Source organism: Vibrio sp. sp1, assembly GCF_016920955.1.
In the GTDB taxonomy this organism is placed as follows: Bacteria; Pseudomonadota; Gammaproteobacteria; order Enterobacterales; family Vibrionaceae; genus Vibrio; species Vibrio alginolyticus.
In genome coordinates this window covers 1,266,853-1,324,523 of the sequence record NZ_CP060590.1, presented here as the reverse complement: position 1 = coordinate 1,324,523, position 57,671 = coordinate 1,266,853, and the positions used below count along the sequence as shown (strand labels likewise).

Annotated in this window: 51 protein-coding genes (2 of these 51 only partly in view); 28 read left to right on the top strand and 23 right to left on the bottom strand. The window is 43.1% G+C overall.

All coding sequences use genetic code 11. The annotated features are described in order from the left end of the window. The 3 genes from H9L11_RS21350 to H9L11_RS21340 form a co-directional block, all read right to left on the bottom strand. On the bottom strand, positions 1-463 hold the start of the coding sequence (locus H9L11_RS21350) for a formate--tetrahydrofolate ligase (protein ID WP_033906542.1). 1,286 nt of this gene lie to the left of the window's left edge; only the first 463 of its 1,749 coding nucleotides appear in the window; the start codon lies at positions 461-463; the stop codon falls past the left edge of the window. 236 nt (positions 464-699) lie between these two features. Then, positions 700-2,004, bottom strand: coding sequence for an inosine/guanosine kinase (locus H9L11_RS21345; RefSeq protein ID WP_005376376.1), 1,305 nt, complete (start codon positions 2,002-2,004; stop codon positions 700-702). Positions 2,005-2,237: 233 nt separating this feature from the next. Continuing rightward, complete coding sequence (locus H9L11_RS21340) at positions 2,238-2,708, bottom strand: CreA family protein (RefSeq protein WP_005397614.1); 471 nt, start codon at positions 2,706-2,708, stop codon at positions 2,238-2,240. Positions 2,709-2,853: 145 nt separating this feature from the next. Between H9L11_RS21340 and H9L11_RS21335 the strand changes: the two genes are divergently transcribed. Then, complete coding sequence (locus H9L11_RS21335) at positions 2,854-3,363, top strand: hypothetical protein (protein WP_005376378.1); 510 nt, start codon at positions 2,854-2,856, stop codon at positions 3,361-3,363. A gap of 195 nt (positions 3,364-3,558) precedes the next feature. After that, positions 3,559-4,227, top strand: coding sequence for an HAD-IA family hydrolase (locus H9L11_RS21330; RefSeq protein ID WP_017820949.1), 669 nt, complete (start codon positions 3,559-3,561; stop codon positions 4,225-4,227). A gap of 430 nt (positions 4,228-4,657) precedes the next feature. On the opposite strand, the gene H9L11_RS21325 is transcribed toward H9L11_RS21330, so the two are convergent. Beyond that, a complete protein-coding gene (locus tag H9L11_RS21325) occupies positions 4,658-6,088 on the bottom strand; it encodes a methyl-accepting chemotaxis protein (protein ID WP_205391184.1) in 1,431 nt (476 codons plus the stop codon). Positions 6,089-6,402: 314 nt separating this feature from the next. On the opposite strand from H9L11_RS21325, the gene H9L11_RS21320 reads away from it, so the two are divergent. The 3 genes from H9L11_RS21320 (at position 6,403) to H9L11_RS21310 (ending at position 8,587) form a co-directional block, all read left to right on the top strand. Beyond that, entirely contained in the window at positions 6,403-6,576 is a 174-nt protein-coding gene (locus tag H9L11_RS21320; RefSeq protein ID WP_017820948.1) for a hypothetical protein, read from the top strand. Positions 6,577-6,657: 81 nt separating this feature from the next. Then, positions 6,658-7,260, top strand: coding sequence for an ACP phosphodiesterase (locus H9L11_RS21315; protein ID WP_025767792.1), 603 nt, complete (start codon positions 6,658-6,660; stop codon positions 7,258-7,260). 67 nt (positions 7,261-7,327) lie between these two features. Beyond that, complete coding sequence (locus H9L11_RS21310; RefSeq protein ID WP_005376383.1) at positions 7,328-8,587, top strand: DEAD/DEAH box helicase; 1,260 nt, start codon at positions 7,328-7,330, stop codon at positions 8,585-8,587. Between the two features lie 27 nt (positions 8,588-8,614). On the opposite strand, the gene H9L11_RS21305 is transcribed toward H9L11_RS21310, so the two are convergent. Together H9L11_RS21305 and H9L11_RS21300 are read right to left on the bottom strand one after the other, a co-directional pair. Beyond that, entirely contained in the window at positions 8,615-9,403 is a 789-nt protein-coding gene (locus H9L11_RS21305; protein WP_033906544.1) for an EAL domain-containing protein, read from the bottom strand. A 187-nt stretch (positions 9,404-9,590) separates the two neighbouring features. Beyond that, complete coding sequence (locus H9L11_RS21300) at positions 9,591-10,223, bottom strand: hypothetical protein (RefSeq protein ID WP_033906545.1); 633 nt, start codon at positions 10,221-10,223, stop codon at positions 9,591-9,593. A 183-nt stretch (positions 10,224-10,406) separates the two neighbouring features. On the opposite strand from H9L11_RS21300, the gene H9L11_RS21295 reads away from it, so the two are divergent. The 3 genes from H9L11_RS21295 (at position 10,407) to H9L11_RS21285 (ending at position 11,929) form a co-directional block, all read left to right on the top strand. Beyond that, positions 10,407-10,649, top strand: a complete 243-nt coding sequence (locus H9L11_RS21295) for a DUF2164 domain-containing protein (protein ID WP_005390155.1) — start codon at positions 10,407-10,409, stop codon at positions 10,647-10,649. A 174-nt stretch (positions 10,650-10,823) separates the two neighbouring features. Further along, positions 10,824-11,363: a cytochrome b gene (locus H9L11_RS21290; RefSeq protein WP_025767789.1), complete on the top strand. Its 540-nt coding sequence runs from the start codon at positions 10,824-10,826 to the stop codon at positions 11,361-11,363. Next, the gene (locus H9L11_RS21285; protein ID WP_017634178.1) at positions 11,360-11,929 is read left to right on the top strand and encodes a YceI family protein; all 570 of its coding nucleotides are present in this window, start codon (positions 11,360-11,362) and stop codon (positions 11,927-11,929) included. The genes H9L11_RS21290 and H9L11_RS21285 overlap by 4 nt, the downstream gene beginning before the upstream one ends. Before the next feature lie 137 nt (positions 11,930-12,066). Here the strand turns inward: H9L11_RS21285 and focA are convergent, their stop codons facing one another. Beyond that, positions 12,067-13,518, bottom strand: a complete 1,452-nt coding sequence (focA, locus tag H9L11_RS21280) for a formate transporter FocA (protein ID WP_205391183.1) — start codon at positions 13,516-13,518, stop codon at positions 12,067-12,069. A 301-nt stretch (positions 13,519-13,819) separates the two neighbouring features. Here focA and H9L11_RS21275 point away from each other — a divergent pair, with 301 nt between their 5' ends. After that, complete coding sequence (locus H9L11_RS21275) at positions 13,820-14,725, top strand: LysR substrate-binding domain-containing protein (RefSeq protein ID WP_005376369.1); 906 nt, start codon at positions 13,820-13,822, stop codon at positions 14,723-14,725. A gap of 228 nt (positions 14,726-14,953) precedes the next feature. Then, positions 14,954-15,436 carry a DUF1097 domain-containing protein gene (locus tag H9L11_RS21270; RefSeq protein ID WP_017634175.1) on the top strand — a complete coding sequence of 161 codons (483 nt, stop codon included), beginning with the start codon at positions 14,954-14,956 and terminating at the stop codon, positions 15,434-15,436. A gap of 153 nt (positions 15,437-15,589) precedes the next feature. On the opposite strand, the gene H9L11_RS21265 is transcribed toward H9L11_RS21270, so the two are convergent. Continuing rightward, positions 15,590-17,224: an ATP-dependent endonuclease gene (locus tag H9L11_RS21265; protein WP_064376811.1), complete on the bottom strand. Its 1,635-nt coding sequence runs from the start codon at positions 17,222-17,224 to the stop codon at positions 15,590-15,592. Positions 17,225-17,492: 268 nt separating this feature from the next. Here H9L11_RS21265 and H9L11_RS21260 point away from each other — a divergent pair, with 268 nt between their 5' ends. From H9L11_RS21260 to H9L11_RS21250, 3 genes are all read left to right on the top strand, one after another. After that, positions 17,493-19,235, top strand: coding sequence for a bifunctional UDP-sugar hydrolase/5'-nucleotidase (locus H9L11_RS21260; protein WP_205391182.1), 1,743 nt, complete (start codon positions 17,493-17,495; stop codon positions 19,233-19,235). Between the two features lie 623 nt (positions 19,236-19,858). Continuing rightward, positions 19,859-20,878: a TerC/Alx family metal homeostasis membrane protein gene (locus H9L11_RS21255; protein WP_031781325.1), complete on the top strand. Its 1,020-nt coding sequence runs from the start codon at positions 19,859-19,861 to the stop codon at positions 20,876-20,878. A 279-nt stretch (positions 20,879-21,157) separates the two neighbouring features. Beyond that, complete coding sequence (locus H9L11_RS21250) at positions 21,158-21,349, top strand: hypothetical protein (RefSeq protein ID WP_005376351.1); 192 nt, start codon at positions 21,158-21,160, stop codon at positions 21,347-21,349. A 185-nt stretch (positions 21,350-21,534) separates the two neighbouring features. Here H9L11_RS21250 and H9L11_RS21245 read toward each other — a convergent pair whose 3' ends face one another. The 4 genes from H9L11_RS21245 to H9L11_RS21230 form a co-directional block, all read right to left on the bottom strand. Continuing rightward, complete coding sequence (locus H9L11_RS21245) at positions 21,535-22,092, bottom strand: alkylphosphonate utilization protein (protein WP_005376350.1); 558 nt, start codon at positions 22,090-22,092, stop codon at positions 21,535-21,537. A gap of 289 nt (positions 22,093-22,381) precedes the next feature. Next, complete coding sequence (locus H9L11_RS21240; RefSeq protein WP_005376349.1) at positions 22,382-22,591, bottom strand: YgdI/YgdR family lipoprotein; 210 nt, start codon at positions 22,589-22,591, stop codon at positions 22,382-22,384. A gap of 136 nt (positions 22,592-22,727) precedes the next feature. Further along, positions 22,728-25,136, bottom strand: a complete 2,409-nt coding sequence (locus tag H9L11_RS21235) for a VolA/Pla-1 family phospholipase (protein WP_205391181.1) — start codon at positions 25,134-25,136, stop codon at positions 22,728-22,730. 20 nt (positions 25,137-25,156) lie between these two features. Beyond that, positions 25,157-26,392, bottom strand: coding sequence for an outer membrane protein transport protein (locus tag H9L11_RS21230; protein WP_005376347.1), 1,236 nt, complete (start codon positions 26,390-26,392; stop codon positions 25,157-25,159). Positions 26,393-26,814: 422 nt separating this feature from the next. Between H9L11_RS21230 and H9L11_RS21225 the strand changes: the two genes are divergently transcribed. Next, positions 26,815-27,843: a site-2 protease family protein gene (locus H9L11_RS21225; protein WP_021035977.1), complete on the top strand. Its 1,029-nt coding sequence runs from the start codon at positions 26,815-26,817 to the stop codon at positions 27,841-27,843. A 75-nt stretch (positions 27,844-27,918) separates the two neighbouring features. On the opposite strand, the gene H9L11_RS21220 is transcribed toward H9L11_RS21225, so the two are convergent. After that, positions 27,919-28,707: a M48 family metallopeptidase gene (locus H9L11_RS21220; protein WP_017634168.1), complete on the bottom strand. Its 789-nt coding sequence runs from the start codon at positions 28,705-28,707 to the stop codon at positions 27,919-27,921. A gap of 201 nt (positions 28,708-28,908) precedes the next feature. Here H9L11_RS21220 and H9L11_RS21215 point away from each other — a divergent pair, with 201 nt between their 5' ends. From H9L11_RS21215 to cutA, 5 genes are all read left to right on the top strand, one after another. Then, a complete protein-coding gene (locus H9L11_RS21215) occupies positions 28,909-29,343 on the top strand; it encodes a hotdog fold thioesterase (protein WP_005376340.1) in 435 nt (144 codons plus the stop codon). 6 nt (positions 29,344-29,349) lie between these two features. Beyond that, positions 29,350-29,583 carry a DUF3389 domain-containing protein gene (locus tag H9L11_RS21210; protein WP_005376338.1) on the top strand — a complete coding sequence of 78 codons (234 nt, stop codon included), beginning with the start codon at positions 29,350-29,352 and terminating at the stop codon, positions 29,581-29,583. Positions 29,584-29,662: 79 nt separating this feature from the next. Beyond that, positions 29,663-31,372: an SgrR family transcriptional regulator gene (locus H9L11_RS21205; RefSeq protein ID WP_033907082.1), complete on the top strand. Its 1,710-nt coding sequence runs from the start codon at positions 29,663-29,665 to the stop codon at positions 31,370-31,372. After that, the gene (locus H9L11_RS21200; RefSeq protein WP_005376334.1) at positions 31,356-31,607 is read left to right on the top strand and encodes a hypothetical protein; all 252 of its coding nucleotides are present in this window, start codon (positions 31,356-31,358) and stop codon (positions 31,605-31,607) included. Before H9L11_RS21205 ends, H9L11_RS21200 begins: the two co-directional genes overlap by 17 nt. Before the next feature lie 14 nt (positions 31,608-31,621). Continuing rightward, on the top strand, positions 31,622-31,954 hold the full coding sequence (gene cutA, locus H9L11_RS21195) for a divalent-cation tolerance protein CutA (protein WP_005376332.1): 333 nt from the start codon (positions 31,622-31,624) through the stop codon (positions 31,952-31,954). Here the strand turns inward: cutA and H9L11_RS21190 are convergent. Beyond that, entirely contained in the window at positions 31,916-32,512 is a 597-nt protein-coding gene (locus H9L11_RS21190) for a DUF2238 domain-containing protein (RefSeq protein WP_005376330.1), read from the bottom strand. The genes cutA and H9L11_RS21190 overlap by 39 nt on opposite strands. Before the next feature lie 242 nt (positions 32,513-32,754). Between H9L11_RS21190 and H9L11_RS21185 the strand changes: the two genes are divergently transcribed. Together H9L11_RS21185 and H9L11_RS21180 are read left to right on the top strand one after the other, a co-directional pair. Continuing rightward, entirely contained in the window at positions 32,755-33,594 is an 840-nt protein-coding gene (locus tag H9L11_RS21185; RefSeq protein ID WP_205391180.1) for an isopenicillin N synthase family oxygenase, read from the top strand. A gap of 128 nt (positions 33,595-33,722) precedes the next feature. Next, positions 33,723-34,343 carry a DNA-J related domain-containing protein gene (locus H9L11_RS21180; protein WP_005376328.1) on the top strand — a complete coding sequence of 207 codons (621 nt, stop codon included), beginning with the start codon at positions 33,723-33,725 and terminating at the stop codon, positions 34,341-34,343. 79 nt (positions 34,344-34,422) lie between these two features. On the opposite strand, the gene H9L11_RS21175 is transcribed toward H9L11_RS21180, so the two are convergent. The 4 genes from H9L11_RS21175 to tesA all read right to left on the bottom strand — a co-directional run bounded on the left by H9L11_RS21175 (position 34,423) and on the right by tesA (position 40,128). After that, entirely contained in the window at positions 34,423-36,078 is a 1,656-nt protein-coding gene (locus tag H9L11_RS21175) for an ABC-ATPase domain-containing protein (RefSeq protein ID WP_017821933.1), read from the bottom strand. Positions 36,079-36,149: 71 nt separating this feature from the next. After that, complete coding sequence (locus H9L11_RS21170; protein WP_205391179.1) at positions 36,150-38,063, bottom strand: sensor domain-containing phosphodiesterase; 1,914 nt, start codon at positions 38,061-38,063, stop codon at positions 36,150-36,152. A gap of 180 nt (positions 38,064-38,243) precedes the next feature. Next, positions 38,244-39,443: an enoyl-ACP reductase FabV gene (gene fabV, locus H9L11_RS21165; RefSeq protein ID WP_205391178.1), complete on the bottom strand. Its 1,200-nt coding sequence runs from the start codon at positions 39,441-39,443 to the stop codon at positions 38,244-38,246. An 82-nt stretch (positions 39,444-39,525) separates the two neighbouring features. Continuing rightward, positions 39,526-40,128: a multifunctional acyl-CoA thioesterase I/protease I/lysophospholipase L1 gene (gene tesA / locus H9L11_RS21160; RefSeq protein ID WP_005376324.1), complete on the bottom strand. Its 603-nt coding sequence runs from the start codon at positions 40,126-40,128 to the stop codon at positions 39,526-39,528. Between tesA and H9L11_RS21155 the strand changes: the two genes are divergently transcribed. From H9L11_RS21155 to H9L11_RS21145, 3 genes are all read left to right on the top strand, one after another. After that, entirely contained in the window at positions 40,127-40,819 is a 693-nt protein-coding gene (locus H9L11_RS21155; RefSeq protein ID WP_047101137.1) for an ABC transporter ATP-binding protein, read from the top strand. The genes tesA and H9L11_RS21155 overlap by 2 nt on opposite strands. Further along, positions 40,819-43,275 carry an FtsX-like permease family protein gene (locus H9L11_RS21150; RefSeq protein WP_205391177.1) on the top strand — a complete coding sequence of 819 codons (2,457 nt, stop codon included), beginning with the start codon at positions 40,819-40,821 and terminating at the stop codon, positions 43,273-43,275. The genes H9L11_RS21155 and H9L11_RS21150 overlap by 1 nt, the downstream gene beginning before the upstream one ends. Positions 43,276-43,627: 352 nt before the next feature. Further along, positions 43,628-45,067 (top strand): FAD-dependent oxidoreductase, encoded by a 1,440-nt coding sequence (locus H9L11_RS21145; RefSeq protein WP_205391176.1) that lies wholly within the window; start codon positions 43,628-43,630, stop codon positions 45,065-45,067. A 28-nt stretch (positions 45,068-45,095) separates the two neighbouring features. On the opposite strand, the gene H9L11_RS21140 is transcribed toward H9L11_RS21145, so the two are convergent. From H9L11_RS21140 to H9L11_RS21130, 3 genes are read right to left on the bottom strand one after another with little or no spacing between them, the layout of a single operon-like run. Further along, complete coding sequence (locus H9L11_RS21140; protein WP_085569034.1) at positions 45,096-46,031, bottom strand: biotin-dependent carboxyltransferase family protein; 936 nt, start codon at positions 46,029-46,031, stop codon at positions 45,096-45,098. Then, positions 46,028-46,711, bottom strand: a complete 684-nt coding sequence (locus H9L11_RS21135) for a carboxyltransferase domain-containing protein (protein WP_005376314.1) — start codon at positions 46,709-46,711, stop codon at positions 46,028-46,030. Before H9L11_RS21135 ends, H9L11_RS21140 begins: the two co-directional genes overlap by 4 nt. Next, positions 46,711-47,466 (bottom strand): 5-oxoprolinase subunit PxpA, encoded by a 756-nt coding sequence (locus H9L11_RS21130; protein ID WP_205391175.1) that lies wholly within the window; start codon positions 47,464-47,466, stop codon positions 46,711-46,713. Before H9L11_RS21130 ends, H9L11_RS21135 begins: the two co-directional genes overlap by 1 nt. A gap of 319 nt (positions 47,467-47,785) precedes the next feature. Here H9L11_RS21130 and H9L11_RS21125 point away from each other — a divergent pair, with 319 nt between their 5' ends. Both H9L11_RS21125 and galE read left to right on the top strand, forming a co-directional pair. Continuing rightward, positions 47,786-49,744: a diguanylate cyclase gene (locus tag H9L11_RS21125; RefSeq protein ID WP_064376836.1), complete on the top strand. Its 1,959-nt coding sequence runs from the start codon at positions 47,786-47,788 to the stop codon at positions 49,742-49,744. Between the two features lie 54 nt (positions 49,745-49,798). Continuing rightward, positions 49,799-50,815, top strand: a complete 1,017-nt coding sequence (gene galE / locus H9L11_RS21120; protein WP_085569031.1) for a UDP-glucose 4-epimerase GalE — start codon at positions 49,799-49,801, stop codon at positions 50,813-50,815. Positions 50,816-51,150: 335 nt separating this feature from the next. On the opposite strand, the gene H9L11_RS21115 is transcribed toward galE, so the two are convergent. Further along, positions 51,151-53,289, bottom strand: a complete 2,139-nt coding sequence (locus H9L11_RS21115; RefSeq protein ID WP_053303617.1) for a TonB-dependent hemoglobin/transferrin/lactoferrin family receptor — start codon at positions 53,287-53,289, stop codon at positions 51,151-51,153. 231 nt (positions 53,290-53,520) lie between these two features. Between H9L11_RS21115 and H9L11_RS21110 the strand changes: the two genes are divergently transcribed. Beyond that, positions 53,521-54,408 (top strand): LysR family transcriptional regulator, encoded by an 888-nt coding sequence (locus tag H9L11_RS21110; protein ID WP_017634152.1) that lies wholly within the window; start codon positions 53,521-53,523, stop codon positions 54,406-54,408. A 77-nt stretch (positions 54,409-54,485) separates the two neighbouring features. Here the strand turns inward: H9L11_RS21110 and H9L11_RS21105 are convergent, their stop codons facing one another. After that, on the bottom strand, positions 54,486-57,119 hold the full coding sequence (locus tag H9L11_RS21105) for a bifunctional acetate--CoA ligase family protein/GNAT family N-acetyltransferase (protein WP_085569030.1): 2,634 nt from the start codon (positions 57,117-57,119) through the stop codon (positions 54,486-54,488). 236 nt (positions 57,120-57,355) lie between these two features. Between H9L11_RS21105 and H9L11_RS21100 the strand changes: the two genes are divergently transcribed. After that, positions 57,356-57,671, top strand: the 5' portion of a protein-coding gene (locus H9L11_RS21100) for an SPOR domain-containing protein (protein WP_005390018.1). It continues 254 nt past the right edge of the window; the window shows 316 of its 570 coding nt (coding positions 1-316); the start codon lies at positions 57,356-57,358; the stop codon falls past the right edge of the window.

Here is a 57,671-nt window from a genome sequence, read left to right as displayed (position 1 = left end):
CCTCGCGTTGTTCATGGAACAAGCGAGCGTCAAGAGCGGCTGAAGCAAGGTTGTGCGCCGCTGTCACTGCGTGAATGTCACCAGTAAGGTGTAAGTTTAACTCTTCCATTGGAGCTACTTGAGAGTAACCGCCGCCCGCAGCGCCACCTTTAATACCGAAGACAGGTCCCATCGAAGGCTGCCTTATACATGCAATAACAGATTGATTAAGCTTTGCTAAACCTTGCGCCAGGCCTATCGTCGTAACGGTTTTTCCTTCGCCAAGAGGAGTCGGCGTGATCGCAGTGACGAGTACAAGTTTACCGTCATCATTTGCTTTGAGTCGTTCCAAACATTTTGGGTGGACTTTGGCTTTGTGCTTCCCGTGAGTGTCATACTCTTCGGGTGATAGTCCTACTTTTTCCGCGATAACATCAATAGAAGAAAGTGGTGTGTTTCGGCAAATTTCGATATCTGACTGCATGGAGAATCCCCAAAGTGGCACACAGGTAGCGTTGAAAAACTACCTGAGTTATAACGAGTATTATTGTGAGGCAAAGGTCTGCTTGGTGATGGTACTGTTTCGGTTAGGCTTGTAAAGAGTTTACTGCTTCGTATTGTGCGACATACTAACAAAATCTACTCGTTACAGTGCTAGATAAAAACAAAAAGGCCACCAAATGGTGACCTTGATATATTTTCAGCTTTAAAGCTGTCGTTTTAACGATCCCAATAAGTCTCTTCTAAGCTATCTTCTCGTTCAGGAAGCGCTCGCGATAGGCGAGGAGAGTGCTGCGTCAACACTTCATAGCTTACTCGGTTTGCGTATTTACAAATCTGAGAAAGAGAGGAGTAGGTTAAGCATCGTACTTCGTGCTTTTCTGAGTTAGGCACTTCTTTTTGGTGGAAAGAGTTTGCTGCCATGTCATGCAGTAAGGCTGAAAGGGCTGCATCACCTGCACCATTAGTGTTCTTAATCTCTAATGGTCCACCAAGGTAAGGGCCGATGTGAGAGTAGACCTTCATTGGGTTTTGACAGTCTTCTTTACGCATCGCACGACTAAACTCGTACTGGTTAAAGGCTTCGAGGGAGCTTTCAAGGATGTCGTGTGTGGTTTCTCGTTTTACTTTCTCGTCGGTGTAACCAGCCATGTACAGACCATTTGGTCCTGCCGTACAAAGTACGAGATCAACCCATTCAAGTGCTTTATCAGCAGCTGCTAGCGGCTCTGTTTCACCTGTTAGCGCCGCACCTTCTTCTTCATTCATAGCGACAACAGAAATGTTTTCGCGAATGTATTCTTGCCACCACTGTGCGTTACCTTCGATAACGTACTTCGTCCCTAACGTAAGTACAACAGGGACATCGTGCTTCTTAGCAAAGTCGATCGCTCTTTGTACCGCTTTAGGCATTGGATCTTCTTCTTTACCACGCATTAGGTAAGAAGAAACAACCAGGGCTGATGCTTTCTCAAAGATCTCTTCAGGAATGCTTTCCGGAAGTAGTTGATTCATATGACCTTCGTTGATAGCAAATGTACGCTCACCGTCTTGAGAAATTAGGGTGTAGCAGCGACCAATAGGGCCATCTACCGTTTGTAAATGGTTAAGGTTCATGCGTGAAGACGTACGACAAAGGTAGCGATAAGCAAAAGAACCGACTTGAATGTTCTTAGACATCACACCGAGCAAAACGGATTTGCTGTCGGCTAAAACTGAGTAGTTGTGAAGAGTATTGCCAATCGTGTCACCTGGGTATTGGTGTGTGATCAGGCCTTGTTCAACCAGTTCTTCGTAAAGTGCATCTGCTTTGCTTTCTTCAAGAACGAGCGAATGTCCTTTACTCAGGTTGTATTTCTCTAAAAACGCGTCATCTACACGTGCTTCGATATCTACAATGGTTTGACCGACACCAACAATAGTTGGGCGATATAGCTTAGGTGCCTGTCGGATTTGGTTTACTAATGGATCTCGAGCGTGAGTTGGGAAGTAGTGTTTAGATTTACGCTGACCAGGAAACTTCATGCTTGTTCTTGAGTGAGAAAAAAAAGAGGCGGGATTGTATCACAAAAAAATGAAAATCGTGGCGATTTATTACAAAGAAGTCAGCTCGCTGAAAAAATCAGCGAGCTGAGTAAATAGCAACCAAAGCAGCTGCAATTTATGACGCTTGTCGTATTGTAATGGGTTGTTTTTTAAACTTGTTGCTCAGCAGCGCCCGGAAAGAGCCTGCTCCGCGCTAACTAAATTTACCCGCGTTACTTTTTCACTTCAGTTGGCTCAACGTAAGCCTTGGTACCCCAAAGTGGGACTGTCGAAAGGCTATGCTTAAAACTACCATCGGTTTCTTTTGTTGTATAAGACAAGTAGAGTAAGGTTTGGTTATCGGCATCATAAATACGGCGAACCTTCATTGTTTTGAAGAAAATGCTTTTTGACTTCTTAAATACAATTTCACCGGACTTACTCTTATCTATTTTTGCAATCATTTCCGGTGTGATTTCGCCAGTCTGACGACATGATATTGAGCTATCACTTGGATCTGCTAAGCTGAAATCCGCTTCGATAGAGGCGATGTGACATGTGACACCTGTTACCACCTCGTCTTTCAACTCACCGACTTTGATGTCTTTCAAAGTAAACCAACCGAGCCCCACGTCAGCAACATCGTTATCTGAACAACCAACTAGAGTAGTAGCAAGCAATGCACTTAACAGCATCTTTTTCATTATTTTTGTCCTTAACTAGGAAAGATATTGATGAAATCTATCAGAGGTTTGCACCTAAAACAAAATTTAGCCACGGAAAGGTCTATGTGCGCTAGGTTTGTTGCGGGCTTCATGCTAATGTACTGCTCTAAACGAAGGTATCAAGATGAATGAACAACAGTTAGCCAGTATCGAGCGTAAAAATACATGGCTGTATGATCTGGTCGAAGTTGAATTTCCGACACCAGAGAGTTTGAAAGGGCGCGATGTCTATTTCAAAACGCTAGAAAAAGCAACGTATCAAGTAGTCGACAAAGACACACTACTGGAAAGTGACTCTGAATTTAACCCCGACGATATTTTTCTGGTCGATTTTCATCGACTGACCATTATGTTCTCTATCTTGCAATCTCAGCGCTGGGAACAGCAGTATGATAAAGATATGATCATTGAATATCTGACACAGATTATCCTCACGCCAGATTTTGAATTATATGTTGGTTTTAAATCTGGAGTCCCAATTGGTGCTGCTATTGTTAGCCATCTCGAAGGAAATACACTCATCTCTGATGTTGCTGTTTCTGAATCAAAATACAAAAGCTCGTTTGTGGCTGATCTGGCTAAAAGACTAAGCACCGAGCAAAAACTGTTAGACTCAGTGGTTATCGAAAACTAACTTACACATCAATGTGCATAAAAAGTAAAGCAAGATGACGTTGGGTGATCTTGCTTAGAAAAACTGTAATTGCTCCCTTCTATTTCCATGAAATGCCAAGCTCGTCGTTTCAACAATCCCAAACTCAAATAAGATTAATCCAAACATTCTTAAAATCAGCTTGGGCTTGAGCCTTTAAGACGTCTGGAGATGGCTATGGCAATTACCAATATTAAGTGCGTGATATTTGACTGTGATGGTACGTTGGTCGACAGCGAAAGACTGTGTTGCCAAGCGCTCGTCAATGTATTTAACCAGCATGGGGCTGAGTTAACGATGGAAGAGTGCGTTTCTCACTTTAAAGGAGGAAAGCTCGCTGACATCCTTTTAGATACTAAAGAATTGAAAGATATCAAAGTCCCAATTGATGTTTTAGAGCCGCAATACCGAGAAGAAGTCCAGTCTCTTTTTGTGCGTCACTTACAGCCGATGGATGGCGCAAAACGATTAATTCAGTTTTTGGATTCGCATAATATCGAATATTGTGTGGCGTCTAATGGACCTAAAGATAAAATTGAATACGCTTTGGAGTTAACCGGTTTACTCGATGCTTTCCGAGGGAAAGTGTTCTCGGCATTCGATGCGAATAGTTGGAAGCCTGAGCCCGATTTAATCATGTACAGTGCTATGAGCATGGGCTTTTTACCAAGTGACTGTCTTTATATTGATGACACGCCTAAAGGAGTTGAGGCGGGACTAAACGCCGGTATAAAAACGATACAGTTATTTAATGGTGAAGCTATCAATCTTGTTGATGACGAGCGTGTAATTCGCATCCATCATTTAGATGAATTAAAAGAGCAGCTGTGTGGCTGCTCTGTTTGACCTACTAATGGCAAACCGGACTCAAGCTGTGGATGTGCTTAAGTTTAGACTGTAGGTAAGGCGTTTGATGTAGACATTGGATAGATGAGAAGTTTTTTGTATGAAATCCGCAAGCAGCGCATGTGAATTTCTCGCCATCCGATGAAATGAGATATTCATCTCCTTGGCAGAGTGGGCAATTCAGGTTCTCTATGTCTTTTGTGTCTTTGTAATTATTCATATTGTTTTCCAGCAGCAAATTGGAATTGGCAAGATCAAGCATAGCGGAACGCTTTGTTTAAGAACATTATTTCATCCGGTACAGCGAGAACTTGAGATTCACTTCAAATATCCACTTGGATGTCGTAGAAAATATCGAAGGTAATAGTTGAACACGGTTTAAAGAAAAGGGCTCCTTAAGGAGCCCTTGTTGATCATAAGTTCCACAATGTTATGCGGTGCGGTAGCGTTGTAATATCTCACCAAGAGAAACGGAGGCTTGCGTGAGATTAGCGACGCCAGCGGTAGATTGCTCCGCCACTTCTCTGATTGTGCTTGATTGACTACGAATTTCTGAAAGTTCCGATGCAATATCGTTAGCCACTGCGCTTTGTTCTTCAGCAGATGTGGAAATCTGAATGCTCATGTCCATTAATGAGCGTGCTGACTCGGCAATAGAGGTAACATCATGGCCGATTTCATCAATAAGCTGGCTGCTGGTTTGAGCTTGCTGAACGGTTCGGTTGGTGATTGAAGCAATGTTCTGGCTCTCAATTTGAAGCTTCTCAATCATGGCTTGGATCTCTACTGTTGCCTGTTGAGTTCTGCTTGCTAATGTACGTACTTCATCGGCAACCACTGCAAATCCACGACCTTGTTCACCAGCACGGGCTGCTTCGATTGCTGCGTTTAGTGCCAACAGATTAGTTTGTTCTGAAATGGCGTTAATCGTTGTGATCACGTCATTAATCTGCGTCGTATTCTCGTTTAAATTGGTTACTGACGTAGAGGCTTGTTCAATATAGCTAGATAACGTCTCTATCTCGCCAATCACGTTTTGTACACGGCTTCTGCTTAGTTCGATCTTCTGGGCATCTTGGTCTGACTGCGTCGTTGCTTGTTGAGAAATACTTGATACCTCCTTTGCAGAGGCTGTCATTTCTTCCATTGCCGTCGCGACTGAATCAAGCGTTTGATATTGATGAGATATCTGGGTTTCACTCAACTGCATATCTTTTTCGAATGCAGAAGATGTCTCGCTCAACATCGTTGCATTATTTTTAACACTATTAACCAGTTCACTTAAGGTATCCATAGACTTGTCTAGCGCACAGCCGATGGTACCGAATTCATCTCGACCTGGATGGAAACCAAGACGAGAGGTTAAGTCACCGTCACCAATTTTTTCGGTTGTTGTATATAAAACCCACAGAGCTCCTCCGATAAACGTTGCCACCCAGTAAGAGAATAGGGCAAAAGGAATAACCCATAAGAAGCTGAGTAATAGTGACGATAGAGCTGATGATTTTAACGATTCGTATTGTGTGGACACATTTTGAGTCAGCTTAATCACTTCTCCAGAATGCAACTTGGCATAAGCGGTGACAGACCCATCGACAAAAGAACTCTCGCTTACGCGGTTCGATTTCGATACGCCGTCAATTTCTGTAGCGCGGTTTGATTGAGTATCAACGATACCAGAAAGCTTCGCTTCGCTCGCCGAGATGGCTTGCTGCTCAAATTGTTGTATTTCATTGAAGTAGCGGCTTCCAGCCACTGAAGTGAGGGCTACTAAAAACAGTAGGAATATAACCCACATTTTGTCGTTGATAGACATCTTGATAAACAGCCTGTCTATCGTTCTAAACTCAACTTCTCTCATTTAAAGCTCCATTAGAGATAAAAGATATTGACCAAATCTATTGCTATATCGAAACAAAATATGCGAAGTTAATCAGCAAAATATGTAACGAATACTAAATTTAGTTTAAGAAATGAGATCTAAGGACGCCTATAACAGTATGTTATATCTTTAAATTGACATGAATGTTGATAAAAGAGTCATTTCTCTAAAGTGTTAAGCGGATATGAAATCTAATTGCAATCGTTTACTTTTGATTATGCTCATAGGTTTTTAAATCTTTACTTCTCGCTGTCATGAATGTGTCATATAAAGACTATAAAAAGGAGTTGCTGATGTGGATATGGCAAGAGCCAGGCCGTCAGCAAGTAAAAGCAAGAGAGCTTAAAATAAAGGAGGTCACAATGAGCGACCAATACCAAAACGATGAGAGCCTAGAGCTGCTAGATGCGCTTGAAATTGGCATTATCTTGTCGGAATACGTTGGCTCAGACAACGAAGCCGAATAGCGGAACACTCTCATCTCGTCGTAATTGACGTTATACTAGGTTCATGTCACACCAAGCCCTAGAGGCCAAAACTGGCGTCGAATGAACTTTCTAGCCCACCTGCATATCGCAGATCACAGTAACAGCCATTTGTTGGGAAACTTGCTTGGAGACTTCGTAAAAGGAGATCCAAGCAAGCTGTATGATCGCGATATCTCAAATGGCATCAGATTACATAGATTTGTTGACCGTATTACCGACCATCATCCAATCGTCAACGAATGTAAGCCTCATTTCACTGGTGTTGCGCGACGTTTTGCACCTATCGCTTTGGATATGTTTTGGGATCATTGCCTCGCAAAACACTGGAACGACTTTCATTCCGTGCCTCTCGAACACTTTGTAAAAACGGCATACGAGAGAGTAAACCGAGAGGTTCATGAACATTTGCCGCCACGTTTTTTGGTGCTCCACAGCAGAATGTGGCATGGCCGATGGCTTCAATCCTATCAAGATCTAGACAATATAGAATTTGCACTACATCGGATATCGCAAAGAAGTCCTAGAATGGCAGACTTAACCACAACATTTAAAGTGATTGAAAGTGATTACACCGAATTAGAAGAGAAGTTCTCGTCACTTTATCGAGATGTTTTGCGCCAGTCGTATGATTTTCAGCAACAGCTTAACGACTCAACTCAATGAGATAGAAAAGTAGTATGGCTTTAGGGGCTCTGGTAAACTCTGCGCTCCAAAAATAATGAGGTTACACATGTCTGTTAATTTTGCTGATTTAGGCATCGAACAAAAGCTAATCGAGACGCTAGGCAATCTAAATATCGTGACGCCAACACCAGTGCAAGAAAAGTCAATTCCACACGTCCTTGCAGGAAAAAACTTACTTGCTGCTGCACAAACTGGTACGGGAAAAACGGCTGCGTTTGGTTTACCTATCATACAAACCGTTCAGCAAAAGAAACTTAACGGCACACCTCAAGCATTGATTTTGGTTCCAACACGCGAGCTTGCACAGCAGGTATTTGATAATTTGAATCAGTACTCGGCAGAAACAGAACTTCGCATCGTGTGTGTTTATGGTGGTACAAGCATTGGCGTACAAAAGAGAAAGTTAGAAGAGGGCGCTGATATTTTGATTGCCACGCCAGGCCGCCTTTTGGATCACCTGTTTAATGGTAACGTAAACATCTCTAAAACCGGTATGCTCGTGTTAGACGAAGCCGACCGTATGTTAGATATGGGATTTTGGCCTGACTTGCAGCGCATCTTCCGACGTTTGCCTGCTGAGAAACAGATCCTATTGTTCTCTGCGACATTTGAGAAGCGAATCAAAACTATAGCGTATAAACTCATGGAATCGCCAGTTGAAGTCGAAGTTTCACCAGCAAATACGACTGCTGAAACGGTAACACAAATGGTTTATCCAGTGGATAAAAAACGGAAACGTGAATTGCTAGCGTACTTAATTGGCTCGCGGAATTGGCAGCAAGTGCTTGTATTTACAAAAACGAAGCAAGGCAGTGATGAGTTAGCGAAAGAGCTCAAGTTAGATGGCATCAAAGCGGTTTCTATCAACGGCGATAAATCACAAGGTGCCCGCCAAAGAGCTTTGGATGAATTTAAACAAGGTAAGGTACGTGCTTTGATTGCAACCGATGTGGCAGCACGAGGGTTAGACATTCAAGAGCTAGAACAAGTCGTGAACTTTGATATGCCATTCAAAGCAGAAGATTATGTCCATCGAATTGGCCGCACTGGAAGAGCAGGAAAGTCAGGTTTGGCGGTTTCTCTTATGAGTAGAGATGAGGAGTACTTGTTGCAAGCTATCGAGAATCTGCTTGATCAACGCTTACCCCAAGAATGGCTGGCAGGTTTCGAACCAAGTCTTGTAGAAGAAGTTGAGCCTGAACAAAATGGGGGTGGGCGTCGTCGTAGTCGTTCATCTGAGAAGCGTAAGCTAAAAGCAAAATTGGCGATTCATAAGAATCGTGGTAAATCACGTAGCTCTCGCTAAACCGCGCAAACTTTTGCTCTTACATAGTCAGGCTGTTTTTGCCTCTTCATAGGCGTCTAACGTTTGGGGGATAGCAAGTAGGTACCCTTGGTACATATCGAAACCGAGCTTTTTCATTAAGCGAAGTTGATGCTCGGTTTCAATTCCTTCGATAACGGTTTTAGAGCATAACGCTTTTGCGAGTGATAATGCATCGTTAAGCGCTTTAAAATCACCGTTTTCATACCTTAGCAATAAAGAGCGATCCATCTTGATTATATCTGGGCAAACGCTTCTCACTCGCTCAGTTGTCGATGCATTGACGCCATAATCGTCAATCGCTAATTTAAATCCTTCAAGACTTAACTCCCGAGCAGCTTGAGACAAAGAGAGTTCATCCTCCACCTTCAATTCAAGTAACTCCATGACGATTTGTTCATTCATCAAATGCGATTCATAAATGGTTTGTTTTAGCAGTCGGTTATAAGTGATGTCTTTAACTAGTATCTCTGCCGCTACCGGTAATACATTGAGAAACAATTGTTTTGTGTGAAAGCGAGACTGAGAGAAATTTTTGATATGGATTAGGCGACTTAAGCGTTCAACATTGAGCAAATCTTGAGTGGGAGTCGCTTTGGATTGGAAAAACTGATCTGGCCTAACGATGGTGCCATTGGCATTGCTAATTCTTACCAGTGCTTCAAGGCCAACGATGGAAATATCGTTCTTATATATGGGTTGAAAGACACTGCGGAGAGTGAAGTTCGTGTATTTCGCAATATACTGCCCGTCGGCTTCTTTCCGGATGCAACTAAGTAGTTGCGAGATGCTCATCATTGTTACCACAACCTAAATCAATGTCTCAACATCAGCGTTATCGCGCTAATTTTTCTATTTCATTGGCAATGAATCTAAGTGTGCTCATTAACTCAAGCAAGAACGATGGTAATGGATGGGTAGTTTTGTCGAGTGATATCAAACAAATTGATGAAATAATTGATAATCTCAGCACTTCAATTTGATGCTACCATTGCAGTACGGCATACAACTGCAAATATTTTCTGACTAACTGCTGTTTGTTCGAACGCCGTAAAGGATGCCCAAACTTAATGTAACAAGGGCTAATACCGAATCGAGTGTCCAACGATTGCGTGAGTTGCGACTCGCTGGTGTACAGTGTGATTCCTTGTTCTGTGTATTCGTTGATCTGATCGGGTAGTTCCCCCATCCACCAATGAAGCAATTCTCGGCTCGTTTTGCTGCGACTTATCCAATGATCACAAACCAAAAAGAGTAGGTCATTAGGCTGTAAGGCATAGCCATATTCACTCTGCCATTCCGTAATTGATGAGAGTAAGTTTTCCCGGCAAGATTTTCCGGCACTGACCATATGGTGACTCAGAACCCAGACAGTGCCGATGTCGGATGAAATTCGATAGTGATGGGGAAGGTCTGGAGACTCCAACACTTCGATTGGCTTTATCACGCAGTTGTATCCAAAGTGACGAAAAGTATGTTCCATCCTTCTTGAAAACGCGAGACCAAGATGATGCTCACTCATGCCTTGGTTATGCACCGCAGGGTAATGCTTTTCACACAGCTTAAGACAGTCGTCTTGAAAATCATTAACACTTTGAATAACTAGGTCGAGTAGCAAAGAATATCCCTTAATAATTACAAAACGAACTGCAAAAGGTTAGCATAGTCTTTTGAGAATAGACTAATTTACTTCGGCAACTTCTTGATCTAAACACCAAATTTCTCACAAATGACCGTGTCTAATCTTTCATAGAACAACACGAAAGAAGCAGAAGTTGAACAAAAATTTGAAAGGGAAAAAATGATAAAGCTAGAACGCGCACAAAAAGAGGCGTTGGCCACCGCCATTCAAGATTACATGCAAGACGAGCTAGATGTTGAAATTGGCCAGTTCGATAGTGAGTTTCTAATTGATTTTATTACAGAAAAACTAGGACCAATTTATTATAACAAGGGTGTTGAAGATGCTAAGTTACTGGTTGAACGCAGAATGTTAGAAGTTTCCGAAGAGCTGTATGAGATAGAACAAGAAGTTAAGCTGTAAGTTTCAGTTTTACAAACGATTTAAAGTTCCTTCAAAAAATTCGAACAACTTGATAGATACGGTACCATTGGCTAGATGTAAATGATGGTAAATAATCTGTTTCATATGACGTAAATAGGTTAATGTAGTGTTTCTTGCTCAGCATTAACTTAGGAATATATCTAGGAACTTGAGATGGATACACTGGTAAAGAATTACAACCTTACTGCACGCGTGATGCATTGGTTATCAGCGCTGTGCATTATTGGTCTATTTGCAGTGGGTTTGTGGATGGTCGACCTTAGCTATTACAGCGAATGGTATCGAACTGCGCCGCATTACCATCGCTCTGTCGGTATTTTACTCGCTATTTTAACTTTGGCACGCATCGTATGGAAACATGTGACGGCGTCACCAAAGGTAGAAGGCAAACGTTACGAAGTGCTTGCTGCTAAAGCAGCGCATGGTGTCATGTACCTACTATTGATCACCATCTTTGTTTCAGGTTACCTCATTTCAACGTCTGATGGACGCGGCATCGAAGTGTTTAATTGGTTCACCGTGCCAGGAGCGGGAGAGTTATTCCCAGGCCAATCAGATATTGCAGGTGAGATTCACTTCTATGCAGCTTGGGCAGTCATCCTGATTGCAGGTTTACATGCTATTGCTGCACTAAAACACCACTTTATCGATAAAGACAACACATTAAGAAAAATGTTAGGAGCTTCAAAATGAAAAAGTCACTTTTCGCTACAGGATTAGCTATCGCTATGGCACTGCCATTTGGTGCGCAAGCTGCAGATTATGTCATCGATACCAAAGGTGCTCATGCTTCAATCAACTTTAAAGTTAGTCACTTGGGTTACAGTTTCATCAAAGGTCGTTTCAATACATTTTCTGGTGACTTTTCTTTTGATGAAAACAACATTGCTGACTCAAAAGTAAATGTTGTTGTTGATACAACCAGCCTAGATTCAAACCATGCTGAACGTGACAAGCACATTCGTAGTGGTGACTTCATCGATGCTGGTAAATACAGTGAAGCAACCTTTACGAGCACAAAAGTGGTTGATAAAGGCAATGGCAAACTAGATGTAACTGGTGATCTAACGCTACACGGTGTTACTAAGCCTATTACTATAGAGGCTGAATTCGTTGGTGCTGGCAGTGACCCATGGGGCGGCGAGCGTGCTGGCTTTGTTGGCAACACTCGCCTAGAGCTTGCTGACTTTGACATCCCAGTAATGGGTGCTTCAAGCTACGTCGATATGGAACTTCATATCGAAGGTATTAAGAAGTAATTAGTTCCTTTTAGATACACTAAAAGCGCTCTTCACTTGAAGAGCGCTTTTTTATTATCTTAATCACATCACTAACATCGATAAACCAGTCAGTGATAGCGATTGAAAGCCAATAGACGTTGTAAATGTTTAGCTAATTACGCTGTTTCTAACTCGCTTTTTTCCACTAGGTTTAAACGCTCACCAAAAATCGGGCGTAGTGCTTTTAATACTTCAGTACGAGTAACCACCCCGACCATCTGCCCATTTTCAAGCACAGGAAGCACTTGTGGCTTACTTACTTTGATACTTTTAGCGCGTTCTTCGAGAGACAAAGACGTCAAGCGAGTGGCAATACCCATACTGCTCGCTGGGTACAACTGCTCTTTATCGATACATAGGAATTCCACAACATCAACGAGGCGATCACCAGCGTCAATTGCGACCACATCTCGGCTCATGATGTCGACGACTTTTTGGTCTTTCACCGGAATGTAGTCCTCACACCATAGTTCTACCATCACATCGTGAGCAGAGAAGAAGCCAACTAATCGATTTTGTACGTCTACAACAGGTGCGCTAGTTACGTTGTTATCAAGTAACACATCCAGCGCGGCTGCAATTGGCGTTTCTGCACGAATGGTGACTGGTTTTTGGTTCATAATGTCTTTAACAAAAGAGGCATTTTTCATGGAGAAATCCTTAACTGACGACAGTGTTGTAGTTGTAGTGATAGAAGAAACATTCGCTGCTTTTAGTTCTGGTCGGCGAAAAATACACCAGTTTGAAAGGCCAACTAATACCGCTCCGCCGACGATGTTGCCAAGCGTGACAGGAATTAAGTTAGCGGTAATAAAGTGGCTAATGTTTAGGTCTGCGTATTGTGACGCAGGCATACCGACAGATGCCCAAAAAGATTCAGGTGCAAAATTCGCGATAACAATACCAAGTGGAACCATAAACATGTTCGCAACACAGTGCTCAAAACCGCTGCTGACAAACATTGCCACAGGCAAAATTGTCATTGCTGCTTTTGTCATTGCATTTGCAGAACTAAATGTTAGCCAAATCGCTAGGCAGACCAATAGGTTACAGAGAATGCCGAGTGCAAACGCTTGAATGAGAGTGTGGTGAAGTTTGTGTTGTGCGATGTTAAGCGCATTTAATCCCCATTGACCGCCATCCATCTGATAAAGACCAGCAGCAGTAACCAGCGCAAGTAGGAACATCGCACCAATAAAGTTACCAACGTAAACTTTGCCCCAGATCGAAAGCATCTTACCGAACGAGATTTGCTTATTGGCCCAAGAAATACTGGATAGGACGGAGCTGGTAAATAATTCACCACCGCAGATCACTATGAGGATCAATCCCATGCTAAATGCGAGTCCACCAGCTAGGCGGCTCAAGCCCCAACCAGCGCCAGTACTGCCGGTGGTCACCGTGATGTAAAACAAGAATGCTAACCCGATGAACGCGCCGGCCATAATCGCGAGGCTTAATGTCATACTGCTGGTTTTGTTTGCCTTACTTAACGCAAATTTTTCCGCTTCAACCATCATCTCTTTTGGAGAAAAATACTGGTGATTTTGAGAACTGGTCACCGCCATATTGACTCCTTAATTTGTAATCGCATAAAAAATCCTTGGTTATTAACTCAAAAATGAAATTGTTGTTTTTATTAAGAGCCTCAATGACTTCGTTTTCAAAACCATTGAGGCTTGCGGTGTTCCCGAACCGCGTACTCAGAATAGGGAGAACGGTTAGTAAGGTAAAATTGATAATATTTAGAAACCTCATCAAATTAATTGATAACTTTACGGGGCCAGGTAAAATGAACTCTATTGCTTATTGGGGCATGCTTTAACAATTGTGGGGATTGGGAAATACCCACTAATAATGGAGGACACTTTGCGCTACTCACTTAAGCAATTAGCGGTTTTCGACGCAGTTGCAGATACCGGCAGTGTAAGCCAAGCCGCAGAAAAATTGGCTTTGACACAATCAGCGACAAGCATGTCGCTTGCGCAATTAGAGAAGATGCTTGGCAGGCCGTTGTTTGAGAGACAAGGCAAGCAAATGGCGTTAACCCATTGGGGGATGTGGTTACGACCAAAAGCAAAACGCTTGCTACAAGATGCATTGCAGATTGAAATGGGCTTCTATGAGCAACATTTATTGAGTGGTGAGATTCGTATGGGAGCGAGTCAAACCCCAGCAGAGCACTTAGTTCCCGACCTTATCAGTATCATTGATAATGACTTTCCAGAAATGCGTATTTCCCTCGGTGTACAAAGTACAAAAGGGGTGATTGATGGGGTATTAGATTACAAGTATGACTTAGGGATTATTGAAGGGCGCTGCGATGATAACCGTTTACACCAAGAAGTATGGTGTCGTGATCATCTTACTGTTGTCGCAGCTTCTCATCATCCTTTTGCGCGTAATCAGTCTGTTAGCCTTGCGCAGTTAGAGCAAGCGAAATGGGTACTAAGAGAGCATGGCTCTGGCACACGAAAAACATTTGATAGTTCTATTCACCACCTTATTGAAGATTTGGATGTGTGGCGCGAATATGAACATGTTCCGGTGTTACGTAGTTTAGTTGCTAATGGTCAGTACCTTACTTGCTTACCGTATTTAGATGTAGAGCGATATATAGAAGCAGGTCATCTTGTGGCATTAAATGTACCCGAGTTAAAAATGGAAAGGACGCTTTCATTTATATGGCGCTCAGATATGGCAGAAAACCCATTAGTCGACTGCATTAAAAGAGAGGGACTGCGAATGATGAAAGGGAAGCCTTCAGTTCTTTAAAGGTTGATTAAACATGCCTACGAGATGAGTTGGGTTTATTCCCTAAATCTGTTGATTTATCGGTTGCGTCAAACTTTTAATGTAAATTGTGAAAATAATAATATCTTATTGTGATCAATATCACCGATAAGCTGAGCTGATGTATCTAACATGTGTCCTTGATTTCAATGTATGAAGGCAGTTATTGAACCATATAGGTACGATAATAGCCGAGCAGGTATGACTACCATGACGACACTTTTAGCTATTTCTATCACTACTGGAATTTTATCTGGCGTATGGGGTTGGATCGCCATCTCTTTAGGTTTGCTTTCTTGGGCTGGTTTTTTAGGTTGCACGAGCTACTTTGCAGCGCCAACGAGCGGATTGAAAGGACTAGGCATCAGCTTAATCACCAATATGACAGGCGTATTCTGGGCAATGGTAATTATTCACGGTTCCACTTACGTGGGGTTGGAAATTATTGGCTATGTGATTACCGCTATTGTGGCATTCTTCATGTGTATTCAAGCTAAACAGGCTTGGCTCGCGTACATCCCTGGTACTTTTATTGGTTCATGCGCAACATTTGCGGCTGACGGAAACTGGCAACTTGTCATTCCATCGTTGTTGCTAGGTGGTGTGTTTGGCTATCTAATGAAAGCGACAGGGCTATGGTTGCATACGAAATCAACCGCTACTTCTTCTTCGCTTGCTGAGCAAGCACAGTAGTGAACCCCCGATCTTATTGGTATCCACTGTGTATTGAGTTTTATCCCTCTCAATACCCTTAATCAAAATTAATGATGTTTGATACAAGCACACCAAATTGGTGTACTTTTTTTGTATTACAAGACAATACGCTGAGTGTAAAATACGCCTAACTCATGTATTGCCGTTGGCCATGGTAACAACGCGTTTAAGTGTCCAGCGCAGAAGTACAGGAATACACTCCATGCCTTTCTCTTCACAATGAGAAACAATAGCCAAAGCTAAGTCCGGTTTTGCATGTTTTTTCAAAACACGATTTACGACTTTTTTAGCAGGGATAGGGTGGTCATGAGGAACTTTGATGATGTCCTTAAAGAAAAGTTCAAAACCATTGTTGTACAGAAAGTGCTCGATGTCTCGGTCGGGTAACTCCGTAAGTCGATGCCTTTCCTGATCATGGTCGAGCTGTGCTCGCACTGCATGCGCGTACTTTTTCCCTGCTGGGTCGCCATCGGTAACGACATGCCAATCAATACCAAACTCTTTTGCTACTTTGATGAGTGATTTTAGACCTGATTGAGCAAACTCAACGATTTGAACCCCTTCGGCAGCCAAGTCATACCCGCATTGACGAGCCAGTTCATGAAAAAGCCAAACTTCGGTTTCGCCCTCAACAAGTAACCAGCACCGCGCAAATAATGCTCCTGAACGATGAAAACGAATATGGAAACCAATTCGGCGCAACTCATCTCGACCAAACTTTGTTGAGTTTAAACTCTTAGCGATGGTTCTGTCTGATAGCCGAATTAAACGTCGAATTGAATACAGTGGAACAGAACCGAGTAACGTGCCACTGTTGGTGGTTAATATCTTTTGCATTGGCAATAATTGCAATAAGGACCACGCTCTCGCTAGATGAGTTGGATGCAGTCGACCTTCTGGATCTTCAATGATCAGTATTGGTCTCGCACAGCGCCTTAAATCGGTGGGACCCTTAGCTTGAAGATAGGCATTGAGTAACCCCATTAAAAGCAAGCGGCTTTGTTTGTCATTGGTTTCTTTCAAGAACTGACTCAAACCTTTATCAGAGGAAGGGCTTGTATAGAAAAGACCATCACGAGGTTTGCGTGGGTTACCTTTACTGACACTTCTGAACGCGAAATAGTGTTCAACAAGCGTTTGCATTGAGTCGAGGCTACTACGAATCTCACCTTTATTCACATGGCCAGGCATGGCCAATAAGCGTCGACAGGTGTTGTTGATTCGTTTTTCAATCCGAGCATTTTTACCATCGCCGTTGACATGGTTTAAATCAGGGAAGCGTCGGGAGTCACGTAGTCGGATTACAGGATGAAGTGTCATTAACTCAATAGCGAGTTTCTCTGAGTGGTGAAGTTTTTTGGGTTTGCCGTTATGATCCAAAAACGCGTACTCTGTATTAATGCCATGCTCATCGCGAGACGCACTAATACGATAGTAAATGACTTGCTCACCATCTTCGTTGGTACACCATGTAGGCTTTATGCGTCTGTAGCGTCCCGCTTTTACTTCGTTTTTATCCTGCGCTTTAAAACAAACAATGATCTGTAAGTGTTGTGTTTGTGGATGAGAAATTGAGTAGTCAACGTGAAAATCTTTCAGTTTGAATTGATACAATGAGCCATTGGCAGGTAATGCGATGGAAAGGGCATCGAGTAATGATGATTTGCCCCACGTGTTCTCACCGATAAGCGTGGTGAGTTCGTCAAAAGAGAGTGAAAGGCGTTTGATGCCTCTAAACCCGGAGATTTCGATGCGTTCTAGTTTCATCTCAATCCTCCTTGCAATTATTTGAATTATCGAGAGTTATTTTGCTACTCCTAAGCATATATGAATTCGGAATTTTTGAGTTAAGCTCAGTTCACAAAATTACGAGAGCCTCTTACTGAATAGAGACCGTTACAAGCGAGGCTTGCTTTCAAAGCTGGGGGACAGCATCGTGATCACTTAAACATGAAATCCTAAATCGCAGTTTCATAAAATTCATGATTCTGTCATGATTCACTTCTTATTATTATAAGGAATGAAAAAAGAGAAGATGAAGATGAATAACAATCATAAGCCAGTGAGAATCAAACTGGCACACATCAATGACACACATTCCTACTTTGAACCAACGTCATTACAGTTAAAGCTTAAGATAAACAATGAACTCACGCTAGAACCCTATGTCAGTGCTGGCGGCTTTTCTCGTATCGCAACCAGAGTCGAGCAGTTAAGAGATGATGCTCAGCGCCAAGGTCATGGGATGTTGTTCCTCCATGCCGGAGATTGCTTCCAAGGCACGCTGTATTTCTCACTATTTAAAGGCAAAGCCAATGCCGACTTATTGAACGCATTAAAGATTGATGCAATGGCGTTAGGTAACCATGAATTAGATATGGGGAATGAGCCAGTTGCATTGTTTTGCCAACGTACTCAGTTCCCATTGCTTGCTGGCAACTGGGATTTATACAATGAATCACTTAAAAAAATTCACCGTATCAGTGATTGCAAGGATGTATATAGTTACCAACCGGATACACAGAGCGCTCAATACATTGTTAAAGAATTCCATGGTGAGCGGGTCGCGATTTTCGGATTATCCATAGATAAAATGAGCGACATCGCAAACCCTGATGCAGACACGCCTTTTCACTCAGCAATTGAAACCGCCAAGGCGACCGTAAAACAAATCCATTCATCAGGTATAAAAAATATTATTCTTCTGAGCCACTTAGGTTATGAAGGTGATTTAGAGTTAGCTGAGCAAGTCTCAGGTATTGGTATAATTGTTGGTGGACACAGCCACCGGTTGCAAGGTGATTTTTCATCAATAGGGTTAGGACAAGACGATCCCTACGGTATCAAAATTAATGATACCTATGTGGTGCAAGCGGGTTTCCATGCTTTGACAATGGGGCACTGTGTCATTGAGTTTGATGAACACGGTAAAGCAACGATGTTGAGTGGACAAAATGAACTGTTGCTGGGTCGACGTATTTTTTGGGACTCGACGCTAAACCAACAGCTCGACCAAGGTGTATTCGAAACCGCGTGCGACTTCATCCATGGTCAACCGAATGTCGTGGTTTGTAAGAAACACCCGGAAACTCAAGCGATCCTGAGCGATAAATATATTCCTCAGGTCAGGCAGTTACAGTCACAAGTCATTGCTAGTGTTGACACCAAAAAGCGTCATGTGAGAATTCCCGATGAATTTGGTGAGAGTGAGTTGGCTTCCTCCGTTGCCCGATCATTTCTGCACTGTTTAAACAAACGTGGATATGACGTTCAATTTGCAATTCATAATGCGGGTGGCGTGCGAACCTCTTTGAACCCTGGCAACATTACAGTGGCAGACATTGCCGGACGGCTGTTGCCTTTTGCCGTTCCTATCGGCTTTTACGATGTAAAAGGCAGCGCTATTCGCCGTGCACTTGAAGGCGCGATAAATAATGCACTCAACAATGGCGTAGAAGGCACTGGATCTGGCAGTTATCCGTACACTTACAATTTAAACTTCGAGTACCACGCAGATGCCCCAAAAGGTGAAAGAGTTCAATCATTAGTGATTTTTGATGGCAAACAATGGGTTGGTGTTCAAGATGATGTTTGGTATCGAGGGACTTCTTCTGCCTATACGATGAAAGGGAAAGAGGGGTACGACGCATTGCAGGAGATGAAAGGAGAAGGACGTGTGACCAGTTTGTCCATGGCTGATTGTTTTATTGAACTCCTGACCGATGAGCCAAACTGTTTGAATAAAAGTCACAAACTTTACACAAAGCGACGTCGATAATAGATACTGGTATTGATTTTGCTGCTCTCCACTTACTACATGGGTTGATGAGGATGGCAGTATGTGGAATAAAGATTGGGCAGATACGGCAGTCGTGGTTGCCTGGATCGCAATTTGGTCAACACTGGTCTACTTTGTGCCTCTAAGCGGCTTTTGAATTGCTAAGAATGTGGATGCTACAAAAGGGAGCAGTAATGCTCCTTTTTTGTATCTATCTTCCCCTTTAGGCCTCTAACCAATGAAGAGTTTGTCTTGAGCCATTTGCTGCTTTTTGTCTGTTTACTATAGTTGCGGTGGTTGAATCCATTTCTTTCTTTTTTATAGTGCTTCCTGATTTTTGATAAGAATTTTATTTCGATAAGACAAGGTTTTTTTGTTGGAAAGCCTGACGCTCGGCGTTATTATGTCGACGTTTGGGGAGTAGTTAGCGCAAGTTTACTTATCGTCATCTCGTTAAGCATCAGCTTATCCGGTAAGTAAAGGTGTTACGTGGTTTATTCACATCAACACTTCAACGAGACCAACGCATTCATTGACTAGCAGCACATAATCGTTATGTGGCTGTTGGTTGTTATTGTATGCGGAAGGTCACCAAACGAAGTCCTTCCGCCATGGGAGGAAATATGTCTCTTATCGAAAATACCACCCAATTGAGCCAATCGGTGCCTCTTCAAGAATCATTAGCGATGTATGGTGCTTTTGGTTTATTTACCCTTGTTCTTGTTACGCTTGATATCTATCAAACACGTGGTGGCGCTATCACGATGAAAAAAGCCATCGTTTGGAGTGTTTTTTGGTTCTTGCTTGCCTTTGTTTTTGCAGGTTCTATTTATTTATTCTGGGACTTTTACGCGCCACATAGCGCTTATACGAACGACAAAGCAACGATTTCATTCTTAACTGGTTACTTACTAGAGAAGTCGTTAAGCGTTGATAACTTGTTTGTGTTTGCCATCATCTTTGCACAATACAGTGTGCCGGAGCATTTGCGTCCGAGAGCATTGCTTTGGGGGGTGATAGGTGCGCTAGTTTTACGTGCTGTCATGATTGCGGTTGGTGCTCAGTTACTTGCACAGTATCACTGGGTATTGTACTTATTTGCTGCTTTCCTTATTTGGACAGGTGTTAAGCTAGCTCGCGACAAAGGCGAAGCAGAAGAAGTTAATCCATATCCGGAGCAGTTGATTCGAAAGGTATTGCCAGTTACAGATGACTACCAAGGAAATCACTTAATCTTAAAGCAAGCTGGTAAGTGGGTGGCAACACCGATGCTGATCGTTGTTGGTGTCATTGCAGTAATGGACGTTATGTTTGCGTTGGATTCTATACCAGCTATATTCGCGGTAACGCGAGAGCCATTTTTAGTCTTAGCCGCGAACGTATTTGCATTATTGGGTTTGCGATCGCTGTACTTTGTTCTTCAAGCAATGTTAGACAAGTTTGTATACTTAAAACCAGCATTATCAGTAATCATGATGTTTATCGGGGTAAAAATGCTATTGGTTGGAACAGAATATGAGATTCCGACAGCATGGTCTCTCACATTTTTAGTTGTTGTGATGACATCGGCAGTGGTGGCATCACTCCTAAAAAATAAAGCGAAGCGTCAAACTAGCGTTAATATTACTAATCAAAAAATATAAAGTAAGCACTAAAATCAAAAGAAGTAACGAAAAATATTGTTAAATATATGTTGTTGATTAAGGGGCGATTATGCAGGTAATGTTCAGTTATTCAATGTAATTACAGCAATTGTGATTATTTATGCCGTTATTATTCATTTGTATTTTTGAGTTTTGTAATGAGTTTGTTTTATTAGAAATTCTAATTTGAATGGGTAAAATTTGTCATTTCTTAAACAATAAGAAACTGACTAATATACAACCAACTAAACAGACTACTGCTTTTAAAGAGAGGCAATCATGGCACAAGCAATGCAAATGACAAATGTAGCTTTACCAACCTCTATGGATAAGAAAACCTACGCGGTTAACTTCAAAGGACTGATTGCTCACTTACTGGACATTCTATTTGTAGATAACACTGCGCCACGCAGTTACTACGCAGAAGACTTGTCAGCACATATTCAAAAAGACATCGGTATGTACCGTTAATATTGAAATAGTGTAAGAAATACCGGCCTATGAGCCGGTATTTTTTTATTTGTAAAACATGCCTACTCAACCTACGCCCTAGAAAAGAAACACTCTAGAGGAGGTAGACATGATAGTAGATTAAGTGTTGTATAGAAAAACGGGGCACCATTGGTGCCCCGTTTTGACATGACTGAAGTGCGATATTACTTCTTGCGGCAGTATTCTGCGATCACGTACATCGACTGACCACCATTTGCCTTACCCGAAACTAGCTTTGGATCATCGCCAAGGCTAATACCACGAATCACTGTACCTTGTTTGATTACTTGGTTAGTGCCTTTTACTGGTAGGTCTTTAATTACTGTTACATCGTCACCTTTCTTAAGTTCAGTGCCGTTACAGTCAACCGTTTTATCGTCAGCAGACATCCCTTTCATTGCCCAGTTCATTTGCTCTTCTTCCATGTACATCATGTCAAGAGCATCTTGAGCCCAGCTTTCTGTGTTTAGGCGAGTGAGTTGGCGCCATGCGGTCACTTGTACAGCAGGAACCTGGCTCCACATGCTTTCGTTTAGACAACGCCAGTGGTTAATGTCTTTTGGCTCATCGATCTCACCCAGACACTTATCACAAACCATGATGGCAGTATCAACCGTCACATTACCGTGAGGTGGGACAGCGTATGCAGTTAGTTGAGATTCAGAAGAACACAGTTCACATTTTGACTCGCAGCGCGCAAGCAGAGTAGCTTCAATAGACATAAGGACTCACCTTAGTAATGTTATTTTGTGGCGGTATTATCCACTTTATCCTGAGAAATAAAAGGGTGTTAGCGAATTAAAGATTAGATTTTACAATACTCCAACCTGATTAAGGTGAAGATGTAAAATATTCGCTAAATAAATAATACGGAAGTATAAAAGACACTATTAATTGTTTTGGTTTATGAATTGGTTGTGTCAATTTCTACAACGATTACAAACCTAAAAGAGGTAAATGTAGAGAGAGGGTGGCTAGAACATAGCCCTCTAATTTACAGAGGGCCTGTCGTTAACGTTCGACAATCTGGACAATTTGCTCTTTTGAAATACTCATTTCTTTACCATCCATGTCTTCATACTCGTACATACCCGTTTCCTCGTTCAGGTCTGGTTTACCGTAAGAGGTAATAATTTTCCCTTCATTTGTCGACATCAGATATTGGCTACTTCCGCATGCAGCAAGAAGTAATACAGTGGCAATAACAGTCAATACGCGCATAGAGTTTTCCTTTTGAACAAGTGAGTTAGGCAAAGACATCGTTTTAACTATAGCAGAGGAAATATGAGTGGGTTTGAATACAATTGAAATGAAAAAGCCCAGTAGAAACTGGGCTTTGGTAGGAAGGGCGTTGCGATTACTTCAAAACAGAAGTGTTAGTGACACCTGTTAGTGCGTCATCCATTAAGAAGTCAGTGTTTTCCATCTGCATCTCTACATGATGATCAATATCAGACAGAGTGCCATTTGGCGAAGCAAAAGTACTGTGCGATGCAGTAGCATTAAACTGTACAAAGCTCGCAGTTGCATTCACAGTAGTGTCCGTACTGTTCACAGTCTTCAACCCTAGCTTATTAGCAAGCGGTTCAGTACCCGCGAATGGTGCATTTGGAACGCTGTTTGGTACTGTGCTATCGCCATCCACTTCTGTCATAAAGAATGGTGTCGTTAGCGAACCAGATGCCACTAAATCTGAAGCGTTTGTGAACGGATCGACAGTGTCTAGTGTAGTCTGTGCTGCATAGATAAATTGTGAGAAACCTGCTTCTAGCGCTGCTACTTGAGCTTCCGTTGCCGCAGCCTCAAATGCTTCGTAACATGTTTTATCTTCTAGATCCGCACATGATGCATCAGCGTAATTCGCATAGTCTTTTGATGCTGCATAAGCGAGGTTATGTTTGATCTGAGGGCCGTAATTGTCTGAACCCAGTAACAAATTACCAATTTGTCCACCAGAGTTCTGTACTGATGCAGAACTAAAGGTGTACAGCGCATCCGCAGTAGGGCTGCCCAATGTATTGTTTGCTGCTGCGACGGCGGATGTAGCTACAATACCGCCAAGTGAATGACCTAGCATTTTGACTTTTGAACCCGTCATTGGGTTGAAGCCTTGCAGAGGACCTCCAGCTAAAAGACCGCCTTGAGCAGATACTACCAAGCTAGCGCGCAAACCTAACACATCCAGAACACTTTGACGTAGGTTGTCACGCGCAACGGCTAAGTTGGAAAGATTTAGATAAGCCAGTACATTCGCATTTGCGGAACGTTGTTCATCTAAGCTGCGCGTACCATGAATAGGTAAGTCAATAGCGATAACTGCCACACCTGCTTTTACCATATTGAACGCGAACGCGTACGCATTCTCTTTCGCTGAGGTGATGCCGTGTTGATAAATCACAACGTCTGTCGCGACGCCAGATTTAGGTGTGAAGACCAGTACTTCGACATCTTCAACCGATTTCACTACGGGAACAGGCGAGTAGCGAGTAATGATACGCTCACTATCAAGCTGGGTACCATCGGTAAGAGTAAGCTTAGCTCCAACAAGTTTTAGCTGCTCTGTAGGATCTGTAGCAAGCTTTGTCACATCAACAGGATCATTTGCAAAAACGCCTGTTGATAGCTGCTGAACCATGTTTGCTTGCTCGTTCGGATCCGCTAATGCTGCGCTTAGCTTCGCTAGGCTTGGCATCGCAGATACCATTGGTTGCATGTTCCAGCTTGCGCCTTGTTCCAAGTAATGAGGCAGTCTTACCACACCTTGTGTCACGCTTACATCGGCACCTGATTGCATGTAAAGGCCTTTAATTGCCGTTTTAGCTGCGTCTAGATCGCTAATGTATTTACTAAAGTCATCGTCAGAGTCTAGCGCAGTGCTAAAGTCTTGGGTTTCACCGAGCGTTATTGTGTAGGCCGTTGATAAGTCTACTGAACCTTCGTTTGAGTCATTTTTGTAAACGGTATTTAGTGTGTTTGCGCCAGTAGAAAAACCAGTAGCGGTTACTCCTTTGACTGCCGCTAACGTATCACCTACAGACTGGGTACTGAACCATGAGGAGTAAACGATGTCGTTAGGATTAACTTGAGCTAGACCAAAAATGCCTTCAACCGCCTGAGTGACTGCTTGAACAGAAGCAAGGTCGCCAGTTTCATAAACGATTTCTTTCGATTTACCTGTCGCATAACTGGCTGATGTACCAATTGGCTCACCATTCACGTCAGTAACATCTTGTGTAACCGCAAAAATGTACTCGCTTGACTCATCAAGTGCAGCCAAGAACTGGATGTATAGAGAGCTACCTTTTGCTTGAACTACGTAGTCCTGATTCTGAACGAGTACCTCTTCGATTGGGTTAGATTTACCGTCCCACTCGGTTAAGCGTTGGTTAATCTTGATGACTTTAACACCAGACGACAGCATGCCCGTTGCAAAACCGTCGCCGTTGAAGTTAAGAACGATTGGCATAGACGTTGACCATCCATCCATCGTGTTCATTGAGGCTCTAGGGTTGGTTAAAGCATCATCGCCATCAGTTGGCAGACCAAGCGTACCATCGCTTGAGTCCATTAATAAGTAAGACGGTGCCGGTACATCTGCGTTCGCTCCTTGAAGCGTAAAACTGATGGATGTTTCGCGATCAAGCAATGCTTGGACTTCATCTTCAAATTGAACTTTGTCGGAAGTACCAGAACTGGAGGTATCATCACCACAACCAGCAAGAAGGATTGCAGAACAAAGCATTGATAATTTAAACGTGTGTTTCATTGGTTTACTCCGTAATCCCATTATTTGAAGGTGTAGTTCATCTGTACCGCGCTGATGTAAGCAGTACCTTCTGAGTCAAACTTAATCTCTTCACCCAGAGCATTTGTCTCAGTGAAAGAGCCTGATTTACTCTTAACAAGTGCAAAGCCTGCATCGAAAGTTAAATTCTCACTCATTGCGTAAGTTAGGCCCGCGCTGTACCAAAAACGGTCACTGTCAGGAATACTCAATGTCGCTTCACCTGCTTGTTCGTCGTACGCAAAGCCTGCACGGAATGTCCAGTCTGTATTAAGTATGTAAGTTGCACCAATGGAGTAGCGATTGTTGTCTTCATATTTCTCAGGTTTAAAGAAACATACTCCGTCATTACATTCGTTACTGGTCGCTTTTAGTTCTTTAAATGTGCTCCAGTCGGTTTGTTGCCAGCCGTAATGTACAGCCCATTGTTCATTCAGTTGATGGAAAGCCGATAATTCGATAATTGAAGGGAGAGAGATTTTTAAACGGCCATCAACTTTTGGTGATGAAGCTCGACCAGAGTCGTAACTACTAAACTCACCGTCATCAAAATCTAGATCAACCTTAGAGCGGTAGCCAAAGCCAAAACGGTTGTTTTCATTTAGCTCAAATAAAGCGCCGACATTCCAACCCCAAGCGAAAGTTTCACCTTCCATGCCGACAAGGTTATCGGACTTATTACCACCTAAAATACCGGCGAGTGCGCCTTTGTGGCGAGTCAGCTCTGCTTCAGCGTATACGAGGTTGATACCACCACCGACACTGAAAGACTCGTTGATACGGTAAGCGACATTAGGGTTGATGTTTACTGAAAGTAGGGAAGTGTCACCCGCCATATCACCTGCGGAAATATCATTTGGATAGTCAGTAGCAACACCGTATGTTGTGAACATACCGATACCCCAAGCCCAGTTATCATTGATAGGGCTGATGTAATAACCTGCTGGCACGATCTGTAAAGGGGCGACATCTTTCGCGTGTTCATTGTTTACAGTGTCGTACACATCGACTTCAGGGTCGATGATAGATAACGCGCCCGAAAATTGAGCTTCTTTGAAAAGTGTCATTGCTGCAGGGTTACGAGCAAGGACGCTGGCATTATCTGCGACAGCCCCTTCACCTGAAAATGCTCGACCAAGACCAGATGCCGAATGTTCAGCTACCTGGAAGCCCGCTGAGTGGGCATTACACGCAAACAATATTGAAATTGTAAGCAGAGAGCAGTGCTTCTTGTTCATCCTTGACCCTCCTAGGGTGTCATAATGCTGGACCGAAGTCCTTGTAATTGTTGTGTGGTACTTACACCAATTGTTAATACGCGAAATACAACGGTGATGTAAATGCAATGTTAATTGTATGTTTAATAACTTGTCAAAGTTTGAGCGTATTTTGCGTTTTAAATATGATGCATAGGTCAAACGATGGCTTGTAAGGGCATGTATTATCGTTATATTTTTGAAGAGAATGGTACGACCAGAATTGTTTTACGAGCTTTATAGTTAAATAACGATCAAATCAAGAGATAGCTCGCTTTGCTGTTTCTTCACTTCACAGGCATAATTCGCGCTCGCTATGTAGTTATTCAATAGACGCAATAGGAACCGCATTGGAATTACTGAATGTTGAATTTTTAGGTCGTTCGCTAAGGCTCGAAGGATCGATGGCTGGGTGGCAGCAGTTATATTGGGATAATACGTTGGTGTCTCAAATCGATGCCAGTGACAATACCGCAGAGACTTGTCTACACCAGTTTAAGCTCTCTGCGGGTGAGGAAATCCTGAACTGTCATTTAGAGTGTTCTTTAACATGGCAACCGTTTGAATTGAGTTACAAGGTCACAATTAACGGTGAGCTCGTCAACGAAGGTTGTCGAAATGAAAAAGACATCGAGCGCCAAGTGCCAGAAGTTACGCCACCATCCGAAAAGCGTTTAAGTGTAATAGGCCTCGTATCTCTTGGGATGAAAGCACTTAAAAGTGCGAAAGTTATTAAAGTGGCGTTAGCGTCAGCAAGTCTCGCTGCATATTCTTGGCTATTTTCCATCGAGTTCGCGCTAGCGTTGATCGCTTGCTTGGTTTTTCATGAATATGGTCACATTAGAGCGATGAAGTATTTTGGAATGAAGACCAAAGGGATCTATTTGATTCCATTCCTAGGTGGTTTGGCGCTAAGTGACGAAAAGATAAACACGCGCTGGCAGGATGTGGTTATCTCAATCATGGGACCATTTTTCGGTTTAGTACTTAGTATAGTTTTTACTTTGCTTTATTGGATGACTGGTGAGGTGATCTTCGCTGGGCTTGCTGTGTTTAACGCCTTGCTAAACCTATTTAATCTGCTGCCTATTTTACCATTAGATGGTGGCCATGTGCTCAAAAGTATTACCTTCTCAATGAATACTTGGGTCGGGTTAGTTGGCAGTATTGCGACCGCTTTATTAGGCATTTTTATCAGTTACTATTTCGGTCTGACGTTGCTAGGGTTTTTATTGTTAATGGGAATGTTGGAAGTGGTGATGGAATGGAGAGCTCGACATCAAAGCCATTTATTGCCATTAACCCGTTATGGGCAACTATTTTCACTTGCTTGGTACTTGGTCTCTGTCGGAGGTTTTGTTTCTATCATCTGGTATTTTGCCACTCTCGGAGATAGTTTGTTAAGTTTGCCGCTACAGATATTGGGCACTTGATTAGAATCATTAAAAAGCTCCCTAGGGAGCTTTTTTATTTGGCAAGCTTAAGTAGTAGACGATAGTAGCAATGAATTAGCCACATCTTGGTGCTTTCGCGTTATACGCAGGCAGCTTATTTATGGTTGCTTGTAAATCTTTAATGCGCGTACTGTGCGATGGGTGGGTTGAGAAGAATTCAGGTGGTTGAGAACCACCTGATGCAGCACTCATATTTTTCCATAAATCGACACTTTGACGTGGGTCGAAACCTGCTTTTGCCATGAATTCCAGCCCGACAATATCAGCCTCGGATTCCTGAGTACGACCGTATGGCAAGATAACACCGTATTGAACACCGACACCAAGTGCCGCCATCGTCATTTGTTGATACTGTTTGTACTCGGAAGCTCCAATGGCAACGTTTGCTAGAGACAACCCGGCATTTGCTAACTGACTTTGTGAAAGACGTTCATTACTGTGGTCAGCGAGGACGTGAGCGACTTCGTGACCAATAACTGTTGCCAACTGATCTTGGTTTTTCGCGACATCTAAAAGCCCGGTATACACGCCGATCTTCCCACCTGGTAGAGCAAACGCATTGACTTGTTCACTATCAAAAACAACGACTTCCCAGTCTTTAAATCCAGATTGAGCGGGAATGGTGTCAGTGATGTGTTTGGCAACGCATTGAACGTAGGCATTCGTTTTGCGATCTTTGCTGATTGGGATATCTTTCTTCATTTGTTCGAAAGATTTAGCGCCAAGCGATGACATTTCCTGATCTGAAAACATCAGGATCTGGTTGCGACCCGTCGGTGATGCGCTACACGCTGTTAAACCCGCGATAGTTAAAAGAGCAGAGGCTTTCATCCATACCTTCATAACAGGCTCCATTTAATTTTTTGTTTTGAAGCAATAGTATATACCCAAATAGTAACATGATGCATGGATCAAGTTATTCATCTGATTAATAAAGAAGGTGAGATGTTACGTCTTGAAGTTATGCCCAAGTAGCGTCTATGCTAGCTTCCTAGCACATCGTTACAACCTAACAAACCAGTTTGTGAAACTAAGAGTAAAACAATGAGTATATGGAAAAAGCCCGTAAGCATAGAGATTCTGAATGCCACGTCAAAAAATACCCTGATCGAGCACCTACAAATTAAATATACAGATTTCACTGACGACTCCCTTACAGCAACCATGCCCGTATGCAGCTTTACTCATCAACCTTTAGGAATGCTTCACGGTGGTGCATCAGTCGTGCTCGCAGAAACATTAGGCTCATTGGCTGCAAACTTCTCTGTCGATGAGGGCAGCTACTGCGTCGGTTTAGATATTAACGCGAACCATGTGCGAGCCATGCGAAGTGGTCATGTGATTGGTACGGCAAAACCGCTTCATCTGGGTATTTCAACGCAAGTGTGGCAAATCGATATCACTGATGAGCGAGGCCGTTTAGTGTGTACCAGTCGCTTGACCATCGCTGTGAAACAACACAAAACAAAGTCGGTATAAACTAAGATGGTGATTGAGTTTTCATTAGGAAAAATCATTGCAACCCAGCGTGAAATAGTGATTAAGCTCTCCGGTAGTGCAATGGTAACCTTGCAAGCGCAAACCGATGCAATTCAGTTGCTGGGTAGAGGAGCGAACGTTGTTTTATCTCATGGAGCAGAGTGCAAATGGTCTATCAAGCTGGACAACGAGGAACAACTGGCCGAACTTTCGCGAGAAATTGGTATCGATATTCAATAATTTATAGTGTGATGTTTGCACTTTTTGGTAAAAATGAGGAAACTTAGCTTATCGACAACAAGATAAGAATTTCCTCTTTATGAGTAGCCCTCGTTTACGTGTTCAGTTCGAAACACTGTTTGAAAAATTTTCCGGTCACGATACGGACGTTCAGCTCGAAGACATCACCGAAGCGTTGTTTTGTACACGTCGTAATGCTCGTATTGTTCTAAATAAACTTGAAGAAGAGGGCTGGATTGAGTGGCATCCGGCAGCGGGTCGAGGAAAACTTTCGAAACTCGTTTTTAAACGTAATCGAAGCGACGTCAGCGAAAACCTCGCCAGGCGTTATCTCGATGAAGGGAAAATCGGTCAGGCTCTAGATGCGCTTGATAACGATGCGGCACGATTAACGCAGGTTATCCAAGGTTATTTAGGGCTTCAGCATCGACAGGGCGAGCAGGTCGTGCGTTTGCCTTATTATCGACCATTGTCGATGTTAAACCCGCAGAAACCGATGCGGCGTTCTGAACAACACATCGCCAGACAAATTTTTAGCGGACTCACTCGCCTTGATGAAAATGAACAACTTCAACCAGATTTAGCCCACACGTGGGAAGCAATTTCTGATACACATTGGCGTTTTTATCTTCGTCGTGGAGTACGCTTTCATAACGGTGAACCGTTAACAACCAGTTGTGTTCTTGAAAGTGTGCTTGCGTTAAATAGCTTGAACTTGTTTTCTCACATAAAGCGGGTGTCTTCGCCACAAGAGTGGACCGTTGATATTGAGCTCATCCGTCCTGATCGCTACCTGCCTCTGGCTCTGAGTGAGTCGCAAGCAAAAATTTTGCTACCGAGTGCTTTGCGTTCTGAAAGCTTCGATAGACAACCGATAGGGACTGGGCCGTTCCAAGTTAAAATGAATGATGATAAGCGTCTTATTTTGACTGCTTTTGATGGCTACTTTGGTTTTCGCCCTTTACTTGACCAAGTGGAGGTGTGGGTAATCGATGAAGCCTATTCTTCAATGGTTTATCCAAGCCTGTCAAAGCCGAAGATGGATAAACAAGGTTCATCCGATGAAGTCGAGCTGGACCCTGGATGTACATTCCTATTACTAAACAAAAACACCGGGATTGCAAAAGATCCACGTTGGGCAGAGTTCCTCTCGCAAACCCTCAACAGTCACCAGATTTACGCGCATGTTCCACAAGATAAAGTGATGGAACTGGGAGTATTGCAAGCCTTTGGCCTTAAGCCCGGTTGGATTGATCTCAGGCCAGCGGAAGCGGGCAGCGTACCACAGGCTAATAAGGTAATTTCCGTAGCGTATCAGAAAAAGCATCCGATGTTTCCAGTAGTTGCCAAGGCCATCAAGACACTCTTAAAACCGCACGGTATAGAGGTTGAGTTTATTCGTTATGATTCTCAACCGCCCGCACCGGAGGAAGTGGATATCTGGGTGAAAGCTATGGGCATTGCAACGAACCGAAATGACGCGTTGGCGGGCTGGCTCCTGGATTACAGTGATATTGAGAAGTTCAGTTCAGGTTACGATTTTAGTGAATGGGCTAAACTTGTCGATCAATGGCGTGCCGGCATGCACACAGACTTTCCTGCGCGTGAGCTAGGACGACAATTAGTAAAAAGCTGTCAGGTGATTCCTATGTTTCACTGCTGGCTAGGCGTGAATAAAGACCACAGCGGTGCGTTACAAAATGCAAAGTGTAATGCCTTAGGTTGGTTTGATTTTAATAATGTATGGGTCAAACCGGATATAGAAAGTAACCATGGCGAAACCGAATAAAAAACAACCGACGAAAACCGTCGATATCTTTTGCTCTAAATGTAAAACTCAACTATTTAAGTACCGTAAAGGCGGGAAAGGCGCACTGGTTAAATGCTTCAAAGAGCGCATTGTTGACGATTTCACACAAACCCCATGTATTTGCCCCGCTTGCGGACAAGAGTTTGCAAGAGACACTTTAGTAAGAGGAACCCCCGCTTACAAAATGATTGGCGGCAAAGTGACGATGAAATAATAAAGGGCTAGAAAATGAGTATGAAACATGACTATTGCATGGTTTTAAGTACAACCAGTAATGAAAAAAATCGAGATCAGATCATTAAAGGTTTGCTAGATGCTCAATTAGCCGCGTGTATTCAAACGATGCCTATTGAAAGTCACTATGTGTGGAAAGGGGAGATTTGTACTGACAACGAATGGTTGCTGGTGATCAAAACTCGTCGAGAACTTTATGAATTGGTGGAAGAGAAAATAGAAAACCTGCACGAATACGAGGTAGCTCAAATCGTACAGGTTCCAATTGTTGATGGGTTTAACCCTTATTTAGAATGGTTGAGAGAATCGACGTTGAGCCGACATTAAGAATAACGACAACACTGCACCAACGGTATCGCACAACATATCTTTCTGGGCGTCCCATATGTCACCTTGCGAGCCCAGAAAGGCAATTCCCTCATCGCCACCAGCCAACTCCGCATACCACCATTCGATAATCTCATAGCCAGCAGCAAGTGACATGATAGCAAACAAAGCAAACCAGCAAGAGAACGCTTTGTTGAACCGTTTTTTGTTTATCAAGTATTCAGCGATCGGATATGCGTAAAGGCCAATTGAAAAGTGCGCAACGCGATCAAAATTATTTCGCTCTGAACCAATCATGTCGTTAAACCAGTCAAACGGCACTTCGGAGAACGTATATTTCGCACCGATAGTGTGCAAACAGAGCCAGATGAACATTAAAAAGTAAGCCGTATTACTGAACTGATAGCGAATCGAAATCGCCCAAATAGCAACAAGAATACCAATCGCCGGGATAATCTCCGCAAACCAAACTGCGCGTGAGTTAGGTTCCAACGCAGAAAATAAAAACACGATGGCATAAAAAATCGTTAATCCTAAGAGTGTCGAGGTGCTTTTCATAGAGTTACTTGATCCTTCAATTTATCTTACAGTGGGACTCCATAGATTGTGTTAATGATTGCACTTAATTGAACGCTGTGCAATTGATATTTTAATGGGTTTTTTGATCACTGAAAATGTTGATTTATTGGCAAACTGCTCAACATTAAAACGTTTGCGCGTGCAGTTTTCATTAAAGTTTGATTTACAACATGCCCATCCATAGAATCCATGATTCAGTCTAATAAAAAAGAAGTAAAGCCATGAAACTGGAAACTGTCGATTATCTTGCTGACGATGCTGCTCAACAGTTCGTTACCTCTCTACGCGAAACGGGGTTCGGTGTGTTGAAAAACCACCCGATTCCACAAGAGCTTGTAGAGTCAATTTACAAAAACTGGCATGAGTTTTTCTGTTCAGATCAAAAGAATGATTTTCACTTTAACGTAGACACCCAAGATGGCTATTTCCCACCCTCAGTGTCTGAAGTGGCGAAAGGGCACAAAGTGAAAGACATCAAAGAGTACTTTCATGTTTACCCTTGGGGGCAGATCCCAGAGCCGCTTAAAGCTGAAATCTTAGAGTACTACGAGCGTGCCAATGCATTTGCTCAAGAGCTATTAGGTTGGGTTGAAGCGTACGCACCTAAGGACGTTCAAGAGAAGTTCTCTATCGCGTTGTCAGAAATGATCAATAACAGCGACAAAACATTACTACGCGTGCTTCACTACCCACCGATGACAGGCGAAGAAGAGCCCGGCGCTATTCGCGCTGCTGCGCATGAAGACATTAACCTGTTAACGGTTTTGCCTGCTGCTAATGAACCTGGACTGCAAGTAAAGAGTAAAGAGGGTGATTGGATCGATGTACCATGTGACTTCGGGAACTTAATCATCAACATTGGTGATATGCTTCAAGAAGCGTCAGGTGGTTATTTCCCTTCAACGACTCACCGTGTAATCAACCCTACGGGTGGCCGTCAAGAAAAGTCACGTATCTCATTACCGTTGTTCCTGCATCCAAAGCCGGAAGTGGTGTTATCTGAGCGCTACACTGCACATAGCTACCTTATGGAACGTTTACGTGAGCTAGGGGTTATTTAACCTTTACGTGATCTCCTTACAAAGGCCGATGGTGAATGACTATCGGCCTTTTTGCATTTATGCTACAAAGTGGAAACTATGTTTTTTGTGCCGTGAATGGGGCCCTAAACTCGTGTCAGAGAGGATGAATGGAAGGACAACGTACTGTCAATAGTATTGAGCCTCATGCAATAGAAAATCCGCTGCTTTGGCCAATGTTAGAAATTCTGAGAAAACAGCCCTCTAATTGGAAAGTGCACACCTTGGCAAGCTCGTTGGGTGAACAAGGTTATATTTCAAAGCTGGACGACTCTCCCGATAAGGATTTATTCAAAAGAAATTTCCTGATCATGAATGCATTATATCAACTGCAAGACACTCTGTATCCGGATAGTTGGCTTCAAGTCGAAGCCATGGATATTCAGCTCATGTCTTCGATGGAAGCTTTGAGGCATAAGATCGATATTCATGATCCTTTGCGTGAGTATTACTTAGATTGGCGCAATTACGAAGCGGACGAAGATGAAGTGCGTCGACTGTTGAATGAATTTTGGACAACTTATCAAAAGTTCATCGGTGGTTCGTCAGTAGCCAGCGTAGATAAGACAAAGGCACTGTCACTATTTGAACTTAACACTGACGCTACGCCTGCGGAAATTAGAAAACAATGGCGAAAACTCGCGCTTCGTTGGCATCCTGATCGAGAAAATGGCGATGCAGAAAGATTTAGAGTTCTTTGTGAAGCGTGGAATGTACTGAGAAACGAATGATTCGCTAAGAATAAAGATAAAGGAAGGCAGCTAACTATAGCTGCCTTTTGATTGAACTGTCTCTGTCAGCGTATCAAAACTAGCATGATGACTTAAACTGAGATTTTCGCATGCGGTTGAGGGCAGCCATAACGTCTAGTGTGCGTGGTTTGGCTAAGTCGCCTTGTTTAGGAAGAGCGGCATGCCACTCACCAGACAGCATTTCTTCAATCTCCTTCGCCGGATGATTACACCAACCTGGAAGTTGAGCAATTTGGAACCATAACCAGCCAATTGTGTTGACTTCATCGGCTGACTCTATCTGTTCCAAAGCGCTAAGATCAGTAAACTCTTTACCAAATCGAAGTGACTCTTTGCCTTTCGCATTCACACGGAACTTGCCGTCAGTCAGAATATTCATCAACGCAACGCGGTTCAGTGCTCGAGGTGGGAAGGTCTGTAAACGTTCTTCTGACTCGTTATGGCGTTGAGTAGGGTGCTGAGCGATAACTTCTTTCGCTTTTTCAGTCACGTCAACGGCTTGGTAGTCGTGCATTTGAATGACGGTATCGGCAACGTCTAAGTAGTCGCCCGACCCACCCATAACGATAATGGTAGAGATATCAAGATCATCTCGTAATTGACCAATGCGGTCGACGAGAGGAGTAATTGGCTCATCACCTTTTGCCACCAATGCCTGCATACGCTCATCTCTAATCATGAAGTTGGTAGCAGAAGTATCTTCATCAATCAATAATGTGCTTGCACCCGCTTCAATAGACTCTTGAAGCCAAGCGGCTTGCGACGTTGAGCCTGATGCGTCTTGAGTAGAAAAGTCCGCCGTATCTTTACCCATCGGTAAATGGTTGATGTAGTTCGACAGGTTCAAGTGGTGTACGCATCGGCCATCTTCGGCACGAATCTTCATAGCCTTGTTATCGGCAACAATGTATTCGCGACCATCTCCTGGAATATGATCGTAAATTGAACGCTCTATTGCATTTAATAAGGTAGATTTGCCGTGGAAGCCGCCACCTACGATCAGTGTGATACCTTTTGGAATTCCTAATCCTGTGACATGGCCCTTGTTTGGCGCATGTAAAGTGACTTGTAGAGATTCAGGGGCTTTAAACTCAACGGCTTCTTTCATTGGAAGGTCGCAATTACCTGCAATTCGAGGAAGAATACTGCCGTTTGCGACAAACGCGACTAAGTTATTGGCCTCTAACTGTTCTCGTAGGGCATCTTGGTCTTCAACAACTTGGCAGTGCTTAATTAAAGCGGCTTTGTCGAGTTCACGCTCTAAAGTTGCTCGACGGATAAACTTAGGCAGGTGGAAAGTCAGTATGTTGTTGGCTTTTTTCCCCAATACTGAACGACCTTCGGCTGGTAAGTTAACTCGAAAACGCAGTTCAATACCTTCTTCAGTAAACAACACCGCGGTGCTATCCAGTACAGTTTGGCCTGTCAGTGAAATTGATACTGAGTTTTCTTGTTTAGCAAACTGTTCAAAACTACGCGCAATAAAATCACGTGCAGCTCTTTGAAATGCAGGAGACTCGTCTCTTAGCCACTCAAGACCAGTCAAAGACCATGCGCGAGTCGCACGAAAACGTGACGCCGATGCATAAGGGTCACCCTGTACATGATCGATAAACAAAGTGAAATCAGTGAAGTCGTATTGACCTTTGATTTGCTGATAAGCTCGGTAGTTCTGCTTTTCAATTTTCTTAAGCGTGGCAGTCAACTGATCCATGAAGATATTGGCCTTTTAATAGAAGCGGGCGGCGATTATAGAAACCACCGCCCTCATAGTAAAGAGAATGCTTAGGAAGAGTAGGCGTATTGCCCGCCAGAAAGGCGCTGATTAAACAAACTTTGCTCAAATTCATTACAAGGCATAGGTTTACCATAAAGAAAACCTTGTCCGATATCACAACCCTCACCAATAAGAAACTGCTCTTGTTGGTGGGATTCAATGCCCTCGATCACTACTTGGAGTTCCAGTTTTTTTGCAATGTGTATGATTGAACAAATGATCTCGCGATCATCATCTGACTTTTCCATTTGCTGGACGAAGCTTTTATCAATTTTGATGGCATCAAACGGATATTTCTTTAAATAGCTGAACGAAGCATATCCTGTACCAAAATCATCAAGTGACAATGTCACACCTAGTTTATGCAACTTATTTAACGTTGTGCGTGCTACTATTTCATCAGCAATTAGAGCGCTCTCGGTTACTTCGAGTTCGAGAAAGTGTGCTGGCAAATGGAAAGTGTCGAGTAGGTGTTGCACTTGTTCTGCAAAATTTACGTTTTGTAATTGAATGGGAGAAACGTTGACGGCAATTTTGAAGTTATCGATTAACTCAGACCATTGTTTCGCTTTGTCTATCGCGGTACGCAGAACAAAAGAGCCAACTTCAAAGATAAGCCCGTTTTGTTCGGCCATATGTATCAATGCTTCGTTGGAAACGTCGCCAAGTATTGGATGTCTCCAACGAAGCAAGGCTTCTGCGCCAATCCATTTACGTGTTTTGGAGTCTACTTGAGGTTGAAAGTACAACACTAAATCGTCGTTACGCACTGCTTGTAAAAGGTAACTTTCCAGTTCATTGTGACTATTGAGATCCGCCGAATGATTTTCTCTAAAATAACTAAAAGGTTCGCCGGATTCTTTACATAGAAGCATCGCGTAACATGCATGTTGAAGGATACGCTTAGCATTGCTGCAATCTTTGTAAGCTTGAACTATACCGATATACGTGTGCAAATGTATTTCTGTTTTGTTGAAGACAAATCCATCTACGCTAATTTTAGTGATATCATCTAATAGTTGATTTAACCGAGCTTCAATATCCTCTCCCCAAATCAATAAAACCATGTCATTCGAACTTGGTCTACCAGTGATAAATCCGCTAGCACCGTGTCTGGTTAATCTGGAGTGAAATTCTTTTAAAATGTTGTCAAAGACCTCGAACCCGTGCCTGGTCTGAATACTGCGAGCGTTACTAAAACCAATGTTGATGACCACAAGCGATTGCTGATCACTATCAAGGGACTGTAAGGTGTATTGGACAATGTTCTCAAGTGCAGAACGATTTAGAAATCCAGTTCCCTGATCATGTGTTTTTTGGTAGCTCACTTGTTTTTCCGCGGCTTTACGGCGACCAATTTCTTGTGTTAAGGAGTAACTTAACTGGGCTAAATCCGTGGTACGATTTTCAATTCGACTCTTTAGCTCGGTGTTAAGTCGCTGAAGTTTATGTTGTTGGTACACAACTGAAAGCTGTGCTTCGATTGAATCTTTGAAAGTTTCAAGCAACTGACGGTAACTATCGTTGTACTCGTTTCTCTCAGAGTCAAGCATACAGATTGTTCCAAATGTCTCCCCATTTGGCCAGAATAGCGGTAAGCCGCAATAAGAAATCATGCCTAGTTTGATGTCTGGGTTATTTTGCCATTCTTCATCTTCAAGCGCATTGGGGATTACAAGCTCGCCTTTCTGTTCTATAACTTGCTCGCAATACAAACCGTTACCAAGCTGCTCTGCATCGCCAGTACGATAAGGATTACCTAGAGTTTCGCTAGATGTATTTACTTCTATGCGATCCGGATGGATACGCATAATTAATGTGGTGGGTACGTGTGTTATTTGAGCCAGTAAGTTGACGATTTCCTGCCAACTTCTTCGCATAGACTCAGGGATTTCGTAGTCTAATGTTTGCAATCTCCCCATATAGGTCATCCTTTACGTGGTTTCACTTCCTGTGAATTAAAAATGCAGACTGCTCTATTTTGTTCTCGCTTTTTAATTAAGTATAGGGTGGCTAGGGCTCGAAACAAAAAAAAGTCCTGAAAAGTGTTCAGGACTAGGAATAGTTGTCACATATCTCATCCTTGAAACAGGTAACAAGTATCAAGGCTTAAGCGACATTAACGATTCAATAGAAATGTCTTGCGAATAGTCGACATCTTCAAAGTTAAAGCCATTGAGCTTCATAAACTCATCTTTAAAACCTTGGTAATCACCAATCTCTTTAAAGTTTTCAGCATTCATCTGTTCTAAAAGAGCGTGGACTTCTTGTTGAACTTGCGGTTCAAGTTCCAAGTCATCTATTCGAATCAAGCGTTCGCCGTCAACTGGCACTTTCTCTTGATCGTATAACTTCGTAGTAAACAGTCGCTGCATTTGTTCAATACAGCGTTCGTGAGTACCTTTTTCCTTCATCACTCGATAAAGCGCTAACAGGTAGGGACTTAGCGCAGGGATGAATACACTGGCTTTCGTCACCAACGCCTTACACACGGTTGCGTAAGCACCGCCGTCAAAGTTGGCGAGTTTGAGGTTTAATGAATGACTGGTTTGGTGTAAATCGATTTTCGCTCGACCTAACGTACCATCGAGATAAATTGGGTGCGTAATGTCAGGGCCCATGTAAGAAAAGGCGATGGTTTTGCAGCCGTTTGCGATAGAGTCGTTATTGATGAGTGTGTCAATCCAGCTTTCCCAGTCTTCGCCGCCCATTACTTTAATGGTGGCATTGGCTTCCTCTTCTGTTGCAGGCGTTAAGGTGGTTTCTATCCACTTATCGTTCTCCAGCATGATAGAAGCGCCAGTGACAGGTTCACCAATAGGTTTAATGACACTGCGCCAAAACTCATCAGATTCAGGTTTAGGTCGAACACCGGTTGCCAAGCTATAGATGACTAAGTCAACTTCACCCTCAAAGTACGTTTCAATGGCTTCAATCACTTGATTGCGCACCGAACCAGAGAATGCATCGCCAACAATATTTATTGCGGTACGCCCGGCTTGATTTGCTTCTCGCTTAAAAAAGACGTTGTTATACCAACCCGCACTCCCAACCCCTTTCTCTGAAGGGCCACGCTCAAATGAGACGCCAATGGTATCGGCGTTAGCGCCACCGAACGTTAGGGCTATTCGTGCCGCTAGGCCGAAACCAGAGGAGGCACCAATAATCAAAACCCGTTTTGGGCCTTTTTTGATCTGTGGGGCGTGCTTTACGTATTCAATTTGCTCTTTTATAGATGCATGACACCCTTTGGGGTGCGCAGAGCGAGCAACAACACCTTGAATTAACGGTTCTATTCGCATGTTGTTATCTATCCTCGATGAGTGGAATTGAAAATAGATTAACGTAAAGTTACGTAAAACTTATTGAGCTAGACCATTAAAATTAGAGATGTTTAATTAATTCTTGAGCAACGAAATCAGCGATCCAAGGTTGTGCATCTGGTTTTGGGTGAAGGCCATCATCCATCATCCATTCTGGTTTGGTGACAACATGCTCTAAGAAGAATGGCATCAAGGCAACTTGTTGATGCTGTGCAAGCTTAGGGTAGATATCGTAAAACATATCGCTATAGCGCTTACCATAATTAGGCGGAACCCGAATTTGCATCATGACAACGTCCGCACCAGAATCTTTTATCATGGTAATCATTTTTGAAAGATTCGACGTAATAAGTTTAGGAGGGAAACCTCTTAGGCCATCGTTGGCACCTAACTCAATAAGTACCATGTCAGGGCTATGCTGAGTTAGCAACTGAGGTAACCGTGCTAAGCCATTGCCGGTTGTATCGCCAGAAATGCTGGCATTAATAACTGTTACATCTTGACCATGTTCTGACAACGCATCAGGGAGTAAGCTAGGCCAACTCTCTTCGATCGGCATCTGATAGCCTGCACTCAAGCTATCACCCAAGACAAGTAGCTTTTCGCTCGCATGTGCAGTAGCGGAAAAACAAAAAAATAGAACTAAGGAAAGTATACGAATCATGCAAACACCTGTACTTAATGCACCTATTGTTCAAGCCAATTTGGTTTCTAAACAAGTCTCTACTAATCAAGAACAATTAACAATCCTCAAAGACGTAAATGTTGACATCCGAAAAGGAGAAAAAATCGCCATCGTCGGAACTTCCGGTGCAGGTAAGTCAACATTGATGACGTTGCTAGCTGGTCTTGATACGCCGACATCAGGCGAAATTACTTTATTAGGTCATGAATTATCAAAACTGGACGATGAAGCACGTGCGAAAATTCGGGCTGACTCTTTAGGTTTCGTTTTCCAAAGTTTCTTGTTAATCCCGAGTTTGAGTGCATTACGTAATGTCACGCTTCCTTGTCTTTTACGTGGTGAAGCCGAAGATGAAGCAAGAGCAGCGGAATTATTAGCTGCTGTTGGATTGGAAAAACGTGTCGACCATTTACCAAGCCAGTTATCTGGTGGTGAACAACAGCGAGTTGCGCTAGCGCGTGCATTTATGACACAGCCTGAGCTGTTGTTCGCAGACGAGCCTACCGGCAATCTTGACCATCAAACCGCAGACAAAGTGATTGAGCTGCTATTCGATCTTAATGAACAGCACGGGACAACTCTGATTTTAGTAACACACGATGGTCATCTAGCAAGCCGATGTGACCGTATCTATCGTATGGAGGCGGGTGAGCTTAAGGAGGAGATGTAATGTCTGCAGTATCATCAAGTGAAGCAACATCCACAGAGCAAAACACTACAACACAGCACTCGTCGAATAAAAGTTTGATACGTTGGAGTTTCGGCGAAATAAGGCAGGGGAACCTTTGGCCTATTAGCGTTGCTCTTATTCTCGTGATTGCGAGTATCTTTGCGCTTTCTGCATTAGCAGAACGAATGGAGCAGGTGATCGTCAAGCAGGGAAAGGACGCATTAACGGCAGATGCGGTGTTTGTGTCTGCTAATCCCATTCCGGACACGTTGTTAACCTCGACTGAAAACCTTGAACGTTCGATGATGACGCGATTTGCCACTATGGCATTTAGCGATAATGGTATGCAGCTTATTTCTGTAAGGGCGGTGGATGATAATTACCCTTTAATGGGAGAGCTCGTTCTTGAAAATAATCCGGCCGGTCGCGTTAAAGAGAACCAACTCTGGCTTGATGAGCGGATTATGACTCAACTAAACGTAAATTCAGGTGACAGCGTCACGATAGGCGATGCCGAGTTTACTGTATCAGGCGCAGTATTGATGGAACCAGGCTTGAGCTTTAATCCATTTCAGCAAATGCCTTCTGCATACATTCATCAAAGTGACGTAGATAAAACAGGAGCAATTCAAGTTGGGAGTCGAGTTCAATACCGTCTATTTTTACAAGCCGATGATAAAACACTAAAGAGCTTACAAGATGATACGCAGCTTTCTCCGAGCGATCGCTGGCGCACGCAAGATACTGCCAGTCGTAGTAATGAGGTTTTTGAACGCACGACGCAGTATCTGTCGTTGACAGTAGCAATTGTCATCATTATGGCGGCGACAACATTGGTTCTTACTTGTCAAAATTACGTGAACAGCCGGACACAAACTATCGCGATGTTGAAAAGTCTTGGTGCGAGCCGCCGATGGATTGAAAAGTGGTTATTTATTCAAGTCACAATCCTTCTCATTAGTGCCAGTGTCGTCGGTCTATTGTTAGGGAGCGGGCTGGAATATTTATTACGCATTCCACTCAAAGACTTATTACCCGAGCCACTCCCTGGTTACGGTGTCACACCATTTTTGGTGGCATTTATCTCAGCAGTCTTGATTACGGTGCCTGCTCTCGGTATACCATTGTTAGGCTTGATTAAAACTCCCGCGTTAGAAGTGCTACAGCAGGGTAAAGCGCAACGTTCTTGGAAGCGAATGTTACTTGTTCTAGTTCCCGTTGTTCCACTGCTTTTACTGTATGCAGATAACACCTTAGTTTGGATCGTGCTCACTGGTATAGCGGTACTGTTTGTGGTACTCGCAGCAGTTAGCGTCACACTCACAAAGCTGTTTGCACGTGTGTCAACCCATCCTGCAATGAAGCTTGCGTTGAGTCGTATCAACCGGACGCCAGTAACCAGCGGCCTACAGTTTGGTGCTTTGGCATTATCTTTGATGTTGCTGTCTATCATTTGGCTTGTGCGCAGCGATATTCTCGCTGATTGGGAGAGAACCTTACCTGCAGACGCGCCAAATGTGTTCGCTTTGAATATTGGTGATTATGAACTCGATAACTACCTAGAAACCCTAGACAAAAATGGAGTTACGCGGTCACAAGCTTATCCAATAATTCGTGGACGACTAACAGAGATCAACGGTCAAAACGTCAAAGAGATTGAGTACGAAGGAGAAGGTTCTGACGCGATACGTCGAGAGCTAAACCTGACATGGGGAGATAGCCTACCAGAATATAATGATGTGCTTTCGGGTGAATGGACAAACAAAGGGAGTGTATCTGTAGAAGCGGATGTAGCAAATGACTTAGGCATCAAACTCGGTGATACGCTGCGCTTTGTAATAAACAGTCAGAATTACGATGCAGTAGTAGATACCATCCGTTATGTCGAATGGCGTGACATGAAGCCTAACTTTTATTTTATTTTCTCATCTGACGTGATGGCTAATTTACCTGGTTCTTACCTCATCAGTTATAGGATTGAAGAAGGAAATGAAGCGTTGTTGACGTCAATGTCACGTGCTCACCCAACGGTCTCTGTTTTAGATATCCGAACTATGGGCGAGAAAATTCAGGCTTTGATTCAGCAAATCGTATCAGCAGTCACCATCCTTGCTCTTTTAGGCGTTGTTGCTGGTCTGCTGCTCATCTTTACTCTACTGAGGTTAAGCTTGTCCCAACGTCAACAAGAGATTCGTTTGTATCGCACATTAGGTTCAAGTAAGAAACGGATCAACACAACCCTGTGGGCCGAGTATGGAATTATGGCGTTGATTGCTAGTGGTGTTGCGGTATTCGCTGCGGAAGTTTGTGTGGCAGCAGTCATGACATATGGATTCGATCTCAATGCACAAATTCACCCCGAATTGTGGATAGCTTTACCGCTTGTAACATTTGTTACGTTGGCACTTGTAGTGATGAGTTTGTTGAAAAGATTGTTAACGCCAGTAAACACTTAATCGCAGCGAGTGTTATCAAGTTTGGAACACTCCATGACACTTTTATTTTAGTTATCCACAAAAACAGTGGATAACTTTTGGGATAACTAAATGGGGTAAAAAGTGGGGTGTTTCTGCAGGCTTTGCGCCATGGGTCTTACAGTGAAATTCTTATTCACATAGGCACAAAAAAGTGTCTTCTTAACCATGTCGTCAAGTACTTTTTCGCCAATTTTTTCTACTTTAATGCACTTTACAGGCGCTGTTGGATATTTCGCAAACCCATGAACTTTTTGTGATTTTAATCAAGTCCAAACACGAGTAGAATTCACCGTTAGTAAAGAATTTTCCTTATAAAATTTTTAGTGAAGCAATGAAGTCTGAGTTTCCAAGTTATAAAGATAAGCATATCGCTGTTGTTGGTGGCGGTGTAGCAGGTGCAACAGCAGCAATTCATTTTGCGGAGCTGGGTTTTAAAGTTTCCGTAATAGAGAAGGGCGTATCACTAGTAAATGGTCCACCCATTTGTCATTTGCATGCTGGTGGTAATTTATATCGAGAGATTTCCGAGCAACAGTGCTTAGACTTGTTAGCACAATCTATTGATACTGTTCGCCTGTATCCGCTTTCACTGAATATTCGTCCGACAATCATCGCGGTTCCTCATTCCGATGGTGGAGACCCATCCACACTAATTCCGCGATTAGAGGTTGTGAAAAGTGCTTATCAGACGCTCGTTGATAAAGATCAGAGTAATAAAGTGCTCGGCGAGCCAAGCGAATACTACAAACTGTATTCAAAAGCGGAGCTAGAAGCTCTCGCGCAACGTACTCAACCAAGTCATCCTACAAACTTCGATGAGTGGTGCATTCCTTTTGCTCAACATGCTGATCTTGAAGCGCTAAAGTATCCTGTTGTCGCAGTTCAAGAATATGGTTGGAGTGTTTTTCGCCTCGCCGCAATTGCCAACTTAACACTAGATACGCTTCCTAATGCTTCGGTCTTCACACAAGCAACGTTTAAGCAAGCCGATTGGATGGGGGAACACTGGCAACTTGGCTATGAACGTGAAGGTATCGATTACCTGATGACATGCGACTACTTGGTTAACGCGTGTGGCTTTGAAACAGGCTCAATTGACAACACAGTTGGTGCCAAGCGAGACAGGTTGGTGGAGTTTAAAGCCGCTTACGTTACGAGGTGGGCAGACTGTCAACAACAATGGCCAGAAGTTATTTTTCATGGCCCGCGTGGAACCGATAAAGGAATGGCTCAATTGACGCCTTATGGCGATGGTTACTTTCAACTTCATGGTATGACAAAAGGAATCACGCTGTTTGAAGATGGTTTAGTGGAGAGCACGAACTCATCTGCTCAACCTGAACTGCCTATGCCTTTACTCTCGAAGATCCGTAACGGCTGGAGAGAAGAAGTGTTAGAAGAGCGAACGAACAACGCCATCAAACACATGGCACAGTTCATTCCCGACTATCACTCTGCTGTAAAAGGAGGAAAAGCATTATTTGGCGCTCAGCAAATTCCCGGAACAGATCCAGTACTCAGAGCGGCAGATGTGACTTTTGAAGATAACCACTACGCGAGAATAGAGGTGGTAAAAGCGTCATCGACACTACTCGCAGCGCAAAAAATGCTTCAATTCTGGTTTGACATCGATCCTAACCAAAATGTGGAAACACAGCATCCGGTCGCTGTAAAGTGGTCTGAAAAAGAGGTCGAGCAGTACGCGATTAAACTCACTCAAGAGCGAGGCTATCCACAAGCTTTAGCAGTGCGTTATGGTATGCCTACATAATCGGCTGTGTTTGGGCTCAGTGGTTGTATTAATACCCAAAAAACTGAGCCCATTGGCACCATACTTCTTGCAAGCCTAGTCTATCTCCTTTCACAAAATTGACTTTTTGTCCGGGTTTCGCCTGTGCCAGTCTAGGTAAGTCAATACGAGCTACGCAGCCAAATTTAGGATACCCGCCAATAGTCTGGTGATCGTTGAGCAGCACAATAGGGTTACCATCGCTAGGTATTTGAATTGAACCTAACGCAATTCCCTCTGATAGTACGCCTTCGTAAGGTGGACGAATGTTATTGCCCTCAAGACGGTAGCCCATGCGATTCGAATTGGGGGAGATGATGAATGCTTTGTTATAAAATGCTTGGCGAGCGTCTTCATCAAAGTCCTCGTTCTGATAGCCTTCAATCACTCTCAGCTTAATGGGTAAGTTGTAATCTGGCTTAAAGCGAAACGTCATTTGCCTTGGTTTACGTTTCGGTAAGTTATGAGGGACAAAGGGAAGAATATCACCAGCTTTCAAAGCGCCACCATTTGAATCATAACCACCTAGAGATTCTCGCAAGACGGTCGATGCGCTTCCTAAGTGCTGAGCAACATTGAATCCACCTTTAACCGCTAGGTAGGAGCGAAGTCCATTCCTTGCGACTCCGAACTGAAGCTTCTGTCCTTTTTTCAACGTAAAGTCAGACCAATTTGAAATAGGTTCACCATCTATTTTCGCATTTAAGTCACCGCCACATATAGCAAGGTGGCAGTTATGCAATGCAATAAAACAAGCGTTACCCAGAGTAATTTCAATCGCAACGCAATTGACTACGTTACCAAGCAAATGGTTGGCCCAACTGTAAGCATAGTCGTCGACCGGGCCACCTTGAGTCACACCGACATGCGCTAAGCCAAAACGACCAAAGTCTTGAACTAAAGAGAGCGGTCCTGGCTTTTCCACCAGTAATCCACCGTAACTCATAGTACGCCTCCTAAATCGATAAACTCTTGTTTTGAAATAGCATTAAAGGTGACCTTGTCACCCACTTCAAACGGTATAAAAGGAGGAGAGTCGGAGAAGAGCGCAAGCGGGCTTTTACCAATAATGTTCCATCCGCCAGGACTATCTGATGGATAGACGGCCGTTTTAGAGTCTGCGATTCCGACACTTCCGGCCGGCACTTGAGTTCTTGGTGTGGCAAGCCTTGCCATGTGCAATTGAGTATCAACGTCCGAGAGAAATGCAAAGCCTGGAGCAAAGCCAATTGCAGAAACCGCGTACTCGGTTTTCGTATGCAGGGTAATAAGATCGTCTAATGACAGACCTCGCTTTTTAAAACGAGATAGATCTAACGCGGTTTCTTCAGAGTAATATACAGGGATAGTAATGTGATTCGGCTGGGAAAGCTTAAGTGATTGAGTATCAAACTGGCTCACGATTTGTTGCAGCTCATTGGCTAAGTTCTTTTCGTTGATTCGAAAAGGTAAGTAATCAATGAGAATAGTTTGATAGGAGGGGACAACGTTCATAACAATTGAAGCGAAAGTTTCTCTTATGCTGCGAGCAAGCTCTCCGACTGCATTTTCAGAAATACTCTCATCAAACTTAATGAAAATACTGCACTCGGAGATCAAAGAGATATTAAATTTCTCTTTATGCATTAATTTCCTCCAGCGTATAGGCTTTGGCGGATCTTTTGGATCAGCGCGATCGACTCTTCATTGTCACCATGAACACAAATTGTGTCGGCTTCCAATAATATGTAACCGCCTGAAGCGGTTTTGACACGCCCAGAGTCAGCTAAGGTCCGGACTTGCTCAAGTATCGCGTGCTCGCTTTTTAACACGGCATTGGGCTGTGTTCTAGGAGTCAGTAAGCCGTCATCTTGGTACAAACGATCTGCAAATGCTTCAAATAGCAAGGGAACATCATAATCGTCTGCGATTTCTAAGTATTTTTCGTTTTCCTGTGAAGCTAGGATCATTAACGGTACTTTGAACAGTGCTGCCGCCTTTACTACCGCTCTAAATATCGCATCACTTTTCATCATGTCGTTGTATAGAGCGCCATGAGGCTTTATGTAACTGATGTCTGTGTATTGCGCCCGGCATAATGCTTGTAAAGCACCAACCTGATATATAACCATGTTCGTAATTTCATCACCCGTCATGCTTATGCTTCGTCTGCCAAAGCCTTGTAGGTCGGCGTAACCTGGGTGTGCGCCAATATCAACATCGTTGTCATTCGCTAGGGTGATGGTGTCGTGCATGACATTAGGGTCGGAGGCATGAAAACCACACGCGATGTTCGCCATATCAACATGGGGCATCACGTCTTCATCTGCGCCCATACTCCAAGAGCCAAAGCTCTCGCCCATATCACAGTTCAATGTAAGTTGCTGTTTATTCAATGCCATACGTTTTATTTCTACACAAGCAATGGGTTTACGATGCAGGAAAATGCATCTAGGTTCAGTGACTCACTTCATTCTTCTATCATGAAAACGAAGCTTTTTGAGCAGATAGCTGACGAAAAAGATCACGTTAGTCCATAAAGATGTTGCCGTTATTTGAGTTGATCCGAATTTTAAGGTATTTCGTTTCTTTTCCATCCAATTTTTGAGAATTTAAGGTTATTTTGCATTAGCATCGTGTTAATCTTGTCGCCCTTCATGGGTGATAGATTGCATAATGGTTCTTCTGTCATTTTTGTGGTTGTCTGCGACAGGAATATATATGTCATTACGAGCGAAGCTTATTTGGCCTCTTCTGGTCTTTTTAACGGCTATCTTTGTTATCTCAAAAGGTTACACCTCGTATACTGTATACCAATCGTCTAAGCATGAACTGGTCGAGCAGACAAGAAAGTTGATTAACAACGTTTCTTTCTCAATTAAAGATGCGCTGACGACAAAGGACAAGCAAAAAGCTCAAACTATTCTCGCCAACTTTTTAAACCAGCCAAATGTAACGCGGGTCAAACTTTATGACCAAGATGACCAACCATTCGCTGTTATGGAGATAAGTGGGGCACTGGCACCCGTTCCAAGTCAAACCGAAAGAAGTAGGTTGCACGCTCTAGGGTATGCCTTATCAACCAAATTTCTTTATGTTCTAGAGCCGATTATCCATGATGGCTATGTCATTGGTAGCATGAGAGTTACGCTTTCTCATCGCCCAATTGTAGAAGCCATACAATCTTTACTTCAAGATGGCGCTTTACTTCTTCTGTTTCTGATCGCTGGTGGCACTGTTTTTTACATAAGTATCGAGAGGCTTGTTCTCAAGCCCGTGATGGAACTCAACCGCGTAATAGAGAATGTGACACACGGACGAAACACGGAAAATCAAGCTCGCTATTACGCCAAGGATGAAATTGGAGACCTCGCGAGCTCTTTCAATCAAATGATGAATAGGTTAACAGTACGTGAGAAGCAGCGGCAACATTCGCTAGACACACTAGAACAAAAGCGCGCATTTTCAGAAGAGGTTATCGAATCTGTTCAGCATGCATTAGTTATTACAGACAATTCCGGACGTGTTATTCATTGTAATACGGCGACCCAGCAAATATTTCAAAAAAAATTAGATGAACTTAAATATGCCAATATTCGTGATCTAATTAAAACTAAAACACCGAATGAGCTGAGTCAGATCCTGAGTCGAGGCCTAGAGTGCGATGATATTCACCTCAAAAATGCAGATAATGAACAGCAGTTGAGCCTAACCAGTCGTCGCCTCTCGACACATGAATACTTACTGTTTTCGATTCAAGATATCACCGAAATTGAAGAAGCCATAAACCGGCAACGTGTTGCGGGACGTGTTTTTGAAAGCAGCCAAGATGGTCTCATTGTTCTTAATCATCGCGGTGTCATTACGATGGCAAACCCTGCCGTCACTAAGTTAGTCGGCTTAGAGGTGGATCAGCTTATTGGGAAGTCATTCATCCAAACGCTAAAGTGGCGCAAGTTACAGGAAATGATGCCTAGTATCATCGAGTCGATAGAAAATTATGGCGTTTGGCAAGGTGAAGTTATCGAGAAGAACCATATTGGTCAGTTTGTACCGATGTTTGCTCGAGTCAATCGTATCGTTAAGTGTGAAGACTATGGTTTCTATGATCTGGTTATTGTTCTTACCGACCTTTCCGGCGCAAAAGAGATGGAACGATTAGAGCATTTAGCTCATCACGATGCTTTAACGGGGTTAGCCAATCGATCTAAGTTCCATTTAGAGTTGGAACAACTAGTACAACGCTCTGGATACTTGCGTGACGAATTTGCAGTTTTGTACCTCGATCTGGATGGATTTAAAGAAGTTAACGATACCTACGGTCATGATGCAGGTGATGAAGTTTTGAAAAAAGTTTCCGAGCGTCTAACATCTGCGACGAGACATAGTGATTTAATCGCAAGACTTTCTGGTGATGAATTTGTCATGTTGGTTAATCCCGCCAATCAAAAAGTGGTCACCCGAATAGCAGAACAGTTGCTCGAGAGCATATGTGCTCCAATTGAGTACAAAGGTCACTTACTCAAAGTTGGCGTTAGTATCGGCGTAAAATTAGTCGGCGTAAATGAGCGCGATGCTACTCGAGTTTTAAAAAGTGCGGATACGGCAATGTATCAAGCAAAGAAAGCCGGGAAAGGCCAAGCAATATTAATGGGATGCGAATTACAAGAGACAGTTTAAATCGTAACGTCAAAGCTTTAAACTAACTCAATTCGCGTCAGAAGGAATAATAAAATGAAAGTACTCGTTACGGGTGGTATGGGCTATATCGGTAGTCATACGTGTATTCAAATGATCGAAGCTGGCATGACGCCAGTGATTCTAGACAACCTGTACAACAGTAAATCTACGGTATTAGATCGAATTGAAAAGGTATGTGGTGTAAAGCCAACCTTCATTAAAGCCGATATCAGAGATAAATTGGCGATGGTAGAAGCACTAAAGTCGCACAATATTGAAGCTGTTATCCATTTTGCAGGTTTAAAGGCCGTCGGTGAGTCTGTAGCAAAACCTTTAGAGTATTACGACAACAACGTTAATGGCACTTTAGTATTGGTTGATGCAATGCGTGAAGCCGGAGTTAAATCGTTGGTATTTAGTTCATCAGCGACTGTATACGGTGATCCTGCTTCTGTACCCATCACAGAGGACTTTCCAACTAGCGCAACTAACCCATATGGGCGCAGCAAATTAATGGTAGAAGAGTGTTTAACCGACTTCCAAAACGCGAACCCTGACTGGAGCATTACACTTCTTCGTTACTTTAACCCGGTAGGTTCACATCCAACAGGCGAGCTAGGTGAAGATCCTCAAGGTATTCCCAACAACTTAATGCCGTTTGTTTCTCAAGTTGCGGTAGGGCGCAGAGAGTTCCTTTCTGTGTTTGGTAGTGATTATCCGACCAAAGATGGCACAGGCGTACGTGATTATATTCATGTAATGGACTTATCCGATGGTCACGTTGCTGCATTAGAAAAAGTAGGTAGCAAAGCTGGCCTTCATATCTATAACCTCGGTACTGGTAACGGCTACAGTGTACTGGACATGGTGAAAGCATTTGAAGCCGCAAGTGGTAAAGATGTCCCATACCAACTTGTTGAGCGTCGTCCAGGTGATATTGCAGAGTGTTGGGCGGATCCATCAAAAGCGATGAATGAGTTAGGTTGGAAAGCAACTCGCACTCTAGAAGAAATGACTGGCGATACATGGCGCTGGCAGTCTACTAACCCTCAAGGTTATCCAGATGTCTAATCTTTAATTTACATAATAGTAACAAAAAGGCGCGTGATTGCGTCTTTTTTGATCCAAATCGGAAAAAATCGTAAATTACTGGTTAAAAGGTAGCAAGTATATATAGAGCTGTTAAACTATGCCCGACTCTTAATTTGGGTTATAAATTTTCTCATAGCTATTGGGGTAGTTCATGGAACTCGGTCTGATCATCACTTTCATCATTGCAGCAGCAGTAATGGTGAAAAAAGAGATGGCAAAACAGTAAACTTTCATTTTTCATACTTTTCTTTACATTTTTGAAATGAAAGCCATAAAAAAAGCCAGCATTACGCTGGCTTTTGTGTTTTTAAGGTTTAGAACTCGTATTTAACACTAATGTTATAATTACGCTCAGCTTGCGTTTTGTCTCGACTTAACTCAGTCTTACCGCGAACATCGTTCCAAAGATGGTATTCTTCATTCGTTAGATTCATAACACCAGCACGAATGGTTATATCTTTCATTGGTTTGTAGTACGCCGTTAAGTCAACGACTGTCGCAGACGGCAAAGCAACTTGGTCTTTGATTCCGCCTTTATCACCATCAGAGTTGATATCACTGTTCGATTTCTTAGCCGTGTAGTTTACTTTTAGGCTTGTCCCCCAAAGTGCATTTGGTGAATCGTAATTTACAGCAGCTACGGCATTCCATGGGTTTACACTGTTCAAAGGATTACCATCACCATCTTCACCTTCTGTGTATGCTGCAACAAAGCGAGTTGTCACGCCTGATGGAAGACCAGCAATGGCATGCCAATCAAGACGGTTAGAGAGCTCAACCCCTTTAATGTTTGCTTCACTAATATTGATATTTGTGAATTCAGTTAAACCACCATTGTTTGATGACGTTTGCTCAATAAAGTCACTGTAATCACTGTAGTAGAACGCTACTTCAGTTGCAGACGCTGCAGTGTTATGACGGTAACCAAGCTCATAAGACAAACTCTTTTCAGATCCCAAATTTGGGTTAGGGCGGTTGGTATAGCCATGAGCCGGATTATCGTAGGTGTAGTAAAGCTCGTCGAACGATGGCGCTCGGAACCCTTGGCTCACTTGCGCGAAGATCGTGCCAGGTTGCGATACAGAGTAAGTTGCTCCTAAACGACCAGTTAATGCAGAGTCGCTAAACTTCTCGAATGACTCTTCAGAAGTATTTGAAGGATTAGTAGAGAAGTAATCGTAACGCACACCTGGAGTCAGAATTAGCTTGTCATTAAGAAGCGAAATTTCATCTTGCAAGAATAAACCAAAGCTTTCTTCTTTTGCATCCGGTGTGTAAACGTAAACAGTATCTGGCGTGCCAGGATCGGAATTAAACTCGCGATTGGTATTACTGATGTCACTATGTTTGTACGATATTCCGTAAACAATATAGTGATTTTGAATCTCTTTATCTAACTGAGTTTCGAATTCAAATTTGTCTTCAGTATATTCGTAATCTTTTTTCTGTTGGTTGTCACCACTAGGCGGTACGTAAGGTGGGTAACCTGGGCTGGCTTCGATAAAGCGATTAGACACGCCGTTTTCTTCTTTACCAATCCATGTAAGCTTGGACGTGATCGTATCCGAGATAGCTGCATCTGCAAACCAAATGTGCTTGAGCCCAATGCGATTTTGCTTGGTTGTGTCTTCAGCGTTGAAGTTTTTGTAACTTTTATGTGCGATCTCTGAGTCAGTCTCGTTGTAAATAACTTCTCCCAAGAACTCCAAGCGATGAGCGTCATTCAATTGAGATTGAAGTTTTACCAATAGATCGTTTTTGTAATAATCTTGGTTGTCCACAGAATAGTTATCGTAAGGCGCCTTAGAGAAATTTTGTAGCTCTGCACCATCACGGCGTGTAAAGGCTATAAGTGCTTCTGTATTACCGAAACGCTTTGCTAAAGCTACATGCTCACTAAAAGAGTTATCTTCCGATGAATAAGAGAGTTTAGCTTGACCACCAAAGTCTTTACCATCTTTGAGGAAATCCTTCGGATCTTTTGTTTCGAATGCGACAACACCGCCAATTGCATCACTACCATGTAGGCTAGAAGCTGCTCCTTTAACAATTTCGACACTCTTTAGCATATCGGGGTCGACAGTAACGGCACTAGAATTGATAAACGAATATGGTCCACCGCTGAATACACCTGGTTGAGATGCACCGTCTACTAAGATTTTAACTCGTTTACCTTCCATCCCGCGAATGTTAATACTTTGGACGCCTTGGCGTTGAGTGCCATTAACAGTAACCCCTGGCGTATACTCGAATAGATCATTCAAGTCCTTTACCATGTTTTCTTCGATGTCTTTCTCTGATACAACAGCAACAGAAGCAGCAACAGTGTTTATGGTTTGGTTGGTACGGGTGGCCGACACAACGACTTCTTCAAACTTAGAAGCTTCTTCCGCATAAGCAGTATGGGAAAGGGCAACTAAAATGGAGGCTGACAAAATTGATTTTTTATACATTGGCTTCAATACCTTAGATCCATAATAGGTAACAACACGCGGATATTAATGGATCTAAATGGTAATTACTATCATTACCATTGTCATTTATTGATTTGTATTGAATCTTCTTCTTAGGCTATGAGCATTCCTAGTCTTTAGTTATCAATATGTTATATTATTTGTCGTTAGTTCTTGATAAGTTCATCCAAATACAACGAATGTGATGAATGTCACATTAAGAGAGGCCATGTGCAGAGTCCAATTACGTTAGAAGCACTCCATATTCTAGATGCTATTGATCGAAGAGGGAGTTTTGCTGCTGCTGCGAATGAGTTAGACAGAGCCCCGTCATCGCTGAGCTATCAAATCCAGAAACTCGAGCAAGACTTAGACATTATTATCTTCGATCGCTCTGGTCACAAAGCCCATTTTACTGAAGCAGGTAAGCTTATTCTTGAAAGAGGAAGAGCCATTTTACAAGCCAGTGAAAAGTTAGTGAACGATGCAACGTTATTGGCGAATGGCTGGGAACTGGATATTACCATTGCCTTCGATGGCATTATTCCTATATCCAACTTTTTCCCGATGGTTGATGCGCTGGCCGAGGTCAGCTCAACTCGAGTCAGGCTGCAAGAGGAGATTCTGGCTGGTAGCTGGGAGTCTTTGAATACGGGGAGAGCTGATTTACTGATTTGCCCATCACTGGATACGCTTCCTCAAGAAGTTAAGTCAGAAAAAATTGGTAAAATGAGTATGTATTGGGTAGCTTCCGCTGATCACTATGTTCACAAGCGTAGTGGTAAGTTTGATGAAGCAGCGCGAGAAAAGTATCGGATTATTGCTATTGCAGATACCGCACGTGAGCAACCCGCGCTCTCCATTAATATCATTCAAAAACAACCTCGCTTGACCGTCACCAACTTTACGGCAAAAGTAGAAGCGCTAACTGCAGGTTTAGGCATTGGTACATTACCAAGCCAAATTGCACAACCTCTTATTGATAGTGGTGTATTGAAACGAATCGAAGGCACTGAAGAACAGCCGATGGATATTATTTTGGCATGGCGCCGGAACACTATGGGTGAGGCAAAATCCTGGTGTATTCAGTACTTAAAAAAGAATTGGAAACTAAAGTAACAACGTAACTTTTACTTCTTAGATTCCCATTGATTATCGAATGTAAGAAGTAAAAGTCATCGCTAATGCTGCGCTTTTCAATTTAAAGGGAGCACCATATCTGCCGTACCGTCTGCAAACTGGACATCGATCTCAAACCCCAAGTTCTGAGCCAACATCAACATTCCTCTGTTTGTTGGCATGGTCATTCCAGACATTTGCTTTGTGCCTTTAATTTTGCAATAGCTGATTATTTTCTGCATCAGCACTTTGCCTAAACCTTTTCCTTTCAAATCTGAACGAACCAAAATAGCAAACTCAGCGTCACTATTGTCTGGTGTAATCAATGCGCGGGCTACCCCTATGATAGACGGTCCGTCAGTATTAAACGCTACCGCAACAAACGCCATTTCGCGGTCGTAGTCGATTTGAGTAAAGTTTGCCAAAGCCTCATGGTTGAACTCTCCAACTTCAGAAAAGAAACGCTTATAGAGATCTTCTTTCGATACGCTATTAATGAATTGAGCATGCAGCGGCTCATCCTCAGGCAAGATAGGGCGAAGCAGGATAGGTTGGCCATCTCGAAGCGTCACCGTTTCGACAAACTCTGCCGGGAAAGGGCGAATCGCTAGCCGTTTTTGGGCGTCTCCTTCGTACTTACACAGTGTGACATCTGCATCAAGGATAGTTAAATCGCTTCCGGACACCAGTACTGGATGGATATCCAGTTTTTGTATTTCTGGTAACTCAACTGCCATTTGGGAGATACGAACCAAGAACTTCGACAACTCAGTAATATCGAGCGCATCTTTGTGTTTCTGCAGGCGAATCTTTCCAGACTTTAGGGCAACAACGACAAGGTAGCGCGCAAGCGTCATGTTCAAAGGAGGAAGTGCAGCGACGGCATCTTGGGCGATATTCCACTCAGAGCCGCCTTGACCAAGCAAGATCACTGGTCCAAAGACTTTATCTACTGCAATACTAATCCGTAGCTCTTCAGCGCTGCCGAGCTTTGCCATCCCTTGTACTAACAGCCCATGTACATTGGCGGAAGGGTAACTGAGCTTTACGGTATCTAAAATGGATAGCGCTGCGTTGGAAACTTCTCGACTGTTTCTTAAATTTAGAGCAACACCGTGAACATCCGATTTATGAGGAATGTCTGGAGAACGCAATTTAACCGCAACAGGATATCCAATATTTTCTGCCATATGAACGGCTTCAATGTCGTCAGATGCAATCCACGTAGGCAAAACGTTAAACCCGAACAGCTTAAATAATGGGCTGGTTTGATGCGTATCCAAGGTGACTGTGTTTTTATCCAGTAGTCGTTCGTTTACCCATTCTTTTGCTGAACTCACACTTCCAGAATGTAATGGCTCTGCCGTCGTTGGCGTTTCCATTAGTTGTTTCTGGTTTCGTCTGTATTCGACCAAGTGCATGTATGCTACAACCGCACTTTCAGGTGTTCTATAGGTTGGAATGCCTGCTTGAGTAAAGGCCAGTCGCGCTTCTCTCGACGTTTGTTCTCCTGACCAGTTGGTCAAGATATTAAAATGCTTATGCCGAGGGTGAGATTTGATGGCATTAATAACGACTTGAGCAGTTTCAAGAGGATCAGAAACAGCAGAAGGACTATGCATAATCAATATCGCATCTGCACAGTCGTTATTCATCAGTGCGTTAATGGTATCAATATAGCGTTTTTGGGTTGCGTCACCAGACAGATCAATTGGATTTCGAGCACGCCAGTTGGATGGAAGTACTGCTTGTAATTGCTCAATGGAAGCGTCATCAAGCGTTGCGAGTTGGCCACCACGTTCAATCAAAGTATCAACGGACATAACAGCAGGGCCGCCGCCATTGGTGATGATCGCTAAACGCTCTCCACGAAGTGGCACAGAATGCGTGAGTGTTTCTACCGCGGCAAAAAGCTCATGCGTATTGCTGACTCGTAACATACCAGTTCTGCGAATAGCAGAATCGTAAATTACGTCAAGTGTATCTCCGTCTTGCTGCTCAAAAGTATTCATCTCTTTAGAGCGGCCCGCTTTTAGCACCAATATACGTCGGTTACGTGAAGCGGCGCGCGCAGCAGACATAAATCGGCGAGCGTCTTGGATATTATCAACATAAAGCAGAATAGCTTCAGTGTTTCCATCCATACTCAAATAGTCGAGCAAATCTGCAAAATCGATATCTTGTCCGCGCCCAATCGAAATGAACGAAGAAAAACCAATGTTCTTATCATTTGCCCAGTCTAAAACCGTGGTACAAACCGCCGCGGATTGTGAGATGAAAGCAATTTTTCCGGGTTTAGCTGCAACAGGGGAAAACGTGCAGTTAAAATTGTGCCAAGGAAGGATGATACCTAAGCTGTTTGGGCCTAAGACTCGAATGTTCAATGATGAGATATCTAAAGGATTAGGGTCATCAGAGATAACAATCGCAAACGGTGTGCCTCTCTCATCTAGCTCTTTAAGCAATTGCTCGTTACGTGAAACGTTCGTACACAAAATTGCAATATCTGGCGTATAGGGCAGGGAAGCTACATCAGGGTAAGCGATCACGCCAGATACGGCTTTATATCGCGGCGTTACTGGCATAATCGCGCCACCAAATCCACTTTGTAGAAGGTTGCGCATCACAACATGTCCTGCTCGCAATGCTTTTTGAGATGCCCCAATAACGGCCACAGAGTTGGGTTTAAAGAGTTTATGTAGTTTATTCATGCTGACTCCTGGCCGTTTGTAAGTCACGTTGGCTTCTCGGTTTCATATCAATCATAAACGAATAATTTACTGATAAAACATCTTCAGACCAGACATTGCAGAAAATGTGTACGATGCTTATGGAGTTTGTGTTATTCATCACATCAAAATCACAGATTATTGTATTTGATGCTTGATAAACGGCCCTGCTATCGGCATGATTTATCGTAATATTTATCCAGAGCATTTGTTACTTCATGAAAAAAATCGCAATCATCGGCTTGTCAGTTCTGCTTTCTGCTTGTGCATCTGAAACTTACATCACGGATGTGACCTCAGAAAGTTACCGAGAGGACTACAAATCAGATCGTATCTCTAAACCAATTATGGCGTCTGAAAACGCTGTAGTAGAAAAAGACGTACAACCAACTGTTGTGAAAATGACGGCAAAGCCTGAAGAAAAGAAAGTAGTCAAGCTAACGCCAAAAGAGCAGGCGAAGCCAGTTAAGATCGTACCACCAAGTAAAAAGCAAGCTGGCATTCAACGATTCGGCTATACCATTCAAGTCGCAG

What these genes read in the sequence shown, in the direction of transcription:
- H9L11_RS21345 (WP_005376376.1), bottom strand. Translation starts at nt 2,004, where the DNA reads ATGAAGTTTCCTGGTCAGCGTAAATCTAAACACTACTTCCCAACTCAC.
- H9L11_RS21340 (WP_005397614.1), bottom strand. Translation starts at nt 2,708, where the DNA reads ATGAAAAAGATGCTGTTAAGTGCATTGCTTGCTACTACTCTAGTTGGT.
- H9L11_RS21335 (WP_005376378.1), top strand. Translation starts at nt 2,854, where the DNA reads ATGAATGAACAACAGTTAGCCAGTATCGAGCGTAAAAATACATGGCTG.
- H9L11_RS21330 (WP_017820949.1), top strand. Translation starts at nt 3,559, where the DNA reads ATGGCAATTACCAATATTAAGTGCGTGATATTTGACTGTGATGGTACG.
- H9L11_RS21325 (WP_205391184.1), bottom strand. Translation starts at nt 6,088, where the DNA reads ATGAGAGAAGTTGAGTTTAGAACGATAGACAGGCTGTTTATCAAGATG.
- H9L11_RS21320 (WP_017820948.1), top strand. Translation starts at nt 6,403, where the DNA reads ATGTGGATATGGCAAGAGCCAGGCCGTCAGCAAGTAAAAGCAAGAGAG.
- H9L11_RS21315 (WP_025767792.1), top strand. Translation starts at nt 6,658, where the DNA reads ATGAACTTTCTAGCCCACCTGCATATCGCAGATCACAGTAACAGCCAT.
- H9L11_RS21310 (WP_005376383.1), top strand. Translation starts at nt 7,328, where the DNA reads ATGTCTGTTAATTTTGCTGATTTAGGCATCGAACAAAAGCTAATCGAG.
- H9L11_RS21305 (WP_033906544.1), bottom strand. Translation starts at nt 9,403, where the DNA reads ATGATGAGCATCTCGCAACTACTTAGTTGCATCCGGAAAGAAGCCGAC.
- H9L11_RS21295 (WP_005390155.1), top strand. Translation starts at nt 10,407, where the DNA reads ATGATAAAGCTAGAACGCGCACAAAAAGAGGCGTTGGCCACCGCCATT.
- H9L11_RS21290 (WP_025767789.1), top strand. Translation starts at nt 10,824, where the DNA reads ATGGATACACTGGTAAAGAATTACAACCTTACTGCACGCGTGATGCAT.
- H9L11_RS21285 (WP_017634178.1), top strand. Translation starts at nt 11,360, where the DNA reads ATGAAAAAGTCACTTTTCGCTACAGGATTAGCTATCGCTATGGCACTG.
- focA (WP_205391183.1), bottom strand. Translation starts at nt 13,518, where the DNA reads ATGGCGGTGACCAGTTCTCAAAATCACCAGTATTTTTCTCCAAAAGAG.
- H9L11_RS21270 (WP_017634175.1), top strand. Translation starts at nt 14,954, where the DNA reads ATGACGACACTTTTAGCTATTTCTATCACTACTGGAATTTTATCTGGC.
- H9L11_RS21265 (WP_064376811.1), bottom strand. Translation starts at nt 17,224, where the DNA reads ATGAAACTAGAACGCATCGAAATCTCCGGGTTTAGAGGCATCAAACGC.
- H9L11_RS21260 (WP_205391182.1), top strand. Translation starts at nt 17,493, where the DNA reads ATGAAGATGAATAACAATCATAAGCCAGTGAGAATCAAACTGGCACAC.
- H9L11_RS21255 (WP_031781325.1), top strand. Translation starts at nt 19,859, where the DNA reads ATGTCTCTTATCGAAAATACCACCCAATTGAGCCAATCGGTGCCTCTT.
- H9L11_RS21250 (WP_005376351.1), top strand. Translation starts at nt 21,158, where the DNA reads ATGGCACAAGCAATGCAAATGACAAATGTAGCTTTACCAACCTCTATG.
- H9L11_RS21245 (WP_005376350.1), bottom strand. Translation starts at nt 22,092, where the DNA reads ATGTCTATTGAAGCTACTCTGCTTGCGCGCTGCGAGTCAAAATGTGAA.
- H9L11_RS21240 (WP_005376349.1), bottom strand. Translation starts at nt 22,591, where the DNA reads ATGCGCGTATTGACTGTTATTGCCACTGTATTACTTCTTGCTGCATGC.
- H9L11_RS21235 (WP_205391181.1), bottom strand. Translation starts at nt 25,136, where the DNA reads ATGAAACACACGTTTAAATTATCAATGCTTTGTTCTGCAATCCTTCTT.
- H9L11_RS21230 (WP_005376347.1), bottom strand. Translation starts at nt 26,392, where the DNA reads ATGAACAAGAAGCACTGCTCTCTGCTTACAATTTCAATATTGTTTGCG.
- H9L11_RS21225 (WP_021035977.1), top strand. Translation starts at nt 26,815, where the DNA reads ATGGCTGGGTGGCAGCAGTTATATTGGGATAATACGTTGGTGTCTCAA.
- H9L11_RS21220 (WP_017634168.1), bottom strand. Translation starts at nt 28,707, where the DNA reads ATGAAGGTATGGATGAAAGCCTCTGCTCTTTTAACTATCGCGGGTTTA.
- H9L11_RS21215 (WP_005376340.1), top strand. Translation starts at nt 28,909, where the DNA reads ATGAGTATATGGAAAAAGCCCGTAAGCATAGAGATTCTGAATGCCACG.
- H9L11_RS21210 (WP_005376338.1), top strand. Translation starts at nt 29,350, where the DNA reads ATGGTGATTGAGTTTTCATTAGGAAAAATCATTGCAACCCAGCGTGAA.
- H9L11_RS21205 (WP_033907082.1), top strand. Translation starts at nt 29,663, where the DNA reads ATGAGTAGCCCTCGTTTACGTGTTCAGTTCGAAACACTGTTTGAAAAA.
- H9L11_RS21200 (WP_005376334.1), top strand. Translation starts at nt 31,356, where the DNA reads ATGGCGAAACCGAATAAAAAACAACCGACGAAAACCGTCGATATCTTT.
- cutA (WP_005376332.1), top strand. Translation starts at nt 31,622, where the DNA reads ATGAGTATGAAACATGACTATTGCATGGTTTTAAGTACAACCAGTAAT.
- H9L11_RS21190 (WP_005376330.1), bottom strand. Translation starts at nt 32,512, where the DNA reads ATGAAAAGCACCTCGACACTCTTAGGATTAACGATTTTTTATGCCATC.
- H9L11_RS21185 (WP_205391180.1), top strand. Translation starts at nt 32,755, where the DNA reads ATGAAACTGGAAACTGTCGATTATCTTGCTGACGATGCTGCTCAACAG.
- H9L11_RS21180 (WP_005376328.1), top strand. Translation starts at nt 33,723, where the DNA reads ATGGAAGGACAACGTACTGTCAATAGTATTGAGCCTCATGCAATAGAA.
- H9L11_RS21175 (WP_017821933.1), bottom strand. Translation starts at nt 36,078, where the DNA reads ATGGATCAGTTGACTGCCACGCTTAAGAAAATTGAAAAGCAGAACTAC.
- H9L11_RS21170 (WP_205391179.1), bottom strand. Translation starts at nt 38,063, where the DNA reads ATGGGGAGATTGCAAACATTAGACTACGAAATCCCTGAGTCTATGCGA.
- fabV (WP_205391178.1), bottom strand. Translation starts at nt 39,443, where the DNA reads ATGCGAATAGAACCGTTAATTCAAGGTGTTGTTGCTCGCTCTGCGCAC.
- H9L11_RS21155 (WP_047101137.1), top strand. Translation starts at nt 40,127, where the DNA reads ATGCAAACACCTGTACTTAATGCACCTATTGTTCAAGCCAATTTGGTT.
- tesA (WP_005376324.1), bottom strand. Translation starts at nt 40,128, where the DNA reads ATGATTCGTATACTTTCCTTAGTTCTATTTTTTTGTTTTTCCGCTACT.
- H9L11_RS21150 (WP_205391177.1), top strand. Translation starts at nt 40,819, where the DNA reads ATGTCTGCAGTATCATCAAGTGAAGCAACATCCACAGAGCAAAACACT.
- H9L11_RS21145 (WP_205391176.1), top strand. Translation starts at nt 43,628, where the DNA reads ATGAAGTCTGAGTTTCCAAGTTATAAAGATAAGCATATCGCTGTTGTT.
- H9L11_RS21140 (WP_085569034.1), bottom strand. Translation starts at nt 46,031, where the DNA reads ATGAGTTACGGTGGATTACTGGTGGAAAAGCCAGGACCGCTCTCTTTA.
- H9L11_RS21135 (WP_005376314.1), bottom strand. Translation starts at nt 46,711, where the DNA reads ATGCATAAAGAGAAATTTAATATCTCTTTGATCTCCGAGTGCAGTATT.
- H9L11_RS21130 (WP_205391175.1), bottom strand. Translation starts at nt 47,466, where the DNA reads ATGGCATTGAATAAACAGCAACTTACATTGAACTGTGATATGGGCGAG.
- H9L11_RS21125 (WP_064376836.1), top strand. Translation starts at nt 47,786, where the DNA reads ATGTCATTACGAGCGAAGCTTATTTGGCCTCTTCTGGTCTTTTTAACG.
- galE (WP_085569031.1), top strand. Translation starts at nt 49,799, where the DNA reads ATGAAAGTACTCGTTACGGGTGGTATGGGCTATATCGGTAGTCATACG.
- H9L11_RS21115 (WP_053303617.1), bottom strand. Translation starts at nt 53,289, where the DNA reads ATGTATAAAAAATCAATTTTGTCAGCCTCCATTTTAGTTGCCCTTTCC.
- H9L11_RS21105 (WP_085569030.1), bottom strand. Translation starts at nt 57,119, where the DNA reads ATGAATAAACTACATAAACTCTTTAAACCCAACTCTGTGGCCGTTATT.